Origin of the sequence: Azospirillum brasilense, assembly GCF_001315015.1 — a bacterium.
GTDB classification, from domain to species: domain Bacteria; phylum Pseudomonadota; class Alphaproteobacteria; order Azospirillales; family Azospirillaceae; genus Azospirillum; species Azospirillum brasilense.
Window position 1 is genome coordinate 590001 of the sequence record NZ_CP012917.1, and the last position, 55064, is coordinate 645064.

Genomic DNA, 55064 nt, shown 5'->3' on the forward strand with positions numbered 1-55064 from the left:
CATGTCGACGTCGCCGCCCAGATGCTCGGCTTCCTGGAAGGAGCCGTCCGGGTCCTTCTTCACGTTGCGCAGATGGGCGAAGGTGACCTTCGGGGCGAAGCGCTTGATCATCGCCGGCACGTCGTTCTTGGCCCCGGCGCCGAGCGAGCCGGTGCAGAAGGTGATGCCGTTGGCCTCCGAATCGATGACGTTGACGATGAAATCCAGGTCGTCCTCGTTGCTGACGATGCGCGGCAGGCCCATCAGCGGACGCGGCGGGTCGTCGGGGTGGATGCACATGCGGATGCCCACCTCCTCCGCCGTCGGGATCACCTCGCGCAGGAAATTGGCCAGCGTCTCGCGCAGCGCGCCGTGGCTCATGTCCTTGTAGCGGTCGAGCATCTTGCGCAGGCCCGGGATGTCGTAGCGGTCGAAGGCGCCCGGCAGGCCGGCCATGATGTTGGCGAGCAGCCGCTTCTTGTCGTCCTCCGACGCCTTGTCGAACCAGGCGCGGGCGCGGGCCAGCACCTCCGGCGCATGGTCGTTCTCGGCGCCCGGACGCTCCAGCATGAAGACGTCGAAGGCGGCGTGCTCATGGGCGTTGAAGCGCAGCGAGGTCCCGCCGCCCGGCACCGGCGCGGCGAGGTCGGTGCGGGTCCAGTCGAGGATCGGCATGAAGTTGTAGCAGACCGTCGTCACCCCGCAGGCCGCGAGGTTGCGCAGCGACTGGCGGTAGTTGTCGAACAGCGGGGTCAGGTCACCCTCGCCGATCTTGATGGACTCATGGATCGGCAGGCTTTCCACCACGCTCCAGCGCAGGCCGAGCGAGGGGTCGGCGGCGATCATCGCCTTGCGCTCCTCGATCTCCTCGACCGACCAGACCACGCCGTAGGGGATCTGGTGCAGGGCGGTGACGATGCCGGTGGCGCCGGTCTGACGGATGTGGTTGAGCCGGATCACATCGTCCGGGCCGAACCAACGCCAAGTCTGTTCCATGGTCTGCTCCTTGAAGAAGAGTGCTGTGCCGAGTCCGGCATGTCTCTAGGGGATTTGCAAAAAATGGGCGCCTCAGCCCGCCGTCGACTCCGCGGCGGACTGCACGACGGCGCGGGCGCCCTCGGCGTAGAGCCGGCGCAGCGCGTCGGTCACCGCACCGGTAAAGCGCGGGTCGCGCGGCAGGTCGTCGCCGAAGACGGCGCTCAGCCCGAACAGGGCGGACGCCAGACGATCGGCGTCCGGCCCGGCCTGCGCCGCCAGTTCGGCAAGCTTGGCGGACATGGGGTCGCGGACGTCGATGGGGCGGCCGGCCTCGTCGGTGCCGGAGACGTAGCGCATCCAGCCCGCCACCCCCAGCGCCAGCCGGTCGATCGGCGCCCCGGCGGCCAGCCGGTCGCGGATGGTGCCGAGCAGTCGCTGCGGCAGCTTCTGCGTGCCGTCCATGGCGATCTGCCAGGTGCGGTGGCGCAGGGCGGGATTGCGGAAGCGTTCGATCAGCGCGTCCTTGTAGTGGCCGAGGTCGGCGCCCGGCGGCATGTGCAGCGTCGGCCCGGACTCCTCGTCCATCAGGGCGCGGATCAGCCGGGCGAAGGCCGGGTCGGCCATGGTGTCCGACACCGTCTCGTAGCCGGCAAGGTAGCCGAGATAGGCGAGCGTGGAGTGGCTGCCGTTCAGCAGGCGCAGCTTCATCGTCTCATAGGGATGGACGTCGGGGACCAGCTCCGCCCCTTCCAGCTCCCAGGCCGGGCGCCCGGTGGGGAAACGGTCCTCGATCACCCATTGGCTGAACGGCTCGGTCACCACCGGCCAGGAGTCGCGCAGGCCCAGCCCATCCGACACGCGGTCGCGGTCGGCGTCGGTGGTCGCCGGCACGATGCGGTCCACCATGCTGTTCGGGCAGGCGACGTTTCCGGCGAACCACGTCCCCAGCGCGGGGTCGCGCAGCTCAGCGTAGCGGCGCAGCAGGCCCGCGGCGGTGTCGCCGTTGCTCGGCAGGTTGTCGCAGCTCAGCACCGTGAAGGGCTCCACCCCGGTGGCGCGGCGGCGGATCAGAGCCTCCACCAGGAAGCCGGGCACGCTGCGCGGGCGTTCCGGGTTGGCGAGGTCGTGGACGATGTCCGGATGGGCCTCGTTCAGCGCGCCGGTCGCCGGGTCGTGGCAATAGCCCTTCTCCGTGACGGTCAGGGTGACGATGCGGACGGACGGGCGGGTCAGGAGGTCCAGCACCGCGGCGGGGTCCTCCGGAGCAACCAGCAGTTCGGTGACCGAGCCGATCACCCGCAGCCGCTCGCCGGCGGCGTCGCGCACCGCGACGGTGTAGAGGCCACCCTGCGGCTCCAGCGCGTCGCGCGTGTCGGGGCTGCGCAGGCTGACCCCGACGATCCCCCAGGGACCGAAGGACCGGGCCAGGGCGGCGTCGGTGTAGACGGCCTGATGGGCGCGGTGGAAGGCGCCGATGCCCAGATGGACGATGCCGGTGGTCAGCGCGGCACGGTCATAGCCGGGGCGCTGCACGCCATGGCGCAGCGAGGGCAGCGTGTCGGGGCTCAGGCGCATGGAACACTCCGCATAAGGGCTTTACGTCTCGAAGAAGTGGCTGTTGGTTCGGGCGATCTCGTCCACCGCAGCGAAGACGGTGCGCAGATGGGCGCGCATGGCCTCCTCCGCCCCGTCGGGGTCGCGGGCGGCGACGCGGTCCACGATGCTCTGGTGCTCGCCGACGATCTTGGCCGCCCAGCCTTCGCTGTGCAGCGACAGGAAGCGCACGCGGTCGAGCTGCGCCTTGACGGCGACCAGCAGGTCCCACACCGCCGGACGCCCGGCGATGCGGGCCAGTTCGGCGTGAGTGGCCTCGTCCAGGGCGAAGAACTCGGAATGGCGGTCGGGGGACATCACCGCGCGGTGCGAGTCGAGAAGCCGGGTGAGCGAGGCGTCGTCCGCCGCCTCCGCCCGCTCGGCGGCCAGACGCACGGTCCGGCATTCCAGGGTTTCGCGGATGAACTGGCTGTCGGACACCGCCGAGAGCTGGATCGGCGCCACGAAGGTGCCGACCTGCGGCACGATGCGCAGGAACCCCTCGTCGGCCAGCCGGCGGAAGGCTTCGCGCACCGGGGTGCGGCTGACGCCGTAGCGGGCGGCCACGCGGGTTTCCGAAATCCCCTCGCCGGGGCGGATCTCCCCCGACAGCACGGCGGCGCGCAGGGCGTCGTAGACCCCGTGCAGGCGGGGGCCGCGGATATCGGTGGGGGTGGATGAGGTCGGCGAGTCGGTCATGGCGTCCATCGCGGCAACTTGCATACTAGTATGCCATTGCAGACGGTGGCTGGCAAGGGGGTGGCGACGGAAGGGCGGCGCATCGTTGAAAAATGAGAATCGAAGGCAGGACGGCTCTGAATCTGCATCCATGGACGCCAAGAGCAATGAGCGGTGGGCGAACTGCCCCGATATAGCCGGCCCCGATACAGATCGTTCTGAACGGCAACCAGCACGGCAATCGCACGAGGGCGCGTTTCCGGGTCACGTCCCTGAGCGTGGCGTAGGAACTGTCTGCTGGCGGCATAAGCATGCCCGGAGTCCGCCTGAACGGCGGCTCCGGGCTCCTCGGGGCGAGGAAAAACGCTCTATTCCGACCGGAACGGGTGTCAACAACGCCATTTTCAAACCTCAGCGGAGGCAATGGCGCTGCACAGCCCCGTTATTCCGCGCCTTGCTAGGCCTCAACCGTCGTCATGTAAATGCCGTCATCGCCCGAACCATTCCAGAACAGGTGCGGCGTCTGTTTGTACGTGATGGCGCAGGGACTGGTGCCGTCGAGGATACCGGGAACACCGTTCGGGCAGGCGACATGCACCTGTTTCGTCCAAATCTTGTCGCCTGTGCCGTCATAGGAAGTGACGTAGATGCCATCCTGGCCAGCTCCGGCATAGAACACCAGAAGCTGGTAGGTGCCGCCGCTGAGGCAGGCCGTTGGGCTGGTGTTTTTTCGGAAGCCCATGTCCTTGATCTGCCCCTTGATCCCGACCGGCGGCTGCCAGCCACGATTGGTCAGAACGGTGTAGAATGTGCCATCGCCGCCGGCACCATTATAGAACAAATAGAAATCTGCCATGTATTCGATGGCGAAGGGGTTGGTGCCACTGGCAATTCCCATATTTGGGACGGACGTATTGACCCTGGTCTGACCTGTCCAGGTATTGTGGTCCAGGAAACTGTAATAGACACCATTATCACTGGACCCAACCCAGAACAGGTATGGTCTTTCATAAACGGTCGCAGCCGGGCTGGTGCCTTTCAAGAAGCTCATGGCCCCGATAAGGGCCTTGACGGCTATGGGACCTTTGACCTCGTTGCCATCATAAGTGATGTAATAGGTGCCGTCACTCCCAGCACCATTATAGAAGACGTAAAGCAAATCATGCGCCACCACGGCAGACGGGTTGCTGTTCTCAGCGATACCGACACCACCGACCACGCCGCCGAGTTGGATCGGATCGACCCAGTCCTTTCCATCATAGGTGATGAAATACAAACCGTCCCCACCGGCGCCATTGTAAATTACATACAGCTTATCACGATACACCGCTGCGGACGGACTACCCTTGATTCCAACATTCTTGACGTAGCTGCCTAGATTGATCTGATCGGTGAACTTCATGGATCGCCCCATCCTGTCTCGGCACGCAGCAATATGGCTGCCGCCACCACCATATCCCGGTTGGTTGCATAATCATCGCAGATATTCTCCATTACGATGATGCCAGCCAAACACGCCTTCCCTACAGCGCCTCACCCCCCGGAAAAATGTTCGCCCCTTCCTCAAAATCAGGCTTGCGCGCCACGCTGATATATTAATATGCTCTTCCTCAAGGAACAGCACGGACCGGCCCCGCATGGGGCACGGGCCGGCGCATGGGGAGGACTGCAATGGCTTCGAACTCCAGGCGCGCCCTGGACGCTCAACCGCCCGGAACCGCTCCGGGGACCGTGCCCGGCAAGGTGCTTGGAACCGCGAAGGAACCGCGCCTGTCCGCCCGCGCCACGGCCACCGCGGAGATTTACCGGTCGTTGCGCGGGGACATCGTGGCCATGCGGCGCAAGCCGGGGGAGCCCATTGTGGAGAAGCACGTCGCGGAGTCCTTCGGCGTCAGCCGCACCCCGGTGCGTGAGGCTCTGCTGCGGCTGGCCGACGACGGGCTGGTCGAGATCTTCCCGCAGTCCGGCACCTTCGTCTCCCGCATCCCGGTCAACGCCCTTCCCGAAGCGGTGGTGATCCGCACCTCGCTGGAATGCACCGCGGTCCGCTACGCCGCCGTCCGCGCCGCGCGCAGTCAGATCGCAGCGCTGCGGGCCAACATCCTGCTCCAGCAGGAGACGATGGCGGCGGGCGATCTCGATGGTTTCCATGAGGCGGACGAGGCGTTCCACAGCCTGATTTCCGAGATCGCCGGCTTCCCCGGCCTGTGGAACATGGCCCAGCAGGTGAAGATGCAGGTGGACCGCTACCGCCGTCTGACCCTGCCCGAGCCGGGCCGCATCCCGCATGTCCTGGCCGAGCACGGCGGCATCGTCGACGCCATCGCGGCGCGCGACCCGGCCGAGGCGGAGCGGCTGATGACGATCCATCTCGGCGCCCTGCTGGAGTCCGTTCCGAACACCCAGGGGGCCAACCCCTTCTTCTTCTCCGGCGCACAGCCGGACGACCTGTCGAAGACCCCGCCGAAGACGAAGACAGAAAGCACCCCGTCATGACCAACCCCTTCGACCTCTCCGGCAAGACCGCCCTGGTCACCGGCGGCAACGGCGGCATCGGGCAGGCCATCGCGGTCGCCCTGGCGCGGGCCGGCGCCGACATCGCCGTGGCCGGGCGCACCCCGCCGGACGAGACGCGCGCCCTGGTCGAGGGGCTGGGCCGCCGCTTCGCCGCGATCCCCGCCGACCTGTCGAGCATCGCCCCGATCCCCGCACTGATGGAGGAAACGGTCGGCACGCTCGGCGGGCTGGACATCCTGGTCAACAACGCCGGGCTGATCCGCCGCGACGACCCGCTGGACTTCACCGAGGCCGATTGGGACGCCGTTCTGGACGTGAACCTGAAGTCGGTCTTCTTCCTCTGCCAAGCCTTCGGGCGCTACGCGCTGGGCAATGGGCGGAAGGGCAAGATCATCAACATCGCCTCGATGCTGTCCTTCCAGGGCGGCATCCGCGTGCCCTCCTACGCGGCGTCGAAGAGCGGCATCGCCGGGATCACCCGGCTGCTCGCCAACGAATGGGCGGGCAAGGGCATCAACGTGAACGCCATCGCGCCGGGATACGTCGCGACCAGCGTCACCACCGCGCTGCGCGCCGACGAGCGCCGCAACGCCGAAATTCTGGCCCGCATCCCCGCCGGACGCTGGAGCGAGCCCGCCGACATGGGCGGTCCCGCGGTGTTCCTGGCCTCCGATGCGTCCGATTACGTCCACGGCACGATCCTGCCGGTGGACGGCGGCTGGCTCGCCCGCTGACGGGTGGGCCCGCACTAGTAAAGGGAAGACGAGGATGAGCACGGACGTTTTCGTGATCGACGAGGCGGTGGACTGGCAGGACCTGGGCGCCGGGGTGCGCCGCAAGATCCTCGGCCACAACGACGCCATGATGATGGTGCGCGTGGAGTTCGAGACCGGCGCCATCGGGCCGCAGCACCGCCACCCGCACGTCCAGTGCGCCGTGGTCGAGAAGGGCGCCTTCGACGTCACCATCGAAGGCGTCACCCGGCGGCTGGGCACCGGCGACGGCTACATGGTGCCGTCCAACGCCCTGCACGGCGTCGTGGCGCTGGAGCCGGGCGTCCTGCTCGACATCTTCACGCCCCCGCGCGAGGACTTCCTCGCCTGAACGACATCACCCACCGACCTTCACCCGCTGGCCGGCGCGCGGGAACACGCGCCGGACGGCTCCCGGACCCAACCGTCCAAACCAAAGAACCAGCCTAAAAACCGCTGCTTAAGAATCGCCAGGAGGACACGCTATGCATCTTTCGACCCGCGGTATCCGCGCCGCCCTTCTCGCCGCCTGCGCGGCCTGCACCCTGCTCGCCACCCCGGTCGTGGCCCGCGATTTCCGCTCCGCGGACATCCACCCGGCCGACTACCCGACCGTCGAGGCCGTGAAGTACGTCGACAAGCTCCTGAAGGAGCGGACCGGCGGCAAGCTCGGCGTGAAGGTCTACCCGAACGGCGCGCTCGGCACCGAGAAGGACACCATCGAGCAGCTGAAGATCGGCGGGCTCGACATGATGCGCATCAACGTGGCGCCGCTGAACAACGTCGTCCCGGAGACGATGGTCACCGCCCTGCCCTTCATCTTCCGCTCCACCGAGCACATGCGCGCCGTGCTGGATGGCCCGATCGGCGACGAGATCCTGGCGGCCATGGAAAGCCAGGGCATGATCGGCCTCGCCTTCTACGACAGCGGCTCGCGCAGCATGTATTCGGCCGCCAAGCCTTACAAGACGCTGGCCGACATGAAGGGCGCCAAGATCCGCGTCCAGCAGTCGGACCTGTTCGTCGCCATGATCCAGGCGCTGGGCGCCAACGCCACGCCGATGCCCTTCGGCGAGGTCTACACCGCGCTGAAGACCGGCATCGTCGACGCGGCGGAGAACAACTACCCGTCCTACGAGTCCTCGCGCCACTTCGAGGCCGCCAAGTACTTCACCCTGACCGAGCACGCGATGGCGCCGGAAGTGCTGGTCTTCTCGAAGGTTTCGTGGGACCGCCTGTCCAAGGACGACCAGGCGGCCATCCGCAAGGCCGCCAAGGACTCCGTCCCCTACATGCGCAAGCTGTGGGACGAGCGTGAGATGAAGTCCAAGGACGTCGTCGTGAAGGCCGGCGCCCAGATCGTCGAGGTCGCGAACAAGCAGGAGTTCATCGACGCGATGGCTCCCGTCTACAAGCAGTTCGCGAGCACGCCGAAGCTGGACGGCCTCGTGAAGCGCATCCAGGACACGAAGTAAGCACAGTCGAACGCGGCGCTTCCCTTCGGCAGACCGAAGGGCGGCGCCGCGTCCTTTGAGGGGAACCGGCGGCATGGATGTCGAGCTGCAAGCAATGGATCACAGCCCCCCGCAGAGCGCGGGCCTGTTGACGCGGGTGAACGCGCGGCTGGCGCGGTCGGGAATGTGCGTCGCGATGGTCGGCCTGATGGCCATCGTGGGCGTGGTGTTCTATCAGGTCTTCGGCCGCTACGTGCTGAACAACTCGCCGACCTGGGCGGAGAGTCTGGCCATCGTGCTGGTCCTCTACGTCACCCTCATCGGCGCCGCCGTCGGGGTCCGCGACGCCGGCCACATCGGCCTGGAGTCCTTCCTCGTCATGCTGCCCGACGCCATCCGCCGCAAGGTCGAGATCGTCATCTACGCCCTCGTCGGCGTCTTCGGCGCCTGCATGGCCTACAACGGCTGGGTCCTCGGCACCTCCGTCGCCGCCTACTACATCCCCAACCTGCACGTCTCCGAAGCCGTCCGCTACATCCCGCTCGTGCTCTCCGGCGCCCTGATCGTGCTCTTCTCCATCGAGCACATCGTCGCCATCATCCGCGGCGAGGAGGTCGCGCCGTCATGGAACTGACCATCCTTTCCATCAGCTTCTTCGGCTTCCTCGTCCTGGGCATCCCGGTCGCCTTCGCCATCGGCCTGTCGGCGCTCTGCACCATCCTCTACGAGGGCCTCCCCGTCGCCGTCATCTTCCAGCAGATGATGTCCGGCATGAACGTCTTCTCCTTCCTCGCCATCCCCTTCTTCGTCTTCTCCGGCGAGCTGATGCTCCACGGCGGCGTCGCCGACAAGATCGTCGCCACCGCCAAGAACATGGTCGGCCACATCCGCGGCGGCCTCGGCATGTCCAACGTCGTCGCCTGCACCCTGTTCGGCGGCGTCGCCGGCTCCCCGGTCGCCGACGTCTCGGCCATGGGCGCGGTGATGATCCCGATGATGAAGCGCGAGGGCTATCACGCCGACTACGCCGTCAACGTCACCACCCACGCCGCCCTGGTCGGCGCGCTGATGCCGACCAGCCACAACATGATCATCTACGCCCTGGCCGCCGGCGGCAAAGCCTCCATCGGCGCGCTGATCGCGGCGGGCATCGTCCCCGCCCTGCTGCTGATGGTCTGCAACCTGGGCGCGGCCTACTACGTCGCGGTCAAGCGCGGCTATCCCCCCGGCACCTTCCCGGGCTGGTCCATCCTGGGCCGCTCCTTCGCCGCCGCGGCCCCCGGCCTGCTCATCGTCGTCATCATCCTGGCCGGCATCACCTCGGGCGTCTTCACCGCCACCGAGTCCGCCTCCATCGCGGTGATCTACGCGCTGCTGCTCACCACCTTCGTCTACCGCACGCTGACCTGGGACCATTTCCTGGCGGCGGCCGCCAAGACGGTCAAGACGACCGGCGTGGTCCTGCTGCTGATCGGCGTCTCCACGATGTTCCAGTACATCATGGGCCTCTATCAGGTGGCCGAGATCACCGGCGAACTGATGGCCGGCATCTCGACCAACCCGCTGGTCATCTTCCTGCTCATCAACATCATCCTGTTCCTGCTCGGCACCTTCATGGACATGGCGAGCACGATCCTGATCTGCACGCCGATCTTCCTGCCCATCGCCATGCAGTACGGCATGGACCCGGTGCAGTTCGGCATCGTCATGCTGATCAACTGCGCGCTCGGCCTCAACACCCCGCCGGTCGGCACCACCCAGTTCATCGGCTGCGCCATCGGCGAGATCTCGGTCGGCCAGGTCATGCGCTCCATCCTCCCCTTCTACGGCGCGCTGTTCGTCACCCTCCTCCTCGTCACCTACGTCCCAGCCTTCTCACTCTGGCTCCCCCACCTCCTCATGCGCTGAGGCGACGGTCTGCCCGCTCCCGCTCTGGAAGGATGCTTCCCTGCCGCTGTCGCCGGAAGGCGACGGCGGCAAGCCAGACCGCGATCAGCAGGGCGGTCCCATCCACCACCATCACCGCCGCCACCCCGGACCAGGGTGCGGCCGGATACAGCCCCAGCCGCAGAAGCGGCAAGCCGGCGTAGGCCAGGGCGAGAATGGGCAGGGCCACCCGCTCCAGCGACGCGCGCCGGCGGTCCAGCCAGGGTAGCAGGTAAAGCAGGACCACCGACGCCGACGCGGCGAACAGCGCTCCGCCATGGGTCGCGCCGGACAGCAGATTGTCGGCCAGCAGCAGCAGCGGCAGCAGCAGATACAGCGCGTTGTTGGCATTGAACAAGCGGCGGGACAGGGTGAGTTGGTCCTGCGGCCGCCGCTCCTCCTTCGCCGCCCGCAACCAGAGCAGCTTCATACCCGAATCCACGGTCCACAGGCACAGAAGGCCGAGCAGGCAATAGGCCAGCGCCGTGCCGACGCCGCCAAAGCGGGCGTAGTGCAATGGCCGCAGCGCGCTTTCCACCACGCCCCCCCAGCCGCCGTCACGGGAATCGCGCACGGTGCCGATCGTCCCGTCGGCAAGGCTGCACATGGCGCGCAGACTGCCGGCTCCCTCGCCCGCCCAGGTGAGCCGTCCATGGGGAATGCCCTCGACCATCAATCGGTCCCCCTGCCGCTGCAGGCGCCCGATGCGGCTGTCGGGAAAGCGCTCCGCGAAACCGTCGAGGCACAGGGACAGCCCGTCCGGCACCACGTCGGTCACGCTGCGGCCCGGGGCTGTGGGAGCGTCACCGTCATCGCTCAGCAGGGCGCGGGCCGCCTGTGGGCTTCCTCCCGCCTGCAGCACCGCGTCGAGCGGCTGGCTGGCCACCTTCAGCCCGAGAATGCCCCCGCTCAGCCCCATGAGGAACAGGTAGGGGATCAGCCAGAAGCCGAACCGCTTGTGTGCGTCGCTGAGGTCGATCAGGCGGGACCGGCGGCGCCAGCTCCACGCCTCGACGACCACCTTGCCGTGAATGAACAGGCCGGTCCCGACGAGCAGGACGATCAGAATCCCCGCCACGCCCATCAGGAACCGCCCATAGGGCTTGGGCAGCAGCAGGTCGGTGTGGATGCGGCGGAACAGGGAGTCGGTCAGCACGCTGTTCCACGGCGCCATGACGTCGGCGGCGGGATTCACCATCAGGTTCGTCAGCGGCGCCCCCTCCCCGAAGCGGCCTGAAAAAATGAAGAAGTCGCGCAACGGCGTCGGTGCCATCATGGTCCAGTCGAGACCGACGGCGTGGCGCGCCGCCACCGCGCGCAACGCCTCGGCCGCGGTGGGAAGCGGCCGTCCGGCGGCCTCCGCCAGAGCCGGCATCATCCACGGACGCACGAAATCGGCGTAGAACGCCAACACCCCGGTCCACAGCGACCAGGAGATCAACAGGCAGAACAGCAGGCTGATCAGGCGGTGGATCGACAACAGGCGCGCGGACACTGACTGGCTGAGCATGAAACTTCCCTAACGGCTGGCGTCCTTGCGGCTGCCCTGCGGCTTGGCAGGCGGCGGACCGGCGATCCACAGCATGCCGAACCATAGGCATGTCCAGACGACGGGCCCGGCCACCATCACGATGTGGACACGATCGACCCCGGCCACGCCGGCTGCGGCGCACAGGCCGGAGACGGCCGCCAGCGACAGCGGCAAACCAACCAGCAGGCCGGCCAGCGAGACCAGGAGGACGCGGAAGGCATCCCGTGTCATCGCCGCCGCTCCGGCCGGGGCGGCTCGCGCAGGAGAGCGGTCAGCGCGCTGCCGATCAGCCCCACCTCCATCACCCCGAGCAACAGGCCGGCCTCCCACCCCAGGCTGACGACCGCAGCGACGAGCAGCACGGCCTGGAGCGCCCAGAGGACGCCCCACAGCCGGCGGCGGTCGCGCCGGTCGAGCGGATGCCGCCTAGAAGTCAAAGCTGACGCCGCCATAGACGGTGCGCGGCGCCCCCGCCGACACCCGGTAGGTGCCGCCCGACGCGGTCAGGTAGGACTTGTCGGTGAGGTTCTTGACGCCGAGGTCCAGGCGCACCTTCTTCTCGCCGACCGGGATGTAGTACCAGACGCCGGTGTCGACCAGCGTGTAGCTGCCCAGTTCGAAGCTGTGCTGGGCATCGCCGTAACGGTTGCCGACCAGGGTCACGCCCGCCCCCAGGCCAAGGCCGACCAGCGGGCTCGACGGGTCCTTGAACTCGTAGCTCGACCAAAGGCTCGCGTTGTGGGTCGGGACGTTGGTCGGCCGGTTGCCGTCAATGGTCCGGTCGACGCTCCGCAGCTCGGCATCGACATAGCCGACGGCAGCGCGGATGTTCCAGCCCTCGACCGGGTTGCCGACCACCGACAGCTCGGCGCCGCGCGACCTCTGCCCCCCGGTCAGCACGGCGACGCCGTTGGACGATTCGACGACGTTGCTCTGCTTGATGTCGAACAGCGCCGCGGTCATGAACAGCCGCTCGCCCATCAGGTTGAGCTTGGAGCCGACCTCGTACTGGCGCCCTTTTTCCGCCGGGAAGACCTGGGTGTCCCCGTTGTAGAAATTGTGCGGCTGGAAGGTATCGGCGTAGTTGGCGAAGAAGGACACGTCCTCCATCGCCTTCCACATCACCCCGGCGGTCTTGGTCAGGTTGCGGTCGACCGGATAGGAGCCCACCGTCGTGCCGCTGCGCAGCAGATTCTCGACGCGGGCGCTGCCCTTGGAGAGTTCATAACGGGCGCCCAGCGTCAGGGTCACCGTCGGCAGCAGGGCAATATCGGTCTGGACGAAGGGACCGAAGTCGGTCTGTTCGACCCGGCGCGCCGTCCGCGCCGTCGGCCGCGCGCTGTTGTCGATCAGCCGCCAGCTCGCCGGGTTGGCTACGGTTCCGCCCACCTGATCGGCACCGGTGTAGTTGATCCAGCTTTCCTTCTGGCGGCGGTACTCGATGCCCGTCGCGACCTTGACCGGCAGCAGAGCCTCGAACTCGCCCCGGGTCTGCAACCGGCCGAAGAAGGTGTCGAGGTTGCGGTCGTCGTTGCCTTCGACCCGGCGGACCAGCAGCCCGTTCGATTGGATGCTGCGCACCTCGGTGTGGATCTCGTCGGTGCGCTCATGGTTGTAGAACAGCTTGCCTTCGAGCATCCACCGGTCGGACCGCATCGGGATCGCGACGTCGACCTCGCCCTGATGGTAGGTTGAATCCCGCTTGGTGAAGCCGGCGTCGTAGCGGGTCGAGCGCGCGACGTCAGCAACGGCGCGGCGGCCACCGCCGGTGGGATAGGTGATGAAGCCGCGGTCGAGCGGCCGCTTGTCCTTGCTGAACTCGTAGCCCACCGTCACGCTGGCGCCGTCGGCGCCGATCCAGCTCATGGTCGGGGCGAGGAACTGGCGCTGGACCAGCGTGTCGTCACGGAAGCTGTTGCTCGATTCGGCGCTGCCGACGATGCGGTACGCGAAGGTCTCCGACAGCGGGCCCGTGCTGTCGAACATGGCCTGCCGCTCGCCATACGAATCGAAGTTGGTCTCCAGATGGTTGCGCGCGGTCCAGCTTGGCTTTTTCGTGGTGATGTTCACCAGACCGCCCGGCGTCATCTGGCCGATGTCGGACACCGGCCCCTTGATGATCTGGATGCTATCGATCGTGCTGGGGTCGATGCGGCTGTTGCTCTTCAAGCGGACGCCGTTGCGGTAGACGTCGTCACGGCGGCGGAATCCGCGGATGATGTAGTCTTCGCGCGTCCCGCCGTAACCATCGTTGTTCACGACGTTGGGGAAGTACCGGTAAACCTCCTCCATCTCGCGGGCATGCTGGTCCTGCAACAGCTGCTCAGGGATCACGTCGATCGTGCGGGGGATCTCGGTGATGTCGCTGTTCAGCCGGCTGCCAACGTCGGACAAGCGGCTGTCGTAGCGGGCCTGCGGTGTGCCCTCGACCATCAGGGCGTCGAGGACGGCCGGCCCTTCCGCCTTGGGCGGGCTCGCCTCCGGAGCCCCCTGGGCCATGGCATTGCCGGCCAGCATCCCCAGTCCGGCCAGAGCGATCGCCCAAAGCAAAACGGCCCGCGATGCGCCGTGCTTCCGTCCGCCCCAGACCGATCCCACACGCGCCGGGCACACGCGCCCCTGCCCACTCCACGTCTTCATACGCCCCCCACAGGCACGCTGCATCGATTGCACGCATCAAATGATATTAATAGTCATTCTCATTTTACGCGCACAAGTGTCCCTCCCGGAGGGCCAGCCACGGCCTCACCGCTCCTTGCGCTCGACAGCCTTCACGGCTCCGATAAGGGACCAGCCCTCAAAAAACGGTGCGCGAAGGTTGTTTGTGAACATACACAGGCACGCTCAAATTTTAAAACTGAAAATGATTCTCATTTGCTTTAAGGGCTCGTGGCACAGCTGGCCGAGGTCACCCGCGCGGCCCCGGATCGGCGATACCGGACACGCCATGCGGCGAAGCGACGCCCCTTAAGGGCACGAAAATGGGCCGCGCCGGGATGCCGGCGCGGCCCTTCCTGATGTCTGCCTTCGATGGATCAGCCGGCTTCGGCGTTCGACGAGTTCTGCCACAGGTTCAGCCCGCCATCGACGGCGTGGCGATCGATCTCGGCCAGCTCCTCCGGCGTGAAAGCGGTGTTCTTCAGCGCATCGAGCGAGTTGTCGAGCTGCTCCACGTTGCGGGCGCCGATCAGGGCGGAGGTCACCCGCGGGTCGCGCAGCACCCAGGCGATGGCCATCTGGGCCAGCGTCTGGCCGCGCCGCTTGGCGACGGCGTCCAGGGCGCGCACCCGCTCCAGATTCTCCGGCGACAGGAAATGCGCCTTCAGCGTGCCGCCCTTGGCGGCGCGGGCGTCGGTGGGCTGGCCGTTCAGGTACTTGGTGGTCAGCATGCCCTGGGCCAGCGGCGAGAAGGCGATGCAGCCGATCCCGGTTTCCTCCAGCGCGTCGAGCAAACCGCCCTCGATCCAGCGGTTCAGCATGGAATAGGACGGCTGGTGGATCAGGCAGGGCGTGCCCAGCTCCTTGAGGATCGCCGCCGCCCGCCGGGTCATCTCCGGCGAGTAGGAGGAGATGCCGACATAGAGCGCCTTGCCCTGCCGCACGGCGTGGTCGAGCGCGCCCATCGTCTCCTCCAGCGGGGTGCGCGGGTCGACGCGGTGCGAGTAGAAGATGTCCACATAGTCGAGCCCCATGCGCGTGAGGCTCTGGTCCAGGCTGGCCGTCAGGTACTTGCGCGAGCCCCAGCTTCCGTAGGGGCCGGGCCACATGTCGTAGCCGGCCTTGGTGGAGACGATCAACTCGTCGCGGTGGGCCTTGAAGTCGGTCGCCAGGACGCGCCCGAAATTCTCCTCCGCCGAACCCGGCGGCGGGCCGTAGTTGTTGGCGAGGTCGAAATGGGTGACGCCGCGGTCGAAAGCGCGGCGCAGCACGGCGCGCCCGGTCTCGAACACGTCGGTGCCGCCGAAATTCTGCCACAGCCCCAGCGAAATGGCCGGCAGGTCGAGCCCGCTCCGCCCGCTGCGGCGGTAGGTCATGGCGGTGTAGCGGGCCGGATCGGCGCGGTAGAGCGATTGCATCGCGGTCTCCTGGCTGTCTTGCGCGGTGTTGGGAGGAACGTGACTGATATATTAGAAATCAGCCCCGCACCAAAGCCAAGAGCGCAAGGCAGCCTTCAGACCGGTTCGGCCTCGTCTTCCGAGGGGGCGGTGAAATAGAGCGGGTTGGCCTTCTGCGCGTCGGCGATGGTGACCTGGAGATAGTCCAGATGCAGGTCGATGGCCTTCGCCGCCGCCTCCGGGTCGTTGTTGGCGATGGCCTCGATGATGACCGAATGCTCGGCGATCACGTCCGGCACCCGGCCGAGCACCGGCAGGGTCAGCAGGCGGTAGCGGTCCACCTGCACCTTCACCTGCTGCGTCAGGTTCCAGAATCCGGGGTAGCCGGCGGTTTCCGCCAGCAGCGCGTGGAAGGTCTCGTCGGCCTGATGGAAGCCCTCGAAATTCTGGGCGGCCTCCATCTCGCGCTGGAGTTCCAGGTTGGCGCGCAGCTTGGCGATCTGGCTGCGGGTGGCGCGCTTGGCGGCGTAGCGGACGGTCGCCTCCTCCAGCGCCTTGCGGATGGCGATGGCTTCCGGCAGGGCGCCCAGCGGGATGCGGGAGACGAAGGTGCCGGACTGCGGGAAGATCTCGATCAGCCCCTCGTCCGCCAGACGCAGCACGGCCTCGCGCACCGGGGTGCGGCTGACGCCGTAATCCTGGGCGATCACCTTTTCCGCAACCGGCTCGCCCGGCTTGCGGCGGAGCGAGACGATCTCGTTGCGCAGGTCACGGTAGATCGTCGCGGCCACGGTGGTGCCGCGCTGGGCCGGGCGGGCGACCGCCGCCGCCGTGCGGCGCCGGGTCCGCGTCTTGACGCCCTCGGCCTGTCCGGAATCCGCCGTCGATGTCTGCGCCGCCTTTTTCAACACCCGCTCCTGCCAGGAAGATTCAAGGGCGCCGGTGCTCCGGGATGCCGGCGCCGAACCCGCTGGTTCACGCCGCAGACGGTCCGCCCTTCATCGCAATATACTAATACCCGGCGGGGTGGGTCAAACGCCTTGACCCCGCGCGGCGCCCCGGTTCCGCGCCAGTTTGTCCCACCGGGAAGCGCGTTGCGCCGTTCAACAGTATACTAGTATATTGAAAAAAGCTCCACTGCGGAGCGCACAGCCCGAGGACCGTCACCGTGGACCGCAAACGCATCGCCCTCGTCGCCCACGACGCCCGCAAGCCCGACCTGATCGGCTGGCTCGGCGCCAACATCCACGCGCTGGAGGGGAACGTCTTCTGGTCCACCGGCACCACTGGCCGATTGGTGCGGGAAGCCCATCCCCAGTTGGACATCACCTCTTTGAAGAGCGGTCCGCTGGGCGGCGACCAGCAGATCGGCGCGATGATCGCGGAGGGCCGGATCGACCTTCTCGTCTTCTTCGTCGACCCGATGACCGCGCAGCCCCACGACGTGGACGTGAAGGCGCTGACCCGCCTCGCCACGCTCTACAACATTCCGATGGCCTGCAACGAGGCGACCGCCGACATGGTGATCTCCTCCCCCCTCTTCACCAGCGGCTACCGCCCGCGGGCCGTGGACTTCGCCGCCCACGATTCGCGCCGCCTCTGACCGACCCTCTTGACCAGCCGCCCTCTTGAATTGCGCGTCTCGCCGACAGAATTGTGGGCGGGACGCACAAAGTCCTTGCATCCGGAACTGATATATTAATATATTCCGACATGCGGGGGCATTACCGGCGCAGCATCACGCGCCGCACCCGAACCACCCATTCAAATGGGCACCGGACCTCCGTCCGGCATCCCTTTTTCCGGAGATGAACGATGCTCCACCCCGACCGCCTCTTCCCCAGCGATCCCACGCAGCGCGACATCGCGCGCCGGCTGTACGCGGAGGTGGGCCACCTGCCGATCATCAGCCCGCACGGCCACACGGACCCGTCCTGGTTCGCCAAGAACGAGGCGTTCCCGAACCCGGCGTCGCTGTTCGTGGTGCCCGATCATTACGCCTTCCGCATGCTCTACAGCCAGGGCGTGACGTTGGAGAGCCTGGGCGTGCCGCGCACGGACGGCGGGGCGGTGGAGAGCGATCCCCGCAAGATCTGGCGCCAACTGGCGCAGAACTGGCATCTGTTCCGCGGCACCCCGACGCGCATGTGGCTCGACCACGCCTTCGAGACGGTGTTCGGCGTGACGGAGCGGCTGAGCGGGGCCAGCGCCGACCGCATCTTCGACCAGATCGACGCCTGCCTGCAGAAGCCGGACTTCCTGCCGCGCGCCCTGTTCGAGCGCTTCAACATCGAGCTTCTGGCGACCACGGAGTCGCCGCTCGACACGCTGGAGCATCACCGCGCCATCCGCGAGAGCGGCTGGAAGGGGCGCGTCATCACCGCCTTCCGCCCCGACCCGGTCGTCGATCCGGAGTTCGAGGGCTTCCAGGCCAATGTGGAAACGCTGGGCGCGCTGTCCGGTGAGAACACCGGGACCTGGGCCGGCTACCTCGCCGCCCTGCGCAACCGCCGCCAGTATTTCAAGGAGGTCGGCGACGCCACCTCGACCGACCACGGCCACGCCACGGCGACCACCGCCGACCTGTCGGACGCCGACGCCGAGCGGCTGTTCGAGAAGGCGCTGCGCGGCACCATCACGGCGGCCGAGGCGGAGATCTTCCGCGGCCAGATGCTGACCGAGATGGCCAAGATGAGCCTGGAGGACGGGCTGGTCATGCAGATCCACCCGGGCAGCTTCCGCAACCACAACCCGGGCGTCTTCGAGCGCTTCGGCCGCGACAAGGGCGCCGACATCCCGACCGGCACCGAGTATGTGCGGGCGCTGAAGCCGCTGCTCGACCGCGTCGGCAACGAGCGCGACCTGACCATCATCCTGTTCACGCTGGATGAGACCAGCTACGCCCGCGAGCTGGCGCCGCTGGCCGGCCATTACCCGGCGCTGCGCGTCGGCCCGGCCTGGTGGTTCCACGACAGCCCCGAGGGCATGCGCCGCTACCGCGAGATGATCACGGAGACGGCCGGCTTCTACAACACGGTCGGCTTCAACGACGACACGCGCGCCTTCTGCTCCATCCCGGCCCGCCACGACGTGGCCCGCCGCGTCGACTGCGCCTTCCTGGCCCGCCTCGTCGCCGAGCACCGTCTGGAGGAGGACGAAGCCGCGGAGGTGGCGGTGGATCTCGCCTACACGCTGGCGAAGAAGGCCTACAAGCTCTGATGTTGGGTTTGCCCTTCTCCCCTCTGGGGAGAAGGGTAGGGATGAGGGGGCGGCCGCAGGCCGACAACGCACACTTATTGCCCTGTGTGAACGCCCTGACGGGCGCCCCCTCACCCTAATCCTCTCCCCAGGGGGAGAGGGAACATTAGGGAGTGAAAGGAATCCCCATGGCATCGCTGACCATCCGCCTGCACCCCGCGGACAACGTCGTCGTTGCCGGCGCCGACCTGCCGGAGGGCACCGCCCTGCCCGACACCGGCGTCGTCGCCCGGACCGCGATCCCCTCCGGCCACAAGGTCGCGGTGCAGGCCATCGCGGTCGGCGAGCCGGTGCGCAAGTACAACCAGGTCATCGGCTTCGCGACAGCGCCCATCGCGCCGGGCGACCATGTCCACGTCCACAACATCGGCGTCGGCGACAGCTTCGAGCGCGACTACGCCTTCGGCGCCGACGCCCATGCCACCGACCTCGTTCCGGAGGCGGAGCGCGCCACCTTCCAGGGCATCGTCCGCCCGGACGGGCGCGTGGCCACCCGCAACTACATCGGCATCCTGACCACGGTGAACTGCTCGGCCACCGCGGCGCGGATGATCGCCGACCAGTTCCGCGGCAACGCGCTGGCCGCCTACCCCAACATCGACGGGGTGGTCGCGCTGACCCATTCCTACGGCTGCGGCATGGGCTCGCAGGGCGACGCCATCGACGCGCTGCGCCGGACCATCGCCGGCTACGCCCGCCACCCGAACTTCGCCGCCGTGCTCGTGCTCGGCCTCGGCTGCGAGGTGAACCAGATCGACAAGCTGGTCGAGGTCGAGGGGCTGACCGTCGGCGATACCCTGCAAACGCTGGCGATCCAGGAGAGCGGCGGCACCGCCGCCACCGTGCGGGCGAGCGTCGAGCGCATCCGCGCGCTGCTGCCCCGCGTCAACGACGTGACGCGCGAGACCGTGCCGGCCAGCCACCTGATCCTGGCGCTGCAATGCGGCGGGTCGGACGGCTATTCGGGCATCACCGCCAACCCGGCGCTGGGCCACGCCGTTGATCTGCTGATCCGCAACGGCGGCACCGCGGTGCTGAGCGAGACGCCGGAGGTCTACGGCGCCGAGCATCTGCTGACCCGCCGCGCCGTCAGCCCGGCGGTCGGCGGGACGCTGGTCGAGCGCATCCGCTGGTGGGAGGACTACACCAGCCGCACCGGCGGCGAGATGAACAACAACCCGTCGCCCGGCAACAAGAAGGGCGGCTTGACCACCATCCTGGAGAAGTCGCTGGGCGCGGTCGCCAAGGCCGGCACGACCAACCTCGTCGAGGTGGTGCGCTACGCCGAGCCGATCACCGGGCCGGGCCTCGTCTTCATGGACACGCCGGGCTACGACCCGGTGTCGGCCACGGGACAGGTGGCGGGCGGCGCCAACGTGCTGTGCTTCACCACCGGCCGCGGCTCCGTCTTCGGCTGCAAGCCGACGCCGTCGCTGAAGCTCGCCACCAACACGGCGCTGTTCCGCAAGATGCCCGACGACATGGACATCGACTGCGGCCCCATCGCCACCGGCGACGCCACCATCGAGGAGGTCGGGCGGGCCATCTTCCAGCTCATCCTCGACACCGCGTCGGGCCGGAAGACCAAGAGCGAGGAGCTGGGTTTCGGCTCCGACGAGTTCACGCCCTGGCAGATGGGCGCCGTCATGTGAGCGAAAGGGCTTGCGCCTGGAGTGATATACTAGTATAAGTGTTTTCGTTCGGTTATCCTTTGAAACCCAGTCGGCAGGCCGCACCGCGCGTATGGTTCCGCCGAATGACGTTTCTCCAAAGTGCGACTTCAGACCGCCGGGGCATTCTCCGGCGGTCTTTTCTTTTCGGAGTCGGGCGACCCGACGGCGGCGCGCAGCCAGTCGCGGAAGGCGGTGAAGCCCGGCTCGCGGTGCCGCGCCGGGCGCGAGACCAGATACCACGCCCGCCCCATCGGCACGGCCAGCGCGAAGGGCGTGACCAGCCGGCCCGCCGCCAGATCGTCGGCGATGTAGAGCCGCGCCCCCAGCGCCACCCCCACCCCGTCCGCCGCCGCCTGCAGGGTCATGGCGTAGCTGCCGAAGGACAGCCCCTTCACGGCCGGCGGCGCCAGCCCCGCCGAGGCGAACCAGTGCGGCCAGTCGTCCGCCCAATGCGAGACCGACAGCAGCGTCGCCGACAGCAGATCCTCCGGACGGCGCAGGCTCCGCGCCAGAGCCGGCGCGCAGACCGGCAGCATGTCGGCGGTGAACAGCTCCTCCACCTCGTAGCCCGGCCAATGCCCGTCGCCCAGCAGCAGGGCGCAGGTCCAGTCCTCGCGGATCGGCGCGCCGGCGCCGCCGGTGGCGATGCGCACCTCCACGTCGGGGTGGCTCTCGTGGAAGGCCGACAGGCGCGGGATCAGCCAGCGCACCGCGAAGGTGGCGCCCACCCCCAGCGTCAGCACCGGGCCGTCGCGCATGGCGGCGACCCGCTCCACGCTGTCGGCGATGGCGTCGAAGGCGCCGGTCAGGCCGGGCTGCAGCGCCCGCCCGCGGTCGGTCAGCTCCAGCGCGTTGGCCCGCCGCTCGAACAGCGGGAAGCCCATCCGCTCTTCCAGCAGGCGCACCATGCGGCTGACCGCGGCCTGCGAGACGTTCAGCTCGCCCGCCGCCCCGGTGAAGCTGCCGTGCCGGGCCGCGGCCTCGAACGCCCGCAAGGCGTTCAGCGATGGCAGGCGCCGCATCCGATTCCTCTCCATACACCCCAACATTTCCTGGGGGTCAGCATCAGACAATCCCGTTTGCGGCGCAAGCGCGCCAAGGGCATCATGCCGTCCACAGCCAAAGAAAACTTTCGGATGAGCGGGATGCTGACGGTTCCCCTGACACTCGGACTCGGCCTTGCGGCGCTGGTGACCTCGTTCCTGTCGGGCCTGTTCGGCATGGCCGGTGGCATGGTGCTGATGGGGCTGCTGCTGGTGTTGCTGCCGGTGTCCTCGGCCATGCTGCTGCACGGGATCACGCAGATGACCGCCAACGGCTGGCGGGCGTGGCTGTGGCGGCGGCACGTGCAATGGGGGATCGTGGCCCGGTTCCTGTTGGGCGGGGCGGTGGCGGTCGGCGTCTTCACCCTGATCCGCTACGTGCCCGGCAAGGCAGAATCACTGATCCTGCTGGGGCTGTCGCCCTTCATGGCGATGGCCGTCCCGTCGCACTGGTCGCCGAACGTGTCGCGGCGCGGCCACAGCACGCTGGCCGGCCTGCTGTGCATGGGCGTGCAGCTGATCGCCGGCATCTCGGGGCCGCTGCTCGACGTCTTCTTCGTGAAGTCCAGCCTGTCGCGGCAGAGCGTCGTCGCGACCAAGGCGACGATGCAGGTCTTCGGCCACCTGTTCAAGACGGTCTATTTTGGCTCCCTCGTCGCCGCGTCGGAGACGGAGGCGCTGGACATCACGGTGACGGCCCTGTGCATCGGCATGGCGGTCCTGGGGACGAACCTGTCGCGCCGCGTGCTCGACGCGATGAGCGACGCCCAGTTCCGCAGTTGGAGCCAGCGTCTGGTCGCCCTGACCGGCACCGTCTATCTCGGCCAGGGGCTGTTCCTGCTGGTGGTGCGGTAGGATCCGGGGGGCGTTTGCCCCCTCCCATCACCCCGGCGGGGGAAAAACCGCCGAAGACCGGTCTCCGCCTCTTCCGGGTGGAGCGCCGAAATTTTGCGTGCCTGGGTGGTGGCTGACAGGTTCATGACAGGTTCGCCTGTTAAACAGTTGGAACAACCAACCACCGTTCCCGGAACCTCCACCATGGCGACCGAATCCGCAGCCAGGAAACCGGCGGAACCCACGGCGAAGACCGCATCGGCGGACCAGCGCACCCCACTCTTTTATGGCGCCGCCTGCGGCGCGGGGGCCGGCGGCTCCGTCCTCCTCTACGAGGCGCGTCCGCAGCACCCCGACGCCAAGGCACCGTAAGGCGCGCCAAGCGCCGTCCAAAAAACAAAAATTCCATTCGGAGGAAACACCATGAGCCTCGGCAACCCCGCCAAGGGGATGCTGGCGGCGGCCGTGCTGGCCGCTGCCGCCCTGTTCGCCGCTCCCGCGTCCGCGGAGATCAAGAATCTGGAGATCATCGCCCCTGCCAACGCCGGCGGCGGCTATGACCAGCACGCGCGCGCCATGCAGCAGGTGCTTCAGGAACACAAGCTGGCCTCCAGCGTCCAGGTGGTCAACATTCCGGGGGCCGGCGGCACCATCGGCCTCAGCCAGTTTGTCACCGCCAAGAAGCGCAACCCCGGCCTGATGATCTCCGGCCTCGGCATGATCGGGGCGATCCTGATCAACAAGTCGCCGGTGTCGCTCGATCAGGTGACCCCGCTGGCCCGCCTGACCGGCGAGTACCAGCCCATCGTCGTGGCCGCGGATTCGCCGCTGAAGACGCTCGACGACCTCGTGAAGAAGTTCAAGGCCGATCCCGGCTCGGTCTCCTGGGGCGGCTTCGCCGTTGGCAGCCCCGACCACATCCTCTACGGCCTGCTGGTCAAGGCGATCGGCGGCGACGTGTCCAAGATGAACTACATCGCCGCCGGTGCTGGCGGCGAGATGATGGCCTCGGTGCTCGGCGGCCACATCACCGTGGCGACCGGCGGCTACAACGAGATGGCCTCGCAGCTCCAGGCCGGAAAGCTGCGCGCGCTGGCGATCTCCGCCCCGCAGCGCCTTCCCGGCATCGACGTCCCGACCTTCAAGGAGCAGGGTGTGGATGTCGAGCTGGTGAACTGGCGCGCGGTGATGGCGCCGGGCAACCTGAAGGCGTCGGAGAAGCAGGTGCTGGACGACGCGGTCGGCGCCATGGTCCGCACCGACGACTGGAAGCGCATCGCCGCGGAGCGCGGCTGGATCGACCTCTACCTGCCGCCCGACCAGTTCGCCGCCTTCGTGAAGGACGAGCGGACCCGGATCGAAGGCGTCCTGACGGAACTCGGCCTCGTCAAGTGACCGACAGCCGGCGGTGATCCGCCGGGTTTCAAAACAAAACAAAGCCATGGAGCGAAGCGTCATGACCATCCGCATGCCGGGCGCCGTGAAGGGCGTCCTGACCGCCGCCGTCCTCGCCACGGCCACCCTCGCCGCCACCCCGTCGCTGGCCGAGATCAAGGGGCTGGAGATCATCGCCCCGGCGAGCCCCGGCGGCGGCTGGGACCAGCACGCCCGCACCCTCCAGCAGGTCCTCCAGGATCAGAAGCTGGCCTCCAACATCCAGGTCGTGAACATCCCCGGCGCCGGCGGCACGGTCGGCCTCGCCCAGTTCGTCACCGCCAAGAAGCGCTCGCCGACGATTCTGGTCGGCGGCCAGATCATGCTGGGCGCCATCGTTACCAACAAGTCGGCGGTGACGCTCGACCAAGTGACCCCGCTGGCCCGGCTGACCGGCGAGTACACGGCCATCGTCGTTCCGCCGGATTCGCCCATCAAGACCTTCGACGATCTGATCCAGAAGTTTAAGGCAGACCCCGGCTCGGTCTCCTGGGGCGGCGGCTCGGCGGGCGGCAGCGACCAGATCCTCGCCGGCCTGATCGCCAAGGCGGTCGGCGTCGATCCGAACAAGGTCAACTACGTCGCCACCGCGGGCGGCGGCGAGTTGCTGGCCTCGGCGCTCGGCGGCCATGTGACGCTGGGCATGGGCGGCTACAGCGAGTTCGCCCCGCAGTTCCAGGCGGGCAAGCTGCGCGCCATCGCCGTCTCCGCCCCGCAGCGCCTGCCGGGATCCGACACGCCGACCCTGAAGGAGCAGGGCGTCGACCTGGAGTTCGTGAACTGGCGCGGCGTCTTCGCCCAGGCATCGGCCAAGCCGGCCGAGCTGAAGGAACTTCAGGAGGCCGTCGCCAAGGCCGTCGCCAGCGACGAGTGGAAGCAGGCCGTGAAGCAGCGCGGCTGGATCGACCTCTACCAGCCCACCGCCGAGTTCACCGCCTTCCTGAAGCAGGAGCGCGCCCAGATCGAAGGCACGCTGAAGGACATCGGTCTCGTGAAGTAAGGACCGAACCAGGCGGGCGCGGTCGCCGCGCCCGCCGGTCCGCAAAAAACAGTCTGGGAGGATGAAGCGATGACCACCGGTCGGAGCATGCGCGCCGGAGAGGCGGTGCTGGGCGGCGGGCTGATCGCCCTTGGGGGCTTGATCGCGGTCGAAACCATGCTGACCCCGAGCGTCGGCCGGGCGGTGGTCGGCCCCGCCCTGTTTCCCTACCTGATTTCGGGCGGCCTCGTCCTGGTCGGGCTGTCCCTGCTGCGCGAGGCCTTCGCCGGGGCCATCGCCCACGCCGAGGGGCTGGAGCTGGACCTTTGGGCGGTGGCGCTGGTCGCGGCCGGGCTGGCCGTTCAGTTCCTGCTGCTCGACACGCTGGGCTGGATTCCCTCCACCACCATCCTGTTCGCCGCGGTCTCCCGCGCCTTCGGCGGCCGGCGGCTGATGGTCAATCTCGCCATCGGGCTGGCGCTCGCCGCCTTCACCTTCGTGGCCTTCAATTACGGGCTCGGCCTGAACCTGCCCGAGGGCAGCCTCGTCGAACGGCTCACGTCAGCCGACGCCGAATAAGCCCCGCTTCGGGAAGGAAACTGCACAATGGACACCCTTGCCGCCCTGGGCCACGGCTTCCTCGTGGCGCTGACCCCCTACAACCTGCTGTGGTCGGCGATCGGCGTGACGGTGGGCACCGCGGTCGGCGTGCTGCCCGGCATCGGTCCGGCGCTGACCGTGGCCCTTCTGCTGCCGGTCACCTACGGGCTGGAGCCGACCTCCGCCTTCATCATGTTCGCCGGCATCTATTACGGCGCGATGTACGGCGGCTCGACGACCTCGATCCTGCTGAACGCGCCGGGCGAGTCCGGCAGCATCGTCACCGCCATCGACGGCCACGCCATGGCCCGCCAGGGCCGCGGCGCCCAGGCGCTGGCGACCGCCGCCATCGGCTCCTTCATCGCCGGCACCATCGCCACCGCGGCGCTGACCTTCGTCGCCCCGCTGATGGTCAAGATGGCCCTGCTGTTCGGACCGGCCGAGTATTTCGCGCTGATGGTTCTGGCGCTGACCACCGTCACCGCGGTGCTGGGCAGCTCGCTGGCCCGCGGTCTGGCGAGCCTGTTCCTCGGGCTGGCGCTGGGTCTGGTCGGCATCGACATGCAGACCGGTCAGGCGCGGCTGGCCTTCGGCGTTCCGGAGCTGCTCGACGGCATCGACACGGTGGTCGTCGCGGTCGGCCTGTTCGCGGTCGGCGAGACGCTCTACGTCGCCTCCCGCCACCGCTTCGAGACGGAGGAGATCTACGCGCTCAAGGGCTCCAAATGGATGAGCCGCGAGGACTGGGCGCGCTCGTGGAAGCCGTGGCTGCGCGGCACGCTGCTGGGTTTCCCCATCGGCACCCTGCCGGCCGGCGGCAGCGAGATCCCGACCTTCCTGTCCTATCTGGTCGAGAAGCGTCTGGCGAAGAAGCCCGAGGAGTTCGGCAAGGGCGCCATCGAGGCCGTCGCCGGTCCGGAGGCCGCCAACAACGCGTCGGCCGCCGGCGTGCTGGCGCCGCTGCTCTCGCTCGGCCTGCCGACCTCGGCGACCGCCGCCATCATGCTCGCCGCCTTCCAGCAATACGGCCTGCAGCCCGGCCCGACGCTGTTCGACAACAACCCCGAGCTGGTCTGGGGCATGATCGCCAGCCTCTACATCGGCAACGTGCTGCTGCTGGTGCTGAACCTGCCGCTGGTCGGCTTCTGGGTGAAGCTGCTGCTGATCCCGCGGCCCTGGCTGTACGCCGGCATCCTGGTCTTCTCGTCGCTCGGCGCCTATACGCTGAACAACAACGTCATCGATCTGGTCATCCTGTGGGTGATCGGGCTGCTCGGCTTCGGCATGCGCGTTCTGAACGTTCCGGTGGCGCCCTGCGTGGTCGGGCTGATTTTGGGGCCGCTGGCCGAACAGCAGTTCCGCCGCGCTCTGGCCATCAGCCAGGGCGACCCGTCGGTCTTCCTGACCCACCCGATCTCGGCGGCCCTGCTGATCGTCGCCGCCCTGCTGGTGATCGGCCCGATGGTCCTGCGCTACCGGAGTAACGGCGCGGCCAAGAGCAACGGCGCCTCCCCGTCCGGCACCCATCCCGCGACGTAAGACCGCCATCCCGCGAAGGACTTCTCCATGGAAAGCGTTGATCTTTGGTCGCAGCTCGCCGCCCTCGGGCAGGTGGTCGCCATCGACCTCGTGCTGGCCGGCGACAACGCCATCGTCGTCGGCATGGCCGCCGCCGCGGTGCCGCTGGCCCAGCGCCGCAAGGTGATCTTCTGGGGCATCGGCGCCGCCATCATCCTGCGCATCTTCTTCGCGCTCATCACCACCCAGCTCCTCGCCATCATCGGGCTGACGCTCGCCGGCGGCGTGCTGCTGCTCTGGGTCTGCTGGAAGATGTACCGCGAGCTGCGCTCCCACGGGACGGACGAGGTGGCGCCCGACGAAGCGATGGACGCCCCCGACGCGACGGTGGGGGTGTCCGGGAACGCCGCCGCCGGCGCTGCGGTCGGCGGCGTCACGGTGGGTGCCGCCATCTGGCAGATCGTGGTCGCCGACGTGTCGATGTCGCTCGACAACGTGCTGGCGGTGGCCGGTGCGGCCAAGGACCACCCGACCATCCTGGTGATCGGGCTGCTGCTCTCCGTCGTCCTGATGGGCGCGGCGGCCAACATGATCGCGCATGTCCTGCACAAGCACCGTTGGATCGGCTGGGTCGGTCTCGCCATCATCACCTATGTGGCGCTCGACATGATCTGGCGCGGCAGCAACGAAGTCCTCATGCACACCTCCTGGCTATCGTGACGGAGCGAATCCGATGATCAAGAAGGTACTCGTTCCCCTGACCGGGCGGCCGCTGGACCGCCGCGCCATCGCCACGGCCTTCCTGCTCGCCGACCGCTTCCGCGCCCATGTGGAGGGGTTGAGCGTCATGCCGCAGGTCGAAATCCGCACTTCCGTCGAAAGCGCCGCGATCCCCAAGGCGCTGGTCGAGCAGCTCATCCGCATCGGGCAGGAGGATCAGGCGCGGGTGGTCGATTCCGCCCACGCGCTGTTCGAGGAGTTCCGCGGCCGCTTCGCCGCTGTGGAGGCGGACAGCCTGACCGGCGGCGGCGAGGGCGCAGACGGCCTGTCCGCCTCCTGGCAGCAGGCGACCGGCCCGCTGGCGGAGACGCTGGCGGAGGAGGCGCGGCTCGCCGATCTGGTGGTGATCGCCCAGACATCCGACGGCACCAACGCCATGGGTCCGGCCATCGAGGCCAGCCTGTTCGGCTCCGGCCGCCCGCTGCTGCTGGCCCCGACGGCCGAACCGGCGTCGGTCGGCTCCGCGGTCGCCGTGGCCTGGGACGGCGGGGCCGCGGCCTCGCGGGCGGTCGCAGCGGCTCTGCCGCTTCTGCAACGCGCCGGCAAGGCGGTCATCCTATCGGCGGAGGTCGCTGATCCCGGGCGCACGTCCGACCCCGACCGCCTGTCGGCCTACCTCGCCCTGCACGGTATCGCGGCGACCATCCGCAAAGTCACGGCGTCGGGCCGTGCGGTCGGCCGGGCTTTGCAGGAAACAGCGGCGGAGGCCGGCTGCGACCTGCTGGTGATGGGCGCCTACGGTCACAGCCGCGTCCGCGAACGGGTGTGGGGTGGCGTGACGCTGGACGTGCTGCGCGAGCCACCCGCCATTCCCATCTTCATGGCGCACTGATACATGGATTCATGTCCCCTCTCCCCTCTGGGGAGAGGGTTAGGGTGAGGGGATTGCACTTGTGCCGGACGTAGCGCCACGCGCATCCCCCTCACCGGCCCTTCGGGCCACCCTCTCCCCGGAGGGGAGAGGGTTTGTAAAGGCCGGAGACGGACCATGCGCATACTCGTCGTCGAGGACACCGAGGATCTGGCCGACGCCATCGTCCACCGGCTGCGCAAGCTGGGCTACGCCGTCGACTGGGCGCCGACCGGTGACGAGGCGGAGGAGCTGCTGCGCCAGGAGGCGTATCAGCTCGTCCTGCTCGACATCATGCTGCCGGGGGTGGACGGGCAGACGCTGCTGAACCGCCTGCGCCAGCGCCGCGACGCCACACCGGTCCTGGTGATGACCGCCCGCTCGCAGGTCAATGTCCGGGTCGACCTGCTCGACCTCGGCGCCGACGACTTCATCGTGAAGCCTTTTGACCTGCGGGAGCTGGAAGCCCGCTGCCGCGCCCTGCTGCGCCGCTCGCACGGGCTCGCCTCCTCGCGCACGCAGTTCGGCAATCTGGTCTTCGACGCCGCGGCTAAAAAGGTGCTGATCGACGCGCGTCCCGTCGATCTCGGAGGCCGCGAGTTCCGGCTGCTTGAGCTGTTCCTCAGCAACCTGAACACCGTCCTGTCCAAGGAGGACCTGATGGACCGGCTGTTCAGCCTCGACCAGCCCACCGCGCTGAACGCCATCGAGTTGTATGTCTCCCGCCTCCGGCGCAAGCTGGAGGGCGCGTCGGTGGAGATCCGGACGGTTCGGGGGCTGGGGTATGTGGCGGAAGTGTGTGCCGAAGGCTGAGGGATTCTCGCTGCGGCGGCGGCTGTTCATCCGGCTGCTCGGCGTGCTGGCCGTCCTGACCGCCGGGCTGTTCCTGTTCGTCAGCGCCTACGCCCAGCGCGCCGCCGACGCCGCCTTCGACCGGCTGCTGATGGCGTCGGCGCTGTCGATCTCCGACACGGTGCGGGTGGAGGACGGGCGCTTCTCCGTCGACCTGCCCTACTCCTCGCTGGGCATCCTGGCCCAGGCGCGGCGCGACCGCGTGTTCTACCGGATCACCGCGCCGGACGGCGAGCTGGTCACCGGCTACCACGACCTGCCGGTCGCGCCCGCCAAGGCCGGGGTCGCCGGTGCTTCCGGCGGCGACCCCGCCACCCGGTTCGAGAACGCCAGCTTCCGCGGCATGCCGGTGCGGATCGCCGTCCTGAAGCGCTTCGCGGCGCAGCCGGAGCTTGGCGGCTGGATCACCATCGCCGTCGCCCAGACGCGGGAGGAGCGCGGGGCGCTGGCCCGCGACATCCTGGCGAACGCCTTCCTGCCCATCGCCTTCACCGTGGTCGCGGCGGGCGGGCTGATCTGGTTCGGCGTGCGGCAGGCGCTGGCCCCGCTGGGCTCGCTGGAGCGGATGATCCGCGAGCGGCAGCCTCACGACTTTTCCCCCATCGCCATGCCGCCGCCGCAGGAGGTCTCGCAGCTCGTCCAGGCGATCAACCAGCTCATGGCCCGGCTCCAATCCAACCTCGACACCATGCAGACCTTTTTGGCCGACGCCGCCCACCAGATCCGCACGCCGCTGGCCAGCCTGCGCCTGCAGGCCGAACTCGCCATCGACGAGGACGACCCCGACGCCCTGCACCGCATCGCCCAACGCGTGCACCGCAACGCGGTGGAGGCCAGCCAGCTGACCAGCCAGCTCCTCAACCACGCCATGGTGATCCACCGCAGCGAGGCGCTGAAGCCGGAGGACGTCGATCTCGGCGCCCTGCTGGAGCAGGTGTTCCAGCGCGCCCGGGCGGTGGCCGGCGACACGGCGATCCGCCTGGACATCGACCGCGCGGCGGAGCCGGCCACCGTCCCCGGCGACGCCATCAGCCTGCGCGAGGCGCTGACCAACCTGCTCGACAACGCGGTGAAGTACGCCGGCCCGTCCGGCCCCATCGACCTGACGCTGACCCCGCGACCGGACGGGCGCGGCCTGCGCGTGGAGATCGTCGACCGCGGCCCCGGCGTGCCGGACGCCGAGAAGCGGCGCGTGCTGGAGCGGTTCGGGCGCGGCAGCTCCGCCGCCGGGGTGGCGGGCAGCGGGCTCGGCCTCGCCATCGTCAGCTCGGTGGTGGAGGCCCACGGGGCGGCGTTCGCGCTGCTCGACCGCCCCGGCGGCGGGCTGGTCGCGCGCATCGACTTCCCGGAGGCGGGTGGCGCCGCCCCGGCGGGCGGAGGCGCGGCGCGGGCCCTGCTTCCCCTTCTGGTCCTCGTCACCCTGCTCTGGGCGCCCTGGGCGCAGGCGGCGCAGCTGCTCACCTACCCCGCCCCCGGCGGCGAGCGGGAGCGGCTGCGCATCCATTCGGCCACCGACCGGCAGGCCATCGAGCCGCTGGTCCTCGACTTCCAGCAGCTCCGCCCCGACGTCACCATCGAATACAAGGACATGGACACCGCCGACCTCTACGCCGAGGCGGTGGCCACGCCGGCCAAGGGGACGGCGGAGACGCCCGACCTGCTCATCAGCTCCGCCTCCGACCTGCAGGTGAAGTTGGTCAACGACGGTTTCACCCAGCCCCACCGCTCCGCCCTGACGGACGCTCTGCCGGACTGGGCGAACTGGCGGGACGAGGCGTTCGGCTTCACCTTCGAGCCGGCCGTGATCGCCTACAACCGCGACCTCCTGCCGGACGCGGAGGTGCCGCGCACGCGCCCGGCGCTGATCCGGCTGCTGCGCGACGACCCGGTGCGCTTCGGCCGGCGCGTCGCCACCTACGACACGGCCACCAGCGGCATCGGCTATCTGCTGGCCGCCCACGACGCCCTGCTGTTCGGCCAGTACTGGCAGCTCGTCGCAATGATGGGCAACGCCCAGGCGCGGCTGGCCTGCTGCTCCGGCGACATCCTCGATCTGGTGGAGCGCGGGGAAGTGCTGATCGCCTACAACGTCCTCGGCTCCTACGCGCGGGCGCGGGCGGCGGCGGGGGCGGCGATCGGCATCGTGGTGCCGGAGGACTACACGCTGGTCATCTCCCGCGTCGCGGTGATTCCCAAGACGGCGCCCCGCCCGCAGCTTGCCGGGGCGTTCATCGATTATCTGCTGTCGCCGCGCGGGCAGGAGGTGGTCGCCGACCGCTCCGCCCTCTACGCCATCTCCTCCGGCATCAAGCGGGAAGCCTCGGCGTCGGGCCTGCGCTCCAGCACGGCGGCGCCGCTGCACCCCATCGCGCTCAGCCCGGCCCTGCTGGTGTTCCTCGACCGGCTGAAGCGGGAGCGGTTCCTGCAGCAATGGCAGTCGGCAATCCTGCTGCCCTGAGCCAGGGACCTTCCGAAAACCCGCCCGAAAACCCGCTGTCCCACGCGACGCCTCACCCGTTCCAGCCGCCCGGCGGCGCCGACGCCCGCAGGGCCATGCCCATGCCGTGCAGCCGCGCCCGGCGCTTGTCCACCGGCAAGGCCGCCAGCCCGAGCAGCACCGTCGTCGCGGAGTCGAGGCCGCCCGGCGGCGCAAGCGCTTCAGCGATCGCATCCGACTGCCCCGCGTCCACACTTTCGGCGGCGGCCAGCAGACGCTCCGCGGCGGCAGCGCGGTCCGGCACCGTTTCTCGCCCGCCCGCTTTCTTCAAAAGAGCTTTCACGCGCTGCCGGTCGTTGCGGTGTTGGAAGTGGCCGTGCCGCTGCATCAGCCGCACCGCCTCCACCATGTAGTCGGCGAAGCTCCTCAGGTCCCGGCCCACCCGATGCGGAGGCTGTTCACGCGCCGTCGCCACCGCCTCGCGCAGCCAGCCGCTGGCCCGCGAGGCCAGGGCGATCGCATCCACGGGGGATGGGGGAACGGCTGCGAAAAGATCCGCAAGGATCAAAGCGTCCTCGGCCCCATCAAGAACCGGACGCCGCAAAGCCTCTGCGAGCAGTCCGTTGAGCCATGGCGAAGAAAAAGGATGTGCTGGCCGGTCCTGCATCCGGAACCCCATGACGCTGACATGGATTTGCAACCTCTCGCCGAAGATACCAACTCTTCAGCGGATAGCAACGGAAACGATCCTATCAAGTGAGATGTTTCACAAGAATCAGCACTCACCCAGGCGAAAATGAATGCGTATGTATTCCACTCCGAGAAACTGTAATCGATAGATTCAATACAAATACGCGATATGTTCTTGAGCGCTTGCACAACCGCTACTATGATACACCCGGGTATGCAGGAGGGGCGCATGGCGGGCCTGTTGCAAGAACGTACGGGACGCGCGGCGCACGCGAACGCAGCCTTGGCGGCTTGCCCACGGCGTCAGCCGGATCAAGCCGAACGGTGCCAGGCACAGGCACCGGCCGGCGGGACACCGCCGGTCAGGACACCTCTCGTCTGAATCCTGCCGGATGCCACCGCGGGCAACGTTTTCCCGCAAGGCACGGGCCGGCGTCATCGGGCGGAGGGCGTTGAGGACCGAAGTGAATCTCATTCCCTTCTGAAAGGACCATCGAGAATGAACGACAACAGCGAACGCGTTTCGTCCGTGCAGCCGGCGAACCTCGACCTCTCCTTCATCAACAAGCGGCTCGAAATGGCCGGCTACACGTCGGATCAGGCCACGGCGTCGGTCGAGGCCTACCGCCAGTTCCTCGTCGTGGTCGCGGCGAAGCCGAACCTGATTCTGGTCCCGACGAAGGCGGCCGACGCGGCCTGGCACGAGCACATCCTGTTCATGGACCGCTACGAGGCGGACATGATGCGGTTGGTCGGCGCCCGGGTCCATCATCACCCGGACGCTCCCGACGCCGCCGCCTGGCAGAAGGCCGTCGCCAACACCCAGGACGCCTTCCGGACGACGCTCGGCGTGGAACTGGGAACGGAGGAACTCGCCGGCTGCTACCTCACGGTCGAGGCGGCCTGAGCGTCATACCATCGTATTGATCGTTGCATGATGCGGTTGTTTTGCTGCTAAAGTCATACGATTGGCAGCGCGCTCCGCGAACGCTCCCCTGATCGGCGGCCCAGGCCACGGTCGGGGGCGCATCTTGCCACCCCTGGCAGCGAAAGGGAGGAAGGATTGATGTCCGATCTGGTCCACGACCTCTCCAGCCGCGCCCGGGACATGAACGCCGCGCTCACCGTCTTCGACAAGAGCGACACGCTGCTGGCCACCAACGACAAGCAGAAGACGATCTATCCCTTCATCGACTTCTCACGCTCGGTGACGTTCCGCGACATCGTGTGGGAGTGCGTGAAGCACAAGAAGTTCAGCTCGGACACTATCTATTCCGATCCGGCGCGATGGATCGGCTATGCCGAGGATCTCCGCCGGTTCAACCGGTTCTGGCAGTCCTTCACGCTCCATTCCGACGGGCGGGTCATCCAGATCACCTACGAGCGGTTGGACGACACGGACGGCTGGTGGTACCAGATCCGGCGCGACGTCACCAGCAACGTCCAAGACAGCGTCCGGGGCGGCTTCGACAGCCTGATCTCCCTCAACGGCGGCGGCGTCCTGCCGCCGTCGGGCCAGCCCTCCTTCGTCGTCCGGCTTCTCGACGCCCTACCCTACCCGGCGGCGCTTCTGACGCCGCGCTGCCAGGTCATCGACGGCAACCAGTCCTTCGCCTCCATCGTGGCGCGGGGGGACGGGCTGTCCCTGGTCGGCGGCCGGCTGAACATCCCGGACGCACCCACCGAACAGGCGGAGCTGTCGAAGCGGGCCGCCGGCTTCTTCCGCCGCCGCACCCGTACGCCGATCACGTTGCGCGTGTCGCGCCTGGACCAGCCGTCGCCTTATTTCGCCACCCTGTCGGAACCGCCGGCCCAGAGCGTCGGAAGCGGCGGCCCGATGACCGGCATCCTCCTCCTGACCCTCGTCGATCCGGATATCCTGCCAGCCGTGTCGGCGCGCGCCGTCGCCGAGCTTCTCCAGATCACCGGATCGGAAGCCGAGATCGCGCTGGCCCTGTGCTCCGGCCGGAGCGTCGACGAAATCGCCGAGGATCGCGGGGTGGAGCGGCGGACCGTCTACAATCAGGTCTCGTCCATCCTGGGCAAGACGGGGCTGCGCAACCAAGCGGGAATCGTGCGGCAGGTGACGATGATCTGCTGGCATTTCGGGTCGCGCGTCTGATCGAATCCGGGTATGCTGCCCGATGCATCGCCGGCTGCGCGAATACCTGGATATGGACGCACTCTTGTGCATACATATGGCGGACGTCCGGTGCAGTTCCGGTTCCGCTCTGGCCGGAGGCCGTGAAGGAGGCAGGGGCGTCTGTTCTTCCCATTTTCCGCCCATCGTCCCGCCCCTATCGCCCCGCAACGTCCCTCATCATGCCCCTGCCCGCCGCTCTGCGCCTGCTCCTGACCGTTCTGTCCATCGTGACCGGTGGTGCGGGCGCCGCGTTTCCGGCAGCGGCGGAAACCTTGCGGGCCAGCCTGTCCGACGATCTGACGACCATCGATCCGTTCGCCTTTCCCGGCTTGGTCTCATCCGGTGTCCTGCGGCAGGTCTATGAGGGCTTCACCGCCATCGACGCCGTCGGCAACGCCGTTCCGGCGCTGGCCACCCGTTGGGAGACGCCGGACGGCGGGCGGACGTGGCGTTTCACCCTGCGCCCGGACGTGCGGTTCCATTCGGGACGCCCATTCACCGCCGCCGACGTCCTGTGGACCTGGGAAAACCATCTGACGCGCAAGCCCCAGCCCGGCTACAGCGCCTTCTACCTGCGCGGCATCGAGGGGGCCGCAGCGTTGCAGCAGGGAACCGTCGCCTCGCTGCCCGGCGTCGCCATTCCCGATCCCCACACGCTCATCGTCCGGCTGACCGAACCCGACGCGCTGTTCCCGCTCTACCCGTTTCTGTTCGTCGACCGCGGCATGGAGGCGGAGTTCGGACCGGCGTGGCACGAGCGGGCGTCCGGCGGCACCGGGCCGTTCCGCCTTACGTCCTGGCGGCGCGGCGAGTCCGTGCGCCTGGATGCCCACGCCGCTTACTGGGGCGGTGCCCCCGCCGTGGACGCGGTGTCGCTGGCGGTGCTGCCCGACACCAACACGCTGCTGGCGCGCTACGACGCCGGAGAGCTGGACGTCGCACCGCTCCCCGACAACGCCGTGCGCACCGTGGTCCGCCAGCCGCGCTACGATGGGCAGGTCATGGCCTTCGCCCGCGCTCAGGTGCGCTATCTCGCCCTGAACCAGGATCTGTACCCGCCCTTCCGCGATCGGCGCGTGCGTGAGGCGTTCCATTATGCGGTGGACCGGGTCGCCACGGTGAATGGGCTCCATGCCGGGCGGGCGCTGCTGACGAACGGCTTCGTCACGCCCGGCCTGGGCGGCTATCAGCCCGACGCGGTGCCGTTGACCCCGACCGATCCGAAGCGGGCCAGGGCACTGCTGGCCGAGGCCGGCCATGCCGGGGGTCGTGGATTGCCGCCGCTCCAGATCGCCGGTGGCCCCAACGTGCGCGAAGAGGCCACCTATTTCGCCGCCCAGCTCACCGCAGTCCTGGGTATTCCGGTCAGCGTGCGCATCCAGGAGCGCGCGGCCTTCGTGGCGGCGATCAACGAGGGGCACGAGGCACTGTTCATCAACGGCTGGACGGCGGATTTCCCCGATCCCATGGACCAGCTCGCCACTCAATGGCACAGCGCCAGCCCGACCAACCGCAGCCGTTGGCACAGCCCGGATTTCGACCGGCTCATGGAGCGGGCACGCGGTCTCGCCGACCCCGCCGCCCGCAATGCGCTCTACCGGGACGCCGAGGCCCTGCTCCGGGACCAGGCCGTGGCGCTGCCGCTGCCGGTGCCGCAGTTCGTGGCGCTGGTGCGGCCAGGCGTGACCGGGCTGGTCATCCGACCCGACGGCACGACCGACTACCACGCCGCCCGGTTGCCATGACGGGACGCCGGTTCGGCCGATACGGTCTGTACTGGCGATTGGTTTGGCGCTTGGGGCGGCGCCTGCCGCGCCTGCTGCTTTTGGCTGGAACCGCCGTACTGGCGAGCTTTCTGGCCTCCCACGCGCTTCCCGGCGACCCGATCTCGCTGATGGTCGACGGGCGGACCGCGGACCCGGACCTGATCCGCCGCATGCGGGAAGACGCCGGACTGGACCAGCCGCTGACCGTTCAATTCCTATCCTACGCGCTGGACCTGCTGCGGGGCGATCTCGGCCAATCGCTGCGCTACGGCGGCGTGCCGGTGACGGCGCTGTTGGGCGACGCCCTGCCGGTGACGCTGGGGTTGTTGGCGGGCGCCGCAGCGCTCGCGCTGCCCTTCGGGCTCACGCTGGGACTCGCCGCGGCCGATCTCCGGCGGGCATGGCCGGGCACCGCCCTCACCATCGGGTCAGTGCTGGCCCTGTCGGTGCCGCCGCTGGCGCTGGCGACGTGGCTGATGCTGGCGGGGTCCGGTACGGCGCCCTGGGCCGTGGCGGCGCTCGCCCTGCCGGCGGCGGCGATGATCGCCCGCCTGACGCGCACCCAGGTGATGGAGGTGCTGGGACGCGACTTCATCCGCACCGCGCAGGCCAAGGGGCTCGGTCGGGTCGCCGTTCTGCTGCGCCACGCCCTGCCGAACGCCCTGGTGCCGCTGGCGGCGGCGGTCGGATCGGTGGCCGGGACGGTCCTCACCACCACGGCGGCGGTGGAGACGGTCTTTGCCCTGCCGGGGATCGGGCGGCTGACCGTCCAGGCGGTGCTGGCGCGCGACCACACGGTGGCCGGGGCCGCCGTTCTGGTCTTCGTCCTGCTGCAGGTGGCCATCAGCCTGACCGCCGAGCTGCTGATCGGGCTCGCCGACCCGCGGCTGCGCGACGATGGGGTGCATGGGGCTGGGGCGCATGGAGATGGGGAGCCGCCATGACCGTCACGCGCTCGCCCGCCGGACGCGCCGGCCTGTTGCTCGCCGCGTCTCTGGCCGTGCCGCTGGCCCTGGCCGTTCTTCTTCTGCCACTCGACCCGTCCACCATGGATCTCGGGCAGGCCTGGGCCGGACCGTCCGCCGATCACCCGCTGGGCTGCGACGGGCTGGGCCGCGACGTCGCCGCCCGGCTGATCGCCGGAACCGGAACCTCCTTCGCCATCGCCGGGCTGTCGCTCGCCCTGGCGGTGGGGCTGGGCGTTGCGTCGGGCGGGGTAGCCGGCTGGATCGGCGGGCGCACGGACGCGGCGGTGCTTCGGCTGGCCGACCTGCTGCACGGCTTTCCCGAGCTGTCGCTTGCCATCGTCGCGTCCGCGCTGCTGGGTCCGGGCACGGAGGCCGTGGTGCTGACGCTCGCCCTGGCGGCGTGGCCCTCGCAGGTTCGCTGGTGCCGGGCGCTGGCCCTGTCGAACCGCACCGCCGAACATGTGCGGGCCGCCACCGCCCTCGGTGCGGGGCCGCTGCACACGGTCGGCCGTCATCTCCTGCCGGCGGTCGCCGGCCCGGTCGCCATCCGCGCCGCCCTGTCCATCGGACCGGTCATGGTGGCGGAGGCGACGTTGAGCGGCCTGGGGCTGGGCATCCAGGAGCCTTCGGTGTCGCTGGGCACCCTGATCCGCGACGGGCTGACCAACCTCCGCGACGCCCCCCACCTGATCGCCGCGACGACGGTCACCGTCGCAGTCATCGCGCTGGCCGTCAACCTGCTGGCCGAGGGGCTGCGCGAGGGCCTCGACCCACGGGGCGCACCGTTCCGCCGGCCGTGAGGCCCGTCTCTCAGCGCCGCTGCAGAGACATGGTGTAGCGGAAACCGGCGCCCGGATGGGTGTTGACGGCGATCTCGACCAGACGCCCGTCGTCGGTGAAATAGCGCCGCGTGATGACGAGGATCGGCGACTGCGGCGGGACATGCAGGCGCGAGGCGACGTTCAGGCTGGCCGGGGCCGCCTCGATGTCCTGCATCACCTCGGCGATGCGGACGCCGTAGCGCTGCTCCAGCACCGTGTAGATGGCGTACTGCACCACCTCCAGGTTGCGCACCACGTCGGAAAAGGCGGCGTCGATGTAGACCTCGACGTAGGAGAAGGGTTCCGACGTCTCGCGGGTGCGGCGCAGCGCGCTGACGCGGAACCACTGCGTGTCCGGGCGGCAACCCAGCCTCCCGGCCAGTTCCTCCTCCACGATGATGCGGTCCACCGAGAGGATTTCCAGCCGGGTCGAGGTGGCGTACTGGACCAGCTCGTCCAGGGAACTGATGGAGTTGACGAAGCGCCCGTCGGCGCGGCGCGCCGCCAGGACCGAACCCGACCCCTGGCGGCGCAGGATGTAGCCCATCTCCTGAAGCCGGCGCAGCGCCTCGCGCACCGTGTGGCGGCTGACGGCGAAGCGGCTGCACAGTTCCTGCTCGGTCGGCAGGCGGTCGCCGACGGCGTAGGCGCCGGCGTCGATCTCCTCCAGCAGCTTGCGGACGATCTCCTGGTAGAGCGGGGTTTCCACCCGCTCCGCCGCACCGCTGTTGTCCTTCAGGCTGTCCGCTTCGTCCGACATCGCATCCCTCATGATGCCGGAAGATGGACGAGCCGGAGCGCCGATGCAACCGGCGTACGAGGATGTTCCGCGAGGGACGGCTTACGTGAGCAGGACCAGCGACAGGGCCGGGACGGCGTTGATGACGACCAGCGCCACCACCCGCATCCCGTAGAAGGGCAGCACCCCCTTCACAATGGAGTGGAGCGGCATCTTGGTGATGCGGCTCATCACGAACAGATTCAGCCCGACCGGCGGCGTCAGGGTCGCCACCTCCACCAGCGCGGTCATGATGACGGCGAAATGGATCGGGTTCACCCCCACCGCCTGCGCCATCGGGAACAGGATCGGCGCCAGCAGCACGATCATCGACACGCCGTCCAGGAACATACCGATGACGAGCAGCAGCAGGTTGACGGCCAGCAGGAACTCGAAGGGGGAGACCTGCGCCTCCTTCAGCATCGCGGTCAGCTCGGCGGACAGGCCGAGGCGGGTCAGCACCGCGGTCAGCAGGCCGGAGCCGAGCAGCACGCCGTAGATCATCACGGTCTGGAGGACCGACTCCCGCGCCGTCTCCCACACCGCGACGAGGTTGGCGGTGCGGTAGACCACCGTCACCAGGACGACCGCGTAGATGGCGGCCAGCGCCGACACCTCGGTCGGGGTGAACCAGCCCATGTAGATCGTGCCGATGATGAGCACCGGCATCATCAGCGCCCCGGCCGCACCCGGCAGGCGCTGGCCGAAGCCCTTCCAGTCCGGACGCTCGCCGACATGGCCGTAGCCGTTGATCCGGCTGACGATCAGCGTGGTGAGGCCGAGCAGGAACGCCTCGAACAGGCCGGGCACGATGCCGGCGATGAACAGGTCGGTGATCGGCAGCCCGACGATGGAGCCGATCAGGATGAAGGTCAGCGACGGCGGGATCATCAGCCCCAGCGTGCCGCAGACCGCCACCAGCGAGGCGGCGAAGCGGGGCGGATAGCCCTCCTTCGGCATCAGCTTCACCGCCGCCGGGCCGAGCGCCACGGCGCAGGCCACCGACGAGCCGTTGACCGCCGCGAAGAACACGCTGGACATGGCCAGCGCCAGGGCAATGCCGCCGCGGAAGTAGCGGATGATCGTCCCGACCAGCTCCAGGATGACCAGCGCGAGGTTGCCGCGCGACATCAGGTTGCCGGCGAAGATGAAGAACGGGATGCAGACCAGCGCGTATTTGTCCACGGAGTCCCAGGCCATCTGCGCGACCAGGACGACCGGGATGTTGAAGTTGAAGGTCAGCAGGCCGACCGCAATGACGCCCAGCGCCAGGGCGATGTGCACGCCCGCCGCCACGAAGAACAGCAGGCTGACGACGGCAACGATGGTGGTCATGGTGTTTCCTCCCCTGTTTCAGCCGTCGTTCAGAGATTCTCGCCCTCGACGGGCGGATCGGGGTCGTGGCCGCGCAGCAGCAGGATGATGTTGCCGATGAAGGCGAAGCCGTAGAGCACCCCGCCCAGCGGCAGCACCAGCCGGACCGTCCACAGCGGCAGGTCGAGGTTGGATTCGGTGAACATGCCGATGGCCTGGAGATGCGCGACCTCCTGGAATCCGGCGATCACCAGAAGCACGCTGAAGGCCAGTCCGATCAGGCTGTTGAGCCAGGCGAAGGCCAGCCGCACCCGGTGCGGCATCATGTTCAGCAGCAGATCCATGCGGATGTAGTGGCCATGCCGCGTGCCGACGCCCAGCGACAGGAGCACGCTCCACACCACCAGGAAGCGGACCAGCTCCTCCGCCCACCAGTGGCTTTCCGACAGGAGGGAACGGCTGGACGCCTCGTAGAACATGAAGCCGATGGCCGCCATCATCAGGATCGTGGCGACATTCAGGAGGATGCGGTCCTCGATGAAGCTCCACCAGCCCGGCAGGCCGCGGCCCGGCGGCAGAGCGTCCGTCGCCTGGGTGTGGGGGGCCACAGAGGGCGCCCCGGTGGTCGCCGCGGAGGTCAATGTATCGGTTCCCGGCATGGGTGGAACTCCCTTCACGAGATGACCTGTGTCTGGGGGACGCGGCTCAGCCAGCCGGCGGCGCGCTCGTAGGCATCGGCGATGCGCAGCAGCGTGGCTTCCGCCTGTGGGCGGCCGATGAGCTGCATGGCGATGGGCATCCCGTCCGGATCGAATCCGGCGGGCGTGACGAGCGCCGGCAGGCCGAGGTAGGAGACCGGGCGGGTCAGCGCCGCCACCCCGGCGACCACCGCGGCCATCGCCGGCCCGGCGCCCACGTCGGTCTGCGCGGCGGTCGGCACCCGGCTGCGCAGGGCGGGGACGAACAGCGCGTCGCACTGGGCGAAGGGGCCGTCGATCATCGCCCGGAGATGAAGCGCGCGAAGCTGCTTCGCCTGGAGGTAGGAGGCCGCCGGCACCATCAGCCCCTGCAGAAGCCGCGCGCGGACCTGCGGGCCGTAATCCTGCGGGCGCTCGCGCAGCCAGGGCGCATGGACGGCCGCCGCCTCCGGCGTGAAGACGAGGTTGGCGAGGTCGCCGTAGGGCTCGTGGTCCGGGATGTCCACCTCCACGACGCGGGCGCCGGCGCGCTCCAGCACCGCCCGCGCCTGCTCCAGCGCGGCGGCCACGGCGGGGTCCAGACCGTCGTAGTAGAATTGGCGCGGGATGCCCAACCGCAGCCCCTCGACCCCCTGGCCGATGGCGTCCGCGGCGTCCGTCCGCCCGGTGATGACCGAGAACAGCGTCGCCGCGTCCTCCGCGCTGCGCGCCAGCGGGCCGACGCAATCCAGGCTTTCCGACAGCGGCATCACGCCGTCCATCGGCGTCGCCCCCTGCGTCGGTTTCAGCCCGACCACGCCGCACAGCGCCGCCGGAAGCCGAACCGACCCCCCGGTGTCCGAGCCCAGCGAGCCGAAGGCCAGCCGCCCCGCCACCGCCGCCCCGGAGCCGGAGGAGGAACCGCCGGTGATGCGGTCGGGGTCCCAGGGGTTGCGGCAGCGCCCGAGATGGGCGTTGTGGCCGGTCGGCCCCATGGCAAACTCCGCCATGTGCAGCGTGCCCAGCGTCACCGCCCCCGCCGCGTCCAGCCGCTCCAGCACCGTAGCCGTCCGCTCCGGGCGGAAGTCGCCGCGGATTGTCAGCGAGCCGCAGGTGCAGCGCTTGCCGGCGCGATAGAACATATCCTTGTGGGCCAGCGGCACGCCGTGCAGCGGCCCGCGCAGCCGCCCGGCCCGCGCCTCCGCGTCGGCGGCACGGGCGGCGGCCAGCGCCTCCTCCGGCTCGACCGACAGGAAGGCATTGAGCGTCGGATTCAGCCGGGCGATGCGGTCCAGGCAGGCGTCGGCCAGGGCTTCCGCCCGCAGCACGCCGTCGCGGACCACCCTTGCGGCCTCCGTCAGGGTCAGCGATGTGGGATCGGTCATGCCCGCTCCCCGCCCATAGTCCCGGCGGCGTTGGTCCCGGCCGCCAGCGCGGCATGGGCACTCAGCGGCGCGTCGAACAGCGAGCCGCCGGGATGCGCCGCCGCCAGGATGCCCGGCACGGCGGCCAACAGGCGCCCGCACAGGGCTGCATCGGTCTCATCCAGGGTCACCCCCTGAATCCTGGCCAGGGTCCGCGCGCAAGCCGCGGCGTCCCCGATAAGGTTTTCCGTCATTCCTTCCCTCCCTTCCGGTGCTGTCCCGCGCGGCTCTTCCGGCCGTTCCCGCAGGCAGAGGCTTTGGCGCCCCCTTAGCCGGATCGTTGCAGCGTCATTTCATAACGGTATCGTCCGGCCGCATGGCTGCTGACCGCCACCTCCAGCGCGTTTCCTTCGGCGTCCAGATAATGACGGATCACCACCAGGATCGGGGTGCCGACCTCCACCGACAGGCGGGACGCCAGGTTGGCATCGGCCGAGGTGGCCTCGATCGACTGCACGACCTCCGCGATGCGCAGGCCGTAGCGGCTTTCCAGCACCGCGTAGACGGCGACCGGAAAGGTGCCGATGGCCTGGGCCACGTCGTCGAAGGCGGCGGGCAGGAACACCTCGGTGTAGCAGAGCGGCGTCCGCTCCCCCGGCTGGCGGCGCAGCGCCACCACCCGGACCCAGGGCGTGTCCGGCTGCGAGCGCAGAAGCTCCGCCGTCCGCCCCTCCACCAGGATCTTCTCCACCGCCAGCACCTCCAGCCGGGTGGAGGAGGCGTACTGCCCGATCTCCGCGAGGCTGGACAGCGTGTTGTGGAAGCGCCCGTCGGGGCGGGCGGCGGTCACCACCGATCCCGAGCCCTGGCGGCGCGCGATCAGGCCAAGATCCTGGAGCCGGCGCAGCGCCTCCCGCACCGTGTAGCGGCTGGCGGAGAAGCGCAGGCACAGCTCCTGCTCGGTCGGCAGCCGTTCGCCGACCCCGACCCGCCCGTCCGCAATGTCGGCGCGCAGCGCGTCCAGGATCTCCTGGAAGCGCGGCCCCTCCGCGGCGGACGGGCGGACGGAGGCCGGGCGAACGGCGGCCTTCACAGCGCCCCCTGCTCGCGCAGGGCGGCGATCCGCTCCGGCCCGATGCCGATGCGGCCGAGCACGTCCTCGGTGTCGGCACCCAGCGCCGGAGCGGGGCGGGTGGGAAGCGTCTCGCCGCCGATGCGCACCGGCCCGGTCAGCATCCGCACGCCGCTGGACCCGTCCGGATAGGCGAAGTCGGCCACCCGGTCACTGTCTCGGACGAAGGGGTTCTCCAGCGACTGCGCGATGTCGAGGACCGGGGCGGCGGGAACGGCACCGCCGAGAATCTCCACCCACTCCGCCGTGTCGCGCTGGCCGAGCACCTCGTCAAGCAGGACGGTGAGCAGCTCGCGGTTGGCCAGCCGGTCCTTGAAGCTGCGGAAGCGCGGGTCCTGGCCCCATTCCGGCTTGCCGATCTTGTCGCAGAAGACCGGCCAGAACTTCTCCTTGTTGCACATGACGAACAGCCAGCCGTCGCGCGTCCGGTAGAGCTGCGACGGGGTCAGCGAGGGGTGCGCGGAGCGCGGCTCCCGCCCCTGGTTGTGGCCGCCGTTGAGGTACCAGGTGGCGAGGTAGGTCATGTTGTGCAGCGCCGTGTCGAACAGGCTGACGTCGACGTCCGAGCCCTTGCCGCTGGCCCGCGCCCCGACCACGCCGGAGACGAGGCCGAAGGCGGTCATCAAGCCGGTCATCATGTCGACCACCGACATGCCGAAGCGGGCGGGCGGGCCGTCCGGCTCGCCGGTCACCGACAGGTAGCCGGCCTCCGCCTGCATCAGATAGTCGTAGCCCGGCCAGGCCCGCCGCGGCCCCGTTCGCCCGTAGGCGGACAGGTGGGCGCAGACGATCTTCGGGTTGACCGCCTTCAGATGCTCGTAGGTCAGGCCCAGCTTGTCCGGCAGGTCGCCGCGCAGGTTGTCCAGCACGGCGTCGGCGTGGCGCACCAGCTCGTGCAGCACCGCCATGCCCTCGGGGTGCTTCAGGTTGAGGGTGATGCTGCGCTTGTTGCGGTTGAAGGACTGGTAGAAGTGGCTGTTGCCGGGGCCGAAGAAATGGGGGCCGACATGCCGGCCGACCTCGCCGCCTTCGGCGGGATTCTCGACCTTGATGACTTCGGCCCCGAGATCGGCCAGCAGCATGGTGCCGAACGGGCCGGCGCCGTATTGCTCCACGGCGATGACGGTGACGCCTTCGAGGGGTAGCACGCGGTGTCTCCCTGATGGGGGTGTGCGGGGTGTGTGGGGAGTGGTTGCAGCGGGCCCCCACCCAACCCTCCCCCGCTTTCGCAGGGGAGGGCTTTTGTCCTCACACCGGATTCTGCTCGATCAGCCGCTTGGCGATGATGATGCGCTGGATCTCGTTGGTGCCCTCGCCGATGCACAGCAGGGGGGCGTCGCGGTAGAGCCGCTCCACCACGAACTCCTTGGAGTAGCCGTAGCCGCCGTGGATGCGCATGGCGTCCAGGGAGTTCTCCACCGCCGCCTCGGACGCGAAGAGCTTGGCCATGCCGGCCTCGTAGTCGCAGCGCTCGCCGCGGTCGAGCGCCTTGGCCGCCTGCTGCACGAGAAGCCGCGCCGCGGAGACGCGGGTCGCCATGTCGGCCAGCTTCATGGCCACGGCCTGATGCTCGTGGATCGGCTTGCCGAAGGTCTTGCGCTGCTGGCTGTACTTCACCGATTCGTCCAGCGCCGCCTGGGCGACGCCGACGCCGCGCGACGCCACGTTGACGCGGCCCAGCTCCAGCCCGGAGATGGCGCAGGCCATGCCGCGGCCCTCGACCCCGCCGATCAGCCGGTCGGCCGGGACGCGGTAGTCCTCGAAGACCAGCTCGGCGGAGTCGATGCCCTTGTAGCCCAGCTTCTCCAGCTTGCGGCTGACCTTGAAGCCCGGCCCCTTCTCGGCCAGGAACATCGTCATGCCCTTGTGGCGGGGCTGCGCCGTCGGGTCGGTCTTGACCAGCAGGGCGAAGCAGCTTCCCTGGATGCCGTTGGTGATCCAGGTCTTGGAGCCGTTGATGACGTAGTCGTCGCCGTCGCGCTTGGCCACCGTGCGGATGGCCTGGAGGTCGGTGCCGCAGTCCGGCTCGGTCAGAGCGAGGCCGCCGCGCAGCTCGCCGGTGGCGAAGCGCGGCAGGAAGGCGGCCTTCTGCTCCTCCGTCCCCGTCTTGGTGACGATGAAGGCCATGATGAGGTGCGAGTTGATGATGCCGGACAGCGACATCCACACCGATGAGATGCGCTCGATCATCTTGGCGTAGGTCGAGGGGCGCAGGCCCAGCCCGCCGTACTCCTCCGGGATCGTCGCCCCGAAGAGGCCCAACTCCTTCATCCGCTCGACGATCTCGTCGGGGTAGGCGTCGTCATGCTCCAGCTTCAAGGCGACCGGCCGGACGTGGCGGTCGAGGAAGCGGTCCACGCTGTCGAGGATCAGGCGGTCCTGCTCGTCGCGTTCCGCGTCGGTCATGGTGTTGGCGTCGCTCATGGCGTGTTTCCCGGATTGATTGGTCAGCGGACGGACGGCGACAGCACGGACAGCGAGTCCGCCGCGCGCGGGCTGGCGTCGAGGCCGAGGACGGCGTCGGCGATGCGCGCCGCGGCGGTCTCGTTCACGGTCATGGCGGCGTTGCCGCGGTACTTGTCCACGATCTCGGCGTTGGACAGCGGGCGGTCGGCGGCGCCGCGGTTGATGTGCTCGCGGTGGCGCAGTTCCCGCCCGTCGTCGAGCGTGATGACCAGTTCGCCCGAATAGGCTTTGGGGAAGGGCGAGTCCGGGTCATGGCGGTAGGACACCTTCGACGCGATGTCGAGTATGGCCGCGTCGCCCAGCGCGTCGTTCTCCAGCTCCGCCAGGGTCAGGCGACCGCGCACCAGCGCGGCGGCGACCAGGAAGGGCACGCTGAACTGCGCGTCGTAGGAGTTGGAGGGCCGCTTCTTGTTGGCCTCCGGCTCGCAGACGGTCTTGACCACCTGCTCGGGCACCAGCGCCTCGATGCGGCGGATGCGCGCGAGGTCGAGGCCATCGCGGCGCAGCTCCAGGGCGGCGTCCACGCAGGCGTGGGTGAAGTGGCAGGCCGGGTAGGGCTTGATCGCCGTCGCCATCAGCTCCCACGTCTCGCCGAGGCCGGCGGTGGCGATGCCCAGATCGGCGCGCCCGGCCTCCTTGCCGAGATAGGCATTGAACAGGCCGAAGCGGCCCTCGTAGGGGCGGGTGACGCCGGTGAAGCCCTCGCGGGCCAGCGCCGCCGCAGTGATGCCCGCCGCCGCCGCCCAGCCGGGATGCAGGCGCTTGTTCCAGGCGCCGTCCTCCAGGAACTCCAGGCTGCCGCTCGCCATCGACAAGGCGATGCCCTGGGCGGCGGCGAGCTGCGCGCGGGTCAGGCCAAGCAGACGGCCGGCGGCCAGCGCGCAGCCGAAGACACCGATCATGCCCGTCGGGTGGAAGCCCACCTGATGGAAGCCGCCGCGCGCCACCGCGCCGAGCCGGGCCGCCACCTCGACGCCCAGCACATAGGCGCTGACCACGGAACGGCCGTCCGCCCCGGTCATCGCCGCCGCCGACAGGACGGCGGGCATCACGCTGGCGGTCGGGTGGATGACACCGCCGATGTGGGTGTCGTCGTAGTCGAGGCCGTGGCAGAGCAGCCCGTTGACCGTCGCCGCGTCGCGGGCGGGCAGCGAGGCGGGCATGCCGATCACCGGCACCGGCCCTTCCCCCGCCAGCCCGCGCAGGGCGGTCAGCGTCTTGTGGGCGAAGTCGTAGCGGGTCGAGGCGAGCGCGATGCCCACGGCGTCCAGCATGTGGTGCGGCGCGCGGGTGCGGACCTCCGCCGGAATGGCGTCGTCGGGCGTGTCGGCGACGAAGGCCGCCAGCGTGGCGGCGATCGAGTTGGTGGCGGAATCGGTGGCGGGCATGGTTCCTCCCTTTTGTTCTTCTCGGGCCATCAGTGGTTTCGGACAGATCCTTTCAGATTGTCCGGATCAGTCGCCGATGCCGTGGCCCCGCTTGGGGACGAGGCTGGCCCGCTCGAAGGTCACGAAGACCGTGCCGTCGGCCTTGTAGCCTTCGGTGTAGGTGGTCACGATGCCCTGGGTCGGGCGCTTCTTGGATTCGCGGACGTCCAGCACCTTGGAGCGCGCGTAGACCGTGTCGCCGGGGAAGACCGGGGCGACCAGCTTGATCTCCTTCCAGCCGAGGTTGGCGACGGACTTGTAGGAGACGTCGTCCACCGTCATGCCCAGCACGATGGCCAGGGTCAGGCCGCTGTTGACCAGCGGCTTGCCGAATTCCGACTTCTCGGCGAAGGCATGGTCGCAGTGCATGGGGTGGCGGTTCATCGTCAGCAGGCTGAACTGGATGTTGTCCGCTTCGGTGATGGTCCGGCCGGGGCGGTGCTCGTAGACATCACCGACGGTGAAATCCTCAAGGTAGCGGCCAAGGTCGGCGACGATGGTCCGCGGTTCCTGAACATCGGGCATGGGCGGGCGTCTCTTGTCTGCGGATCGGAGGGATGAGTGCGGGGCGCCGATCATTTCAAGGTGACATGTTCAGCGCGTGTGATAGCATGTTGTACGTACAAATAGCACGCCCCCTCACCCTTGGAAAGCGTTTTCATGGCCAACAATCCGCAAACCCCGGCAACGGCGCCGGAATCGCCGGTCCGCCGCTCCTACCTGTTCGTTCCCGGCGCCCGTCCCGACCGTTTCGCCAAGGCCCTGGGAGCCGGTGCCGACGCGGTCATCATCGATCTGGAGGACGCGGTAGCCCCCGGCGACAAGGACAGCGCCCGCGCCGCCGTCGGCGCCTTCCTTCGGGAACATGACGGCGCGGGCGGCCCAGCGGTTTTCGTTCGAACCAATTCGGTGCGCAGCCGCACCGGCCTGCTCGACATCCTCGCTTTGACCGATCTTCCGGATGGTACTGCGCCGCGCTGGGCGGGAGTCCTGCTGCCGAAGGTGGACGGGGCCGAGGACGTCCGGCTGGCCGCCGGGCTTCTCGACGAGCGCAATCTGCCTGGCGCGCTCGGCGCGCTGATCGAGAGCGCCGACGGGCTGGAGAACGTCATGGCGATCGCCGCGGCCTCCCCCCGCCTGTCCTTCCTGATGTTCGGCGGGGCCGACCTGTCGGCGGAGCTGCGCGTGCCGCTGTCCTGGGAGCCGCTGGTCCAGGCCCGCACCCGCATCGTCCACGCCGCCGCCCGCTTCGGGCTGGACGCGCTGGACATGCCGTGGATCGCGCTGGACGACGAGGAGGGCTACCGCCAGGAGCTGGCGCGCAGCGTCCTGCACGGCTTCACCGCCCGCTCGGCCATCCATCCCAAGCAGATCACCGCCATCCACGACGCCTACACCCCGTCGCCGGAGGCGGTTCTCCGCGCCGGGCGGGTCCTGGCCGCCTTCGAGGCCGCGGGCGGCGGGGTCTGCGTGCTGGACGGCAAACTGGTCGAGCGGCCCCTGGTGCTGGGGTCCCATCGAATCCTGGCATTGGCCCGCCGCGCCGGAATGCTGTAGCCAGGGATTGACCGTTCATGCGCACCGCGCCACCGCCACTTGTACGGACCCCCATGACCACGCAAGAAACCCCGCCCGCCCCCTTTCCCCTGCTGCTGGCGGAGGTGACCAGCGTCCAGACCGTCGCCACCCTGTCGGTCCTGACGCTGGCGACGGTCGCCCCGCTGGCCGCCGCCTCGCTGGGGGTGGGGTCGGAGGCGGTCGGCTACCAGATCAGCGTCATCTACAGCGCCGCCGCCCTGGTGTCGGCCTTCGCCGGGCTGGTGGTCCGCCGCTGGGGTGCCGGGACGGTGGGCGTCCTGGCGCTGGCTTTGGGGCTGGTGGGCTGCCTCGGCATCGCCACCGGCTTCCTGTGGGTCGCGGCGTTGGCGTCGGTGCTGCTTGGCATCGGCTACGGGCTGGTGAACCCCTCCTCCTCCCACCTCTTGAACCGCTTCACCCCGCCGGCCCGGCGCAATCTGGTCTTCTCGCTGAAGCAGACCGGCGTGCCGCTGGCCGGCGTGCTGGCCGGACTGACCCTGCCGGGAATCGGCGAGATCGCCGGCTGGCGCGGGGCGGCGCTGGCGGTGGCCGGCATGTTCGCGCTGTTGCTGGCCCTCTTCGCGCCGGGCCGCCGGGTGTGGGACGACGACCGCAGCCCCGGCCTGCCGATCCGCGGCAACCTGATGGAGGGGCCGCGGCTGGTCTGGCGGGTGCCGGCGCTCCGCGGCTTCGCCCTGATGGGCTTCTTCTTCTCGGCGATCCAGCTGTCGCTGATGGCCTTCACGGTGAACATGCTGGTGCACGACCTGCACTGGTCCATCGTGTCCGCCGGGCTGGCCGTGTCGGTGATGCAGGCGGCGGGGGCGGCGGCGCGCATCGGCTGGGGGCTGCTGGCCGACCGGCTGCGCTCCGGCGTGGCGGTGCTGGGCGGCATCGGCGTGCTGTCCGCAAGCGCCGCACTGGCCACCGCCGGCCTGGGGCCGAGCTGGCCGGTGCCCGCGGTGATCGGTGTTCTGACGGTGTTCGGCATCGCCGCCATCGGCTGGAACGGCGTGTTCCTGGCGGAGGTGGCGCGGGTCGCCCCGAAGGGAACGGCCAGCACGGCGACCGGCGGCGCGCTGATGTTCACCTTCTCCGGCGTGGTCGTCGGGCCGGCGCTGTTCGCCACCCTGTTCAACACGGTCGGCAGCTACGGCGAGACCTTCGCCCTGATGATGGCCTTCCCGCTGGCCGGGGCGGCGGCCGTCCTGTTCTGGTCGCGCCGCAAAAGCTGACGGCAAAGGCCATAGGCCCCATCGCGCATAGTTGTCCGTACAATAATGTTGGCACTCCCCACTGTTTTCCCCTATGATCGTTCGGACAAGCGGGCCAGAAGCGTCCGAACGCAATCTTGGGAGGGAAGCCGATGTTCAATCCGTCGCTGTTCAGGCCATTCTGGGCGAAGACGCTGCTGGTGGGAATGACGGTGGCCGGGCTGGCCGCCGGATCGCCGGGCCAGGCCCGCGCACAGGCGGCGCCGGTCGAGATGGTGATGACGGACGAGATCGCGACGTCCCACTGGACCGCCAAGATGATGGACGAGTATGCCGCCCTCATCGAGGAGCGCTCGAAGGGCCGCATCAAGCCGAAGGTCTTCCACTCCGGCACGCTCTACAAGGACAAGGACGCCGTCGCCGCCCTCGGGTCGGGCGCCGTGCACATGGTCTGGCCGGTCAGCGTGCAGCTTGAGAGCATCGCCCCGCAGTACGGCGTGGTGAACCTGCCCTTCGCCGTCACCGACGCCGCGATGTCCAAGCCGGAAACCGCGCAAGAGGTCTCCAAGCTGCTGTCCGGTCTGGTGGCCGACAAGGGCATCCGCGTCATGGGGCTGATGCGCACCGCCGACCTGATCTTCCTGTTCAAGGACAAGGAGGTCGACTCCGTCGGCGACCTGAAGGGCAGCAAGATCCGCCTGACCGGCGGGCGCGTCCTGCAGCTTCTGATGCGCGACTTCGGGGCCAGCCCGGTGTCGATGCCCGCCTCCGAAATGGCGGCGGCGCTGATGCAGGGCGCCATCGACGGCATCTACACCTCCGCCGGCGGCTGGGAGATGGTCGGCACCAACGCCGCCAAGGTCGCCTCGCTGGTGCCGGGCATGAGCCTGCTCACCTACTCGGTCCTGGTGGATGACAAGTGGATGAAGGGCCTGCCCGACGACCTGCGCCAGGTGGTGGAGACGACCACCAACGAGATCATCGCCAAGCAGTGGCAGCGCGCCATCGACGCCGACAAGAAGACCATGGACCAGATGATCGCCCAGGGCGGGCGTCTGGCCGTGGCGCCCGAGGCGGAGCAGGCGAAGTTCCGCGAGATCGCCAACAAGGTCAACCAGGACTATGTCCGGCGCTACCCTGAGATCTGGAAGCAGTATCAGGCCATCGTCGGCAACAAGAGCTGAGGCGATCCCCCTCGCTTCACCTCGCGGTGCGGGCGGCGTTCCGGAAGGAGCGCCATCCGCACCGTTTTTTTATGCGTGCTCAGACCGACCGCATGAGGCCGCCGTCCACCCGGATGTTCTGCCCGGTGATGTAGCCGGCCCCGTCGGAGGCGAGAAAGGCGACGGTCGCCGCGATCTCCTCGCTCTTGCCGTAGCGGGCCATCGGGACGCCCTGGCGCCGCTCCTCCGTCGCCGGAAGGCTGTCGATCCAGCCGGGCAGCACGTTGTTCATCCGCACATTGTCGGCGGCGTACTGGTCGGCGAACAGCTTGGTGAAGGAGGCCAGCCCGGCCCGCGCGACGGCGGAGGTCGGGAACATCGGGCTCGGCTCGAAGGCCCAGGCGGTCGAGATGTTGATGATCGTCCCGCCCTTCTGCCCGACCATGACCGGGGTCACCAGCCGGACCGCCCGGACGACGTTCAGGAAATAGACCTCGATCCCCTTGTGCCAGTCCTCGTCGGTCAGCTCCAGCAGGCCTTTTCGCGGGCCGTGGCCGGCGCTGTTCACCAGCGCGTCGATGCGGCCCCAGCGCTCCATCGTCCGGCTCACCAGACGCTCCAGATCCTCGGCGGACTGGTTCGAGCCGGTCACGCCGATCCCGCCCAACTCCTCCGCCAGAGCCTCGCCCTTGCCGGAGGAGGACAGCACCGCGACCTTGAATCCGTCCGCCGCGAGGCGCCGCGCCGCCGCAGCCCCCATGCCGCTGCCGCCCGCGGTGATGATGGCAACCTTATCGCCCATGATTCGTCATCCCTCTCCTGCCGGAACGGTTCGTCCGTTCCTTCTCTCCTCCTGTATCGCACCGGACGCAGGACGGGGCCAAGGGAAGCGTGCGTGTGCCTTCGGGCGCCGATCAAGGACAGCGCCGGATTCAGGGCCGGTCAGAGGGTGAGCAGGAAAGCCAGAGACGCGACCGGAGCCGCCGTGACGAAGCCGACGGCGACGAAACGCTCGACCGGGCTCCAGGACGCCCAATCCCGCTGAAGCGAGGACAAGAACGACTTCATGATCCCTCACGGACCGGCTGATGTTGCAATGCATATAAGATACGGTTTCCGAGGGCGTTCGTGCCAGGGGCGTGGCTTCCGTATCGCGAAATATCGGGGGGTGATGCAGCGCCGCCACAGGCCGGAAAGCGGCACTCCGAAAGGGCTTTGCCGGGGCGGGACCGTCAAAGGTTGCCCATCGGCCACAGGGACCGATGGACGCTTCAAGGCGACACGCCCTCGCCGAACAAAGCAAGGATTTGCGCCGCCGCCAGCTCCGGCGGGATCGAGGCGATGCAATGCGCCTCCGCCGCCGTGCAGCTTTCCGGCGGACAGGGCGCAAGCGCCGCCACGGGCCGCAACACCAGCGCCCGTGCGCACCAGGGCCGGAAGCGCTCCGGCGCGTGGACGTGGTTGGGGTCCCCACCCTCCGGATGGCAGGAGAAGACGGCGACCGGCACGCCCACGGCGGCCCCGAGATGGGCCGGACCGGAATCCATGGCGATCAGCCCCGCCGTCCGCTCGATCACCGCCGCCGCCGAGCGCAGCCCGGTCCGCCCGGTGAGGTCGGTGACCCGCCCCGGCAGGGCTGCGGCGATCCGCTCCGCCGCCGCCCGCTCCAGCTCCGTGCCGAGAACCGCCACCCGCGCGCCGAGCGCGATCGCCACCACGGCGACCACCGCCGTCAGCCGCTCCGGCGGGTATTCGCGACGCGACGCGGCGGCCCCCGGCGCCACGGCGATGATCCGCTCCCCCGCCGCATCGGCCAGCAAAAGGGCAGCCTCCGCCCGGTCCTCCGCGGTCAGGTGCAATTCCACCCCGGCGCCGTCCGGCACGCCGCCGGCGAAGCGCAGCAAAGCGAGGTTCTGCTCCACCTCGTGGCGTCCCGGCGGGGGCGTCAGCCGGTGGGTGTAGGCGCGGTCGAAGCCGGCGTTGCCCGACGCCTTCCAGGGCGTGACCGCCTCAGAGAATCCAACAACGGCGCGGGCACGGCTGTTCGCGGCGAGCGCCGTGGCGCCGTGGCGGTCGAAATCGTAGCGGGGGACCAGCGTCAGGTCGAAGCCGGCGCGGAACGCCTCCGCGAAGGCCGCCGCGCCGCCCGGCGTCACGCCGCGCAGGTCGATCCCCCCGGCCGGCTTCGGATGAGGCGCCACCACCGCGTCGACATGCGGGCAGGTTTCGGCGAGGTCGGCCACCGCCGGGCGCACCGCCAGCACGATGCGCGCCTGTGGCGCCGAGGCCCGCAGACCGCGCAGGAAGGGCGTGGCGAGCACGAAGTCGCCCACCTCGTCCAGCTTCACCACCAGGATGCGCTGGGCGGATGAAAGGTCGAAGACGGCGTCCGTCATGCCGCGCTCATGTCGATACGGGCGGGAGGCAAGCCGGCGCACCAGCGCCGCCACGCCATGCGGTAGCCGGCCTCGACCGCCCGGGCGTACCCTATCTCGTCCATCAGGGGGGAGCGCGCCATCCGCTCGCGCAAGCCCGCGCGTTGCGCCTCCAGAAAGGCGCGGTCCGTGGCCAGCCGGACGGCGAGCGCCACGTAATCGTCCTCGCGCTCCACCACCAGCGCGTCCAGCCCGACGCTGCCGAGCATCGTGGCGCCCCAGCGGGAGATCATCGCCTCCCCGCAATGGACAGCACCGGAACCCCCATCCACAGCGCGTCGCAGGTTGTCGTCCCGCCGTTGGCGAAGACGGGGTCCAGCGCGCAATCGAGCAGCCGATAATCCTCGTAAGGGTCCGGCGCGGTGCCGCGCAGCAGCAGCCGCGACTCCGCGACTCCATGGGCAGCGAAGGCGTCCAGCACCCGCCGCGCCACCCGCCGCCGGACAGCCCCCGCCATTTCAGCATCAGCCGCGCCTCCGGCACCGCCGCCAGCACCCGCCCCCACAGGCGCCAGCGTGGAGGCGTTCAGCTTCGTCAGGTTGTTGAAGGAACCGAAGTGAACACTCCGCCGTCTCGACCGGCGGGTGGCGGGCAGAGTGACGACAGACTCCGCAGGGCGGTAGCACAGCACGCTTCCGGCAGACGGATCAGCTTTTCCGTATGCAGGGCGTCCGCGCTCTGTGCGGCCGAAGCGGGTGGTCGGAGAACTGGTAATCCATCGCCGTCAGGCCCGTCGTGTTCGGGTAGAGCGGCAGGCTGACCTGGACCGGGGCCGGGCGGCGGATGAACAGCGGCATGCGGTTGCGCGACATGTGCCCGCCGCAGTCCACCAGCACGTCGATGCCGTCCGCCCGGATCAGGCGGTCCAACTCGCTGTCCGGCAGGGCCGCGACGGCGCGCCAGCGGTCGGCCAGTGCCGCGAAGCGGTCCGTCGCCGCGTCCTTGGCAGGTCCACGTAATAGCAGTCACCTCCACCGCCGACCGGTCGTGGCGCTCGATCAGCGGCAGCAGGAAGTGATAGCCCGGCCCCGGATAGCGCTGGAAATCCGGGACAGGTAACCGACGCGCAGACGACGCTCCGGATCGCGGTCCACCGCGTCGAAGCGCGGGCGGCGGCGGCACCGCATCACGGCGCGCTCGAAGCGCCGGTGTTCCTCGAACACCGCGCCGAGGTCGCCCCCTTCAGCGAAGCACAGGCAGAACAGCAGGTTGGAACGCACCTCCGCATCCTGCGGCGCGCGGTCCAGCGCGGCGCGCAGGGCGGCCACCGCCTCGCCATGGCGGCCAAGCGCCATCAGCGCGACGCCCAGGTTGGAACTGGCCAGCGCCCTCCCGCTCCGCCGTGCGCAGGGTCAGCGCCCGCCGCAGCAGGGTGAGCGCGTCGTCGAAGGCGCCCGCGTCGATGGC

The 55064-nt window shown here is 69.1% G+C and carries 56 protein-coding genes (1 of these 56 only partly in view); 27 read left to right on the forward strand and 29 right to left on the reverse strand.

Going from position 1 to position 55064, the window contains the following annotated elements:
• From uxuA to AMK58_RS27565, 4 genes are all read right to left on the reverse strand, one after another.
• A protein-coding gene (gene uxuA, locus AMK58_RS27550; RefSeq protein WP_035682686.1) for a mannonate dehydratase crosses the window boundary here: on the reverse strand, positions 1-975 show its 5' portion. 222 nt of this gene lie to the left of the window's left edge; only the first 975 of its 1197 coding nucleotides appear in the window; it begins with the start codon at positions 973-975; its stop codon lies off the left edge, out of view.
• Between the two features lie 72 nt (positions 976-1047).
• On the reverse strand, positions 1048-2532 hold the full coding sequence (locus tag AMK58_RS27555) for a mannitol dehydrogenase family protein (protein WP_035682689.1): 1485 nt from the start codon (positions 2530-2532) through the stop codon (positions 1048-1050).
• A gap of 21 nt (positions 2533-2553) precedes the next feature.
• Positions 2554-3249, reverse strand: a complete 696-nt coding sequence (locus AMK58_RS27560) for a GntR family transcriptional regulator (protein ID WP_035682697.1) — start codon at positions 3247-3249, stop codon at positions 2554-2556.
• A gap of 436 nt (positions 3250-3685) precedes the next feature.
• Positions 3686-4630, reverse strand: a complete 945-nt coding sequence (locus AMK58_RS27565) for a hypothetical protein (protein WP_035682690.1) — start codon at positions 4628-4630, stop codon at positions 3686-3688.
• Positions 4631-4899: 269 nt separating this feature from the next.
• Between AMK58_RS27565 and AMK58_RS27570 the strand changes: the two genes are divergently transcribed.
• The 6 genes from AMK58_RS27570 to AMK58_RS27595 all read left to right on the forward strand — a co-directional run bounded on the left by AMK58_RS27570 (position 4900) and on the right by AMK58_RS27595 (position 9859).
• Entirely contained in the window at positions 4900-5724 is an 825-nt protein-coding gene (locus tag AMK58_RS27570; protein ID WP_035682692.1) for a GntR family transcriptional regulator, read from the forward strand.
• Positions 5721-6479 (forward strand): 2-dehydro-3-deoxy-D-gluconate 5-dehydrogenase KduD, encoded by a 759-nt coding sequence (gene kduD / locus AMK58_RS27575; RefSeq protein ID WP_040138199.1) that lies wholly within the window; start codon positions 5721-5723, stop codon positions 6477-6479. Before AMK58_RS27570 ends, kduD begins: the two co-directional genes overlap by 4 nt.
• Before the next feature lie 34 nt (positions 6480-6513).
• A complete protein-coding gene (locus AMK58_RS27580; RefSeq protein WP_014199982.1) occupies positions 6514-6849 on the forward strand; it encodes a cupin domain-containing protein in 336 nt (111 codons plus the stop codon).
• A gap of 133 nt (positions 6850-6982) precedes the next feature.
• Positions 6983-7972 (forward strand): TRAP transporter substrate-binding protein, encoded by a 990-nt coding sequence (locus tag AMK58_RS27585; RefSeq protein ID WP_059399704.1) that lies wholly within the window; start codon positions 6983-6985, stop codon positions 7970-7972.
• Positions 7973-8045: 73 nt separating this feature from the next.
• Positions 8046-8585: a TRAP transporter small permease gene (locus AMK58_RS27590; protein WP_079285782.1), complete on the forward strand. Its 540-nt coding sequence runs from the start codon at positions 8046-8048 to the stop codon at positions 8583-8585.
• Positions 8576-9859: a TRAP transporter large permease gene (locus tag AMK58_RS27595; protein ID WP_059399705.1), complete on the forward strand. Its 1284-nt coding sequence runs from the start codon at positions 8576-8578 to the stop codon at positions 9857-9859. The genes AMK58_RS27590 and AMK58_RS27595 overlap by 10 nt, the downstream gene beginning before the upstream one ends.
• On the opposite strand, the gene AMK58_RS27600 is transcribed toward AMK58_RS27595, so the two are convergent.
• The 6 genes from AMK58_RS27600 to AMK58_RS27625 form a co-directional block, all read right to left on the reverse strand.
• A complete protein-coding gene (locus tag AMK58_RS27600; protein ID WP_059399706.1) occupies positions 9849-11387 on the reverse strand; it encodes a PepSY-associated TM helix domain-containing protein in 1539 nt (512 codons plus the stop codon). The genes AMK58_RS27595 and AMK58_RS27600 overlap by 11 nt on opposite strands.
• 9 nt (positions 11388-11396) lie before the next feature.
• The gene (locus AMK58_RS27605) at positions 11397-11639 is read right to left on the reverse strand and encodes a hypothetical protein (RefSeq protein WP_035684190.1); all 243 of its coding nucleotides are present in this window, start codon (positions 11637-11639) and stop codon (positions 11397-11399) included.
• Positions 11636-11845: a hypothetical protein gene (locus AMK58_RS27610; RefSeq protein WP_035684191.1), complete on the reverse strand. Its 210-nt coding sequence runs from the start codon at positions 11843-11845 to the stop codon at positions 11636-11638. The genes AMK58_RS27605 and AMK58_RS27610 overlap by 4 nt, the downstream gene beginning before the upstream one ends.
• Positions 11835-13925: a TonB-dependent receptor gene (locus tag AMK58_RS27615; protein ID WP_236778360.1), complete on the reverse strand. Its 2091-nt coding sequence runs from the start codon at positions 13923-13925 to the stop codon at positions 11835-11837. Before AMK58_RS27615 ends, AMK58_RS27610 begins: the two co-directional genes overlap by 11 nt.
• A 518-nt stretch (positions 13926-14443) precedes the next feature.
• Positions 14444-15484: an L-glyceraldehyde 3-phosphate reductase gene (gene mgrA / locus AMK58_RS27620; RefSeq protein WP_035684195.1), complete on the reverse strand. Its 1041-nt coding sequence runs from the start codon at positions 15482-15484 to the stop codon at positions 14444-14446.
• Between the two features lie 95 nt (positions 15485-15579).
• Positions 15580-16371 (reverse strand): GntR family transcriptional regulator, encoded by a 792-nt coding sequence (locus tag AMK58_RS27625; protein WP_059399708.1) that lies wholly within the window; start codon positions 16369-16371, stop codon positions 15580-15582.
• 260 nt (positions 16372-16631) lie between these two features.
• Between AMK58_RS27625 and AMK58_RS27630 the strand changes: the two genes are divergently transcribed.
• The 3 genes from AMK58_RS27630 (at position 16632) to AMK58_RS27640 (ending at position 20373) form a co-directional block, all read left to right on the forward strand.
• Positions 16632-17066, forward strand: coding sequence for a methylglyoxal synthase (locus tag AMK58_RS27630; RefSeq protein WP_014199988.1), 435 nt, complete (start codon positions 16632-16634; stop codon positions 17064-17066).
• A gap of 212 nt (positions 17067-17278) precedes the next feature.
• A complete protein-coding gene (gene uxaC / locus AMK58_RS27635; protein WP_035684199.1) occupies positions 17279-18682 on the forward strand; it encodes a glucuronate isomerase in 1404 nt (467 codons plus the stop codon).
• Positions 18683-18849: 167 nt separating this feature from the next.
• Complete coding sequence (locus AMK58_RS27640) at positions 18850-20373, forward strand: UxaA family hydrolase (RefSeq protein ID WP_035684201.1); 1524 nt, start codon at positions 18850-18852, stop codon at positions 20371-20373.
• A gap of 128 nt (positions 20374-20501) precedes the next feature.
• On the opposite strand, the gene gcvA is transcribed toward AMK58_RS27640, so the two are convergent.
• A complete protein-coding gene (gcvA, locus tag AMK58_RS27645) occupies positions 20502-21416 on the reverse strand; it encodes a transcriptional regulator GcvA (RefSeq protein WP_059399709.1) in 915 nt (304 codons plus the stop codon).
• 123 nt (positions 21417-21539) lie between these two features.
• Here gcvA and AMK58_RS27650 point away from each other — a divergent pair, with 123 nt between their 5' ends.
• The 10 genes from AMK58_RS27650 to AMK58_RS27690 all read left to right on the forward strand — a co-directional run bounded on the left by AMK58_RS27650 (position 21540) and on the right by AMK58_RS27690 (position 31742).
• On the forward strand, positions 21540-22292 hold the full coding sequence (locus AMK58_RS27650) for a TSUP family transporter (protein WP_035682714.1): 753 nt from the start codon (positions 21540-21542) through the stop codon (positions 22290-22292).
• A 183-nt stretch (positions 22293-22475) separates the two neighbouring features.
• On the forward strand, positions 22476-22643 hold the full coding sequence (locus AMK58_RS31015) for a hypothetical protein (protein ID WP_167555945.1): 168 nt from the start codon (positions 22476-22478) through the stop codon (positions 22641-22643).
• Positions 22644-22694: 51 nt separating this feature from the next.
• Positions 22695-23666, forward strand: coding sequence for a Bug family tripartite tricarboxylate transporter substrate binding protein (locus tag AMK58_RS27655; RefSeq protein ID WP_035682702.1), 972 nt, complete (start codon positions 22695-22697; stop codon positions 23664-23666).
• A gap of 61 nt (positions 23667-23727) precedes the next feature.
• A complete protein-coding gene (locus AMK58_RS27660; RefSeq protein WP_236778361.1) occupies positions 23728-24705 on the forward strand; it encodes a Bug family tripartite tricarboxylate transporter substrate binding protein in 978 nt (325 codons plus the stop codon).
• Between the two features lie 69 nt (positions 24706-24774).
• Positions 24775-25263, forward strand: coding sequence for a tripartite tricarboxylate transporter TctB family protein (locus AMK58_RS27665; RefSeq protein WP_035682704.1), 489 nt, complete (start codon positions 24775-24777; stop codon positions 25261-25263).
• A 27-nt stretch (positions 25264-25290) separates the two neighbouring features.
• A complete protein-coding gene (locus AMK58_RS27670; RefSeq protein ID WP_035682707.1) occupies positions 25291-26823 on the forward strand; it encodes a tripartite tricarboxylate transporter permease in 1533 nt (510 codons plus the stop codon).
• A 27-nt stretch (positions 26824-26850) separates the two neighbouring features.
• The gene (locus tag AMK58_RS27675; protein ID WP_035682708.1) at positions 26851-27522 is read left to right on the forward strand and encodes a TerC family protein; all 672 of its coding nucleotides are present in this window, start codon (positions 26851-26853) and stop codon (positions 27520-27522) included.
• Positions 27523-27535: 13 nt separating this feature from the next.
• The gene (locus AMK58_RS27680; RefSeq protein WP_035682710.1) at positions 27536-28414 is read left to right on the forward strand and encodes a universal stress protein; all 879 of its coding nucleotides are present in this window, start codon (positions 27536-27538) and stop codon (positions 28412-28414) included.
• A 156-nt stretch (positions 28415-28570) separates the two neighbouring features.
• Positions 28571-29245 (forward strand): response regulator transcription factor, encoded by a 675-nt coding sequence (locus AMK58_RS27685; RefSeq protein WP_035682711.1) that lies wholly within the window; start codon positions 28571-28573, stop codon positions 29243-29245.
• The gene (locus AMK58_RS27690) at positions 29232-31742 is read left to right on the forward strand and encodes a sensor histidine kinase (RefSeq protein ID WP_079285263.1); all 2511 of its coding nucleotides are present in this window, start codon (positions 29232-29234) and stop codon (positions 31740-31742) included. The genes AMK58_RS27685 and AMK58_RS27690 overlap by 14 nt, the downstream gene beginning before the upstream one ends.
• A 52-nt stretch (positions 31743-31794) precedes the next feature.
• Here AMK58_RS27690 and AMK58_RS27695 read toward each other — a convergent pair whose 3' ends face one another.
• Positions 31795-32421, reverse strand: coding sequence for a hypothetical protein (locus AMK58_RS27695; RefSeq protein WP_143265656.1), 627 nt, complete (start codon positions 32419-32421; stop codon positions 31795-31797).
• A gap of 489 nt (positions 32422-32910) precedes the next feature.
• Here AMK58_RS27695 and AMK58_RS27700 point away from each other — a divergent pair, with 489 nt between their 5' ends.
• From AMK58_RS27700 to AMK58_RS27720, 5 genes are all read left to right on the forward strand, one after another.
• Positions 32911-33318, forward strand: coding sequence for a glycine-rich domain-containing protein (locus AMK58_RS27700; protein WP_035682722.1), 408 nt, complete (start codon positions 32911-32913; stop codon positions 33316-33318).
• Positions 33319-33477: 159 nt separating this feature from the next.
• Positions 33478-34533: a helix-turn-helix transcriptional regulator gene (locus AMK58_RS27705; protein ID WP_035682724.1), complete on the forward strand. Its 1056-nt coding sequence runs from the start codon at positions 33478-33480 to the stop codon at positions 34531-34533.
• A 200-nt stretch (positions 34534-34733) separates the two neighbouring features.
• Complete coding sequence (locus tag AMK58_RS27710) at positions 34734-36299, forward strand: ABC transporter substrate-binding protein (RefSeq protein ID WP_051140956.1); 1566 nt, start codon at positions 34734-34736, stop codon at positions 36297-36299.
• 50 nt (positions 36300-36349) lie between these two features.
• Positions 36350-37264: an ABC transporter permease gene (locus AMK58_RS27715; RefSeq protein ID WP_059399712.1), complete on the forward strand. Its 915-nt coding sequence runs from the start codon at positions 36350-36352 to the stop codon at positions 37262-37264.
• A complete protein-coding gene (locus AMK58_RS27720; protein ID WP_059399713.1) occupies positions 37261-38088 on the forward strand; it encodes an ABC transporter permease in 828 nt (275 codons plus the stop codon). Before AMK58_RS27715 ends, AMK58_RS27720 begins: the two co-directional genes overlap by 4 nt.
• Positions 38089-38098: 10 nt before the next feature.
• On the opposite strand, the gene AMK58_RS27725 is transcribed toward AMK58_RS27720, so the two are convergent.
• The 10 genes from AMK58_RS27725 to AMK58_RS27770 form a co-directional block, all read right to left on the reverse strand.
• Positions 38099-38869: a GntR family transcriptional regulator gene (locus tag AMK58_RS27725; protein ID WP_035682730.1), complete on the reverse strand. Its 771-nt coding sequence runs from the start codon at positions 38867-38869 to the stop codon at positions 38099-38101.
• A gap of 81 nt (positions 38870-38950) precedes the next feature.
• Positions 38951-40222, reverse strand: coding sequence for a TRAP transporter large permease (locus AMK58_RS27730; RefSeq protein ID WP_035682732.1), 1272 nt, complete (start codon positions 40220-40222; stop codon positions 38951-38953).
• A gap of 29 nt (positions 40223-40251) precedes the next feature.
• Complete coding sequence (locus tag AMK58_RS27735; protein WP_079285266.1) at positions 40252-40860, reverse strand: TRAP transporter small permease; 609 nt, start codon at positions 40858-40860, stop codon at positions 40252-40254.
• A gap of 14 nt (positions 40861-40874) precedes the next feature.
• The gene (locus tag AMK58_RS27740; RefSeq protein ID WP_059399714.1) at positions 40875-42263 is read right to left on the reverse strand and encodes an amidase; all 1389 of its coding nucleotides are present in this window, start codon (positions 42261-42263) and stop codon (positions 40875-40877) included.
• The gene (locus AMK58_RS27745; RefSeq protein ID WP_035682742.1) at positions 42260-42496 is read right to left on the reverse strand and encodes a hypothetical protein; all 237 of its coding nucleotides are present in this window, start codon (positions 42494-42496) and stop codon (positions 42260-42262) included. The genes AMK58_RS27740 and AMK58_RS27745 overlap by 4 nt, the downstream gene beginning before the upstream one ends.
• Before the next feature lie 74 nt (positions 42497-42570).
• The gene (locus AMK58_RS27750; protein WP_059399715.1) at positions 42571-43335 is read right to left on the reverse strand and encodes a GntR family transcriptional regulator; all 765 of its coding nucleotides are present in this window, start codon (positions 43333-43335) and stop codon (positions 42571-42573) included.
• Entirely contained in the window at positions 43332-44522 is a 1191-nt protein-coding gene (locus AMK58_RS27755; RefSeq protein WP_035682745.1) for a CaiB/BaiF CoA transferase family protein, read from the reverse strand. Before AMK58_RS27755 ends, AMK58_RS27750 begins: the two co-directional genes overlap by 4 nt.
• A 100-nt stretch (positions 44523-44622) precedes the next feature.
• On the reverse strand, positions 44623-45798 hold the full coding sequence (locus tag AMK58_RS27760; protein ID WP_051140958.1) for an acyl-CoA dehydrogenase family protein: 1176 nt from the start codon (positions 45796-45798) through the stop codon (positions 44623-44625).
• 23 nt (positions 45799-45821) lie between these two features.
• Positions 45822-47228: an MmgE/PrpD family protein gene (locus AMK58_RS27765; protein WP_079285267.1), complete on the reverse strand. Its 1407-nt coding sequence runs from the start codon at positions 47226-47228 to the stop codon at positions 45822-45824.
• A 66-nt stretch (positions 47229-47294) separates the two neighbouring features.
• A complete protein-coding gene (locus AMK58_RS27770; protein WP_035682750.1) occupies positions 47295-47792 on the reverse strand; it encodes a MaoC family dehydratase in 498 nt (165 codons plus the stop codon).
• 135 nt (positions 47793-47927) lie between these two features.
• Here AMK58_RS27770 and AMK58_RS27775 point away from each other — a divergent pair, with 135 nt between their 5' ends.
• The 3 genes from AMK58_RS27775 to dctP all read left to right on the forward strand — a co-directional run bounded on the left by AMK58_RS27775 (position 47928) and on the right by dctP (position 51243).
• Positions 47928-48824: an HpcH/HpaI aldolase/citrate lyase family protein gene (locus AMK58_RS27775; protein WP_051140960.1), complete on the forward strand. Its 897-nt coding sequence runs from the start codon at positions 47928-47930 to the stop codon at positions 48822-48824.
• A gap of 53 nt (positions 48825-48877) precedes the next feature.
• Complete coding sequence (locus AMK58_RS27780) at positions 48878-50080, forward strand: MFS transporter (protein ID WP_051140961.1); 1203 nt, start codon at positions 48878-48880, stop codon at positions 50078-50080.
• Positions 50081-50211: 131 nt separating this feature from the next.
• Positions 50212-51243: a TRAP transporter substrate-binding protein DctP gene (dctP, locus tag AMK58_RS27785; protein ID WP_051140962.1), complete on the forward strand. Its 1032-nt coding sequence runs from the start codon at positions 50212-50214 to the stop codon at positions 51241-51243.
• Positions 51244-51322: 79 nt separating this feature from the next.
• On the opposite strand, the gene AMK58_RS27790 is transcribed toward dctP, so the two are convergent.
• From AMK58_RS27790 to AMK58_RS27815, 7 genes are all read right to left on the reverse strand, one after another.
• Positions 51323-52024, reverse strand: coding sequence for an SDR family oxidoreductase (locus AMK58_RS27790; protein WP_035682752.1), 702 nt, complete (start codon positions 52022-52024; stop codon positions 51323-51325).
• A gap of 140 nt (positions 52025-52164) precedes the next feature.
• Positions 52165-52290: a hypothetical protein gene (locus AMK58_RS31740; RefSeq protein ID WP_257722163.1), complete on the reverse strand. Its 126-nt coding sequence runs from the start codon at positions 52288-52290 to the stop codon at positions 52165-52167.
• Positions 52291-52493: 203 nt separating this feature from the next.
• Positions 52494-53618, reverse strand: coding sequence for a glycosyltransferase family 9 protein (locus AMK58_RS27795; RefSeq protein WP_059399586.1), 1125 nt, complete (start codon positions 53616-53618; stop codon positions 52494-52496).
• Complete coding sequence (locus AMK58_RS27800) at positions 53615-53890, reverse strand: O-linked N-acetylglucosamine transferase family protein (RefSeq protein WP_059399717.1); 276 nt, start codon at positions 53888-53890, stop codon at positions 53615-53617. Before AMK58_RS27800 ends, AMK58_RS27795 begins: the two co-directional genes overlap by 4 nt.
• Entirely contained in the window at positions 53887-54114 is a 228-nt protein-coding gene (locus tag AMK58_RS27805) for a hypothetical protein (RefSeq protein WP_059399718.1), read from the reverse strand. The genes AMK58_RS27800 and AMK58_RS27805 overlap by 4 nt, the downstream gene beginning before the upstream one ends.
• Before the next feature lie 190 nt (positions 54115-54304).
• Positions 54305-54526: an O-linked N-acetylglucosamine transferase family protein gene (locus AMK58_RS27810; RefSeq protein WP_059399719.1), complete on the reverse strand. Its 222-nt coding sequence runs from the start codon at positions 54524-54526 to the stop codon at positions 54305-54307.
• A gap of 129 nt (positions 54527-54655) precedes the next feature.
• On the reverse strand, positions 54656-54952 hold the full coding sequence (locus tag AMK58_RS27815) for a hypothetical protein (protein ID WP_059399720.1): 297 nt from the start codon (positions 54950-54952) through the stop codon (positions 54656-54658).
• Positions 54953-55064 lie beyond the last annotated feature (112 nt).

Bases quoted from the DNA above. Each gene is read 5' to 3' on its own strand.
- AMK58_RS27675 (WP_035682708.1), top strand. From the start codon at position 26,851: ATGGAAAGCGTTGATCTTTGGTCGCAGCTCGCCGCCCTCGGGCAGGTG.
- AMK58_RS27570 (WP_035682692.1), top strand. From the start codon at position 4,900: ATGGCTTCGAACTCCAGGCGCGCCCTGGACGCTCAACCGCCCGGAACC.
- AMK58_RS27590 (WP_079285782.1), top strand. From the start codon at position 8,046: ATGGATGTCGAGCTGCAAGCAATGGATCACAGCCCCCCGCAGAGCGCG.
- AMK58_RS27770 (WP_035682750.1), bottom strand. From the start codon at position 47,792: ATGCCCGATGTTCAGGAACCGCGGACCATCGTCGCCGACCTTGGCCGC.
- AMK58_RS27815 (WP_059399720.1), bottom strand. From the start codon at position 54,952: ATGGCGCTTGGCCGCCATGGCGAGGCGGTGGCCGCCCTGCGCGCCGCG.
- uxaC (WP_035684199.1), top strand. From the start codon at position 17,279: ATGCTCCACCCCGACCGCCTCTTCCCCAGCGATCCCACGCAGCGCGAC.
- AMK58_RS27650 (WP_035682714.1), top strand. From the start codon at position 21,540: ATGCTGACGGTTCCCCTGACACTCGGACTCGGCCTTGCGGCGCTGGTG.
- mgrA (WP_035684195.1), bottom strand. From the start codon at position 15,484: ATGCAATCGCTCTACCGCGCCGATCCGGCCCGCTACACCGCCATGACC.
- AMK58_RS27595 (WP_059399705.1), top strand. From the start codon at position 8,576: ATGGAACTGACCATCCTTTCCATCAGCTTCTTCGGCTTCCTCGTCCTG.
- AMK58_RS27660 (WP_236778361.1), top strand. From the start codon at position 23,728: ATGACCATCCGCATGCCGGGCGCCGTGAAGGGCGTCCTGACCGCCGCC.
- AMK58_RS27795 (WP_059399586.1), bottom strand. From the start codon at position 53,618: ATGACGGACGCCGTCTTCGACCTTTCATCCGCCCAGCGCATCCTGGTG.
- AMK58_RS27745 (WP_035682742.1), bottom strand. From the start codon at position 42,496: ATGACGGAAAACCTTATCGGGGACGCCGCGGCTTGCGCGCGGACCCTG.
- AMK58_RS27800 (WP_059399717.1), bottom strand. From the start codon at position 53,890: ATGATCTCCCGCTGGGGCGCCACGATGCTCGGCAGCGTCGGGCTGGAC.
- AMK58_RS27765 (WP_079285267.1), bottom strand. From the start codon at position 47,228: ATGCCCGCCACCGATTCCGCCACCAACTCGATCGCCGCCACGCTGGCG.
- AMK58_RS27805 (WP_059399718.1), bottom strand. From the start codon at position 54,114: ATGGCGGGGGCTGTCCGGCGGCGGGTGGCGCGGCGGGTGCTGGACGCC.
- AMK58_RS27580 (WP_014199982.1), top strand. From the start codon at position 6,514: ATGAGCACGGACGTTTTCGTGATCGACGAGGCGGTGGACTGGCAGGAC.
- AMK58_RS27705 (WP_035682724.1), top strand. From the start codon at position 33,478: ATGTCCGATCTGGTCCACGACCTCTCCAGCCGCGCCCGGGACATGAAC.
- AMK58_RS27680 (WP_035682710.1), top strand. From the start codon at position 27,536: ATGATCAAGAAGGTACTCGTTCCCCTGACCGGGCGGCCGCTGGACCGC.
- AMK58_RS27585 (WP_059399704.1), top strand. From the start codon at position 6,983: ATGCATCTTTCGACCCGCGGTATCCGCGCCGCCCTTCTCGCCGCCTGC.
- AMK58_RS27600 (WP_059399706.1), bottom strand. From the start codon at position 11,387: ATGCTCAGCCAGTCAGTGTCCGCGCGCCTGTTGTCGATCCACCGCCTG.
- AMK58_RS27780 (WP_051140961.1), top strand. From the start codon at position 48,878: ATGACCACGCAAGAAACCCCGCCCGCCCCCTTTCCCCTGCTGCTGGCG.
- AMK58_RS27730 (WP_035682732.1), bottom strand. From the start codon at position 40,222: ATGACCACCATCGTTGCCGTCGTCAGCCTGCTGTTCTTCGTGGCGGCG.
- AMK58_RS27670 (WP_035682707.1), top strand. From the start codon at position 25,291: ATGGACACCCTTGCCGCCCTGGGCCACGGCTTCCTCGTGGCGCTGACC.
- AMK58_RS27685 (WP_035682711.1), top strand. From the start codon at position 28,571: ATGCGCATACTCGTCGTCGAGGACACCGAGGATCTGGCCGACGCCATC.
- AMK58_RS27555 (WP_035682689.1), bottom strand. From the start codon at position 2,532: ATGCGCCTGAGCCCCGACACGCTGCCCTCGCTGCGCCATGGCGTGCAG.
- dctP (WP_051140962.1), top strand. From the start codon at position 50,212: ATGTTCAATCCGTCGCTGTTCAGGCCATTCTGGGCGAAGACGCTGCTG.
- AMK58_RS27710 (WP_051140956.1), top strand. From the start codon at position 34,734: ATGCCCCTGCCCGCCGCTCTGCGCCTGCTCCTGACCGTTCTGTCCATC.
- kduD (WP_040138199.1), top strand. From the start codon at position 5,721: ATGACCAACCCCTTCGACCTCTCCGGCAAGACCGCCCTGGTCACCGGC.
- AMK58_RS27725 (WP_035682730.1), bottom strand. From the start codon at position 38,869: ATGTCGGACGAAGCGGACAGCCTGAAGGACAACAGCGGTGCGGCGGAG.
- AMK58_RS27735 (WP_079285266.1), bottom strand. From the start codon at position 40,860: ATGCCGGGAACCGATACATTGACCTCCGCGGCGACCACCGGGGCGCCC.
- AMK58_RS27665 (WP_035682704.1), top strand. From the start codon at position 24,775: ATGACCACCGGTCGGAGCATGCGCGCCGGAGAGGCGGTGCTGGGCGGC.
- AMK58_RS27560 (WP_035682697.1), bottom strand. From the start codon at position 3,249: ATGACCGACTCGCCGACCTCATCCACCCCCACCGATATCCGCGGCCCC.
- gcvA (WP_059399709.1), bottom strand. From the start codon at position 21,416: ATGCGGCGCCTGCCATCGCTGAACGCCTTGCGGGCGTTCGAGGCCGCG.
- AMK58_RS27655 (WP_035682702.1), top strand. From the start codon at position 22,695: ATGAGCCTCGGCAACCCCGCCAAGGGGATGCTGGCGGCGGCCGTGCTG.
- AMK58_RS27700 (WP_035682722.1), top strand. From the start codon at position 32,911: ATGAACGACAACAGCGAACGCGTTTCGTCCGTGCAGCCGGCGAACCTC.
- AMK58_RS27605 (WP_035684190.1), bottom strand. From the start codon at position 11,639: ATGACACGGGATGCCTTCCGCGTCCTCCTGGTCTCGCTGGCCGGCCTG.
- AMK58_RS27720 (WP_059399713.1), top strand. From the start codon at position 37,261: ATGACCGTCACGCGCTCGCCCGCCGGACGCGCCGGCCTGTTGCTCGCC.
- AMK58_RS27775 (WP_051140960.1), top strand. From the start codon at position 47,928: ATGGCCAACAATCCGCAAACCCCGGCAACGGCGCCGGAATCGCCGGTC.
- AMK58_RS27640 (WP_035684201.1), top strand. From the start codon at position 18,850: ATGGCATCGCTGACCATCCGCCTGCACCCCGCGGACAACGTCGTCGTT.
- AMK58_RS27565 (WP_035682690.1), bottom strand. From the start codon at position 4,630: ATGAAGTTCACCGATCAGATCAATCTAGGCAGCTACGTCAAGAATGTT.
- AMK58_RS27760 (WP_051140958.1), bottom strand. From the start codon at position 45,798: ATGAGCGACGCCAACACCATGACCGACGCGGAACGCGACGAGCAGGAC.
- AMK58_RS27740 (WP_059399714.1), bottom strand. From the start codon at position 42,263: ATGACCGATCCCACATCGCTGACCCTGACGGAGGCCGCAAGGGTGGTC.
- AMK58_RS27615 (WP_236778360.1), bottom strand. From the start codon at position 13,925: ATGCTGGCCGGCAATGCCATGGCCCAGGGGGCTCCGGAGGCGAGCCCG.
- AMK58_RS31015 (WP_167555945.1), top strand. From the start codon at position 22,476: ATGGCGACCGAATCCGCAGCCAGGAAACCGGCGGAACCCACGGCGAAG.
- AMK58_RS31740 (WP_257722163.1), bottom strand. From the start codon at position 52,290: ATGAAGTCGTTCTTGTCCTCGCTTCAGCGGGATTGGGCGTCCTGGAGC.
- AMK58_RS27790 (WP_035682752.1), bottom strand. From the start codon at position 52,024: ATGGGCGATAAGGTTGCCATCATCACCGCGGGCGGCAGCGGCATGGGG.